At 68.6% G+C, this 53798-nt stretch carries 56 protein-coding genes and 1 tRNA gene (2 of these 57 running past the window's edge); 25 read left to right on the plus strand and 32 right to left on the minus strand.

The window, feature by feature from the left end; all coding sequences use genetic code 11:
- Positions 1 to 432: the 5' portion of a 3-dehydroquinate synthase gene (aroB, locus tag FKQ52_RS09430; protein ID WP_141626949.1), read on the minus strand. Its footprint begins 675 nt before the window's first position; the window shows 432 of its 1107 coding nt (coding positions 1-432); its start codon is at positions 430 to 432; its stop codon lies beyond the left edge, outside the window.
- The gene (locus FKQ52_RS09435; protein WP_141626950.1) at positions 429 to 986 is read right to left on the minus strand and encodes a shikimate kinase; all 558 of its coding nucleotides are present in this window, start codon (positions 984 to 986) and stop codon (positions 429 to 431) included. The genes aroB and FKQ52_RS09435 overlap by 4 nt, the downstream gene beginning before the upstream one ends.
- 122 nt (positions 987 to 1108) lie before the next feature.
- On the opposite strand from FKQ52_RS09435, the gene FKQ52_RS09440 reads away from it, so the two are divergent.
- The 4 genes from FKQ52_RS09440 (at position 1109) to FKQ52_RS09455 (ending at position 4189) form a co-directional block, all read left to right on the plus strand.
- Positions 1109 to 2008, plus strand: a complete 900-nt coding sequence (locus FKQ52_RS09440; protein ID WP_141626951.1) for a tyrosine recombinase — start codon at positions 1109 to 1111, stop codon at positions 2006 to 2008.
- 84 nt (positions 2009 to 2092) lie between these two features.
- On the plus strand, positions 2093 to 3043 hold the full coding sequence (locus FKQ52_RS09445) for an acetyl-CoA carboxylase carboxyltransferase subunit alpha (protein WP_141626952.1): 951 nt from the start codon (positions 2093 to 2095) through the stop codon (positions 3041 to 3043).
- Between the two features lie 91 nt (positions 3044 to 3134).
- Complete coding sequence (locus tag FKQ52_RS09450; protein WP_141626953.1) at positions 3135 to 3716, plus strand: PleD family two-component system response regulator; 582 nt, start codon at positions 3135 to 3137, stop codon at positions 3714 to 3716.
- Positions 3713 to 4189, plus strand: a complete 477-nt coding sequence (locus FKQ52_RS09455; RefSeq protein WP_141626954.1) for a chemotaxis protein CheE — start codon at positions 3713 to 3715, stop codon at positions 4187 to 4189. The genes FKQ52_RS09450 and FKQ52_RS09455 overlap by 4 nt, the downstream gene beginning before the upstream one ends.
- Before the next feature lie 21 nt (positions 4190 to 4210).
- Here the strand turns inward: FKQ52_RS09455 and FKQ52_RS09460 are convergent, their stop codons facing one another.
- The 6 genes from FKQ52_RS09460 to bla all read right to left on the minus strand — a co-directional run bounded on the left by FKQ52_RS09460 (position 4211) and on the right by bla (position 9790).
- Positions 4211 to 4483, minus strand: coding sequence for a hypothetical protein (locus FKQ52_RS09460; protein ID WP_141626955.1), 273 nt, complete (start codon positions 4481 to 4483; stop codon positions 4211 to 4213).
- 81 nt (positions 4484 to 4564) lie between these two features.
- Positions 4565 to 6454, minus strand: a complete 1890-nt coding sequence (locus FKQ52_RS09465; RefSeq protein ID WP_141628307.1) for an ABC transporter ATP-binding protein/permease — start codon at positions 6452 to 6454, stop codon at positions 4565 to 4567.
- A 51-nt stretch (positions 6455 to 6505) separates the two neighbouring features.
- Entirely contained in the window at positions 6506 to 7708 is a 1203-nt protein-coding gene (locus FKQ52_RS09470) for an acyl-CoA dehydrogenase family protein (RefSeq protein WP_141626956.1), read from the minus strand.
- Positions 7709 to 7787: 79 nt separating this feature from the next.
- Positions 7788 to 8093 (minus strand): SCP2 sterol-binding domain-containing protein, encoded by a 306-nt coding sequence (locus FKQ52_RS09475; RefSeq protein ID WP_141626957.1) that lies wholly within the window; start codon positions 8091 to 8093, stop codon positions 7788 to 7790.
- Between the two features lie 104 nt (positions 8094 to 8197).
- Positions 8198 to 8761: a hypothetical protein gene (locus tag FKQ52_RS09480; protein ID WP_141626958.1), complete on the minus strand. Its 564-nt coding sequence runs from the start codon at positions 8759 to 8761 to the stop codon at positions 8198 to 8200.
- Between the two features lie 87 nt (positions 8762 to 8848).
- Complete coding sequence (gene bla / locus FKQ52_RS09485) at positions 8849 to 9790, minus strand: subclass B3 metallo-beta-lactamase (RefSeq protein ID WP_141626959.1); 942 nt, start codon at positions 9788 to 9790, stop codon at positions 8849 to 8851.
- 106 nt (positions 9791 to 9896) lie between these two features.
- On the opposite strand from bla, the gene FKQ52_RS09490 reads away from it, so the two are divergent.
- Positions 9897 to 10796 carry a LysR family transcriptional regulator gene (locus tag FKQ52_RS09490; protein ID WP_141626960.1) on the plus strand — a complete coding sequence of 300 codons (900 nt, stop codon included), beginning with the start codon at positions 9897 to 9899 and terminating at the stop codon, positions 10794 to 10796.
- A gap of 84 nt (positions 10797 to 10880) precedes the next feature.
- Here FKQ52_RS09490 and FKQ52_RS09495 read toward each other — a convergent pair.
- Positions 10881 to 10972, minus strand: a tRNA-Ser gene (locus FKQ52_RS09495).
- Between the two features lie 119 nt (positions 10973 to 11091).
- On the opposite strand from FKQ52_RS09495, the gene FKQ52_RS09500 reads away from it, so the two are divergent.
- From FKQ52_RS09500 to FKQ52_RS09515, 4 genes are read left to right on the plus strand one after another with little or no spacing between them, the layout of a single operon-like run.
- Positions 11092 to 12654: an exopolysaccharide biosynthesis polyprenyl glycosylphosphotransferase gene (locus FKQ52_RS09500; protein WP_141626961.1), complete on the plus strand. Its 1563-nt coding sequence runs from the start codon at positions 11092 to 11094 to the stop codon at positions 12652 to 12654.
- Between the two features lie 8 nt (positions 12655 to 12662).
- Positions 12663 to 14111: a lipopolysaccharide biosynthesis protein gene (locus FKQ52_RS09505; RefSeq protein WP_141626962.1), complete on the plus strand. Its 1449-nt coding sequence runs from the start codon at positions 12663 to 12665 to the stop codon at positions 14109 to 14111.
- Positions 14108 to 15049: a glycosyltransferase family 2 protein gene (locus FKQ52_RS09510; protein ID WP_141626963.1), complete on the plus strand. Its 942-nt coding sequence runs from the start codon at positions 14108 to 14110 to the stop codon at positions 15047 to 15049. The genes FKQ52_RS09505 and FKQ52_RS09510 overlap by 4 nt, the downstream gene beginning before the upstream one ends.
- Positions 15049 to 15993 carry a glycosyltransferase family 2 protein gene (locus FKQ52_RS09515; RefSeq protein ID WP_141626964.1) on the plus strand — a complete coding sequence of 315 codons (945 nt, stop codon included), beginning with the start codon at positions 15049 to 15051 and terminating at the stop codon, positions 15991 to 15993. The genes FKQ52_RS09510 and FKQ52_RS09515 overlap by 1 nt, the downstream gene beginning before the upstream one ends.
- Before the next feature lie 7 nt (positions 15994 to 16000).
- On the opposite strand, the gene FKQ52_RS09520 is transcribed toward FKQ52_RS09515, so the two are convergent.
- The 3 genes from FKQ52_RS09520 to FKQ52_RS09530 form a co-directional block, all read right to left on the minus strand.
- A complete protein-coding gene (locus tag FKQ52_RS09520) occupies positions 16001 to 16273 on the minus strand; it encodes a hypothetical protein (protein WP_141626965.1) in 273 nt (90 codons plus the stop codon).
- Between the two features lie 78 nt (positions 16274 to 16351).
- Positions 16352 to 17053 (minus strand): CpsD/CapB family tyrosine-protein kinase, encoded by a 702-nt coding sequence (locus FKQ52_RS09525; protein ID WP_141626966.1) that lies wholly within the window; start codon positions 17051 to 17053, stop codon positions 16352 to 16354.
- A gap of 54 nt (positions 17054 to 17107) precedes the next feature.
- Positions 17108 to 18553 carry a chain-length determining protein gene (locus FKQ52_RS09530; RefSeq protein ID WP_141626967.1) on the minus strand — a complete coding sequence of 482 codons (1446 nt, stop codon included), beginning with the start codon at positions 18551 to 18553 and terminating at the stop codon, positions 17108 to 17110.
- Between the two features lie 123 nt (positions 18554 to 18676).
- Here FKQ52_RS09530 and FKQ52_RS09535 point away from each other — a divergent pair, with 123 nt between their 5' ends.
- Entirely contained in the window at positions 18677 to 19429 is a 753-nt protein-coding gene (locus tag FKQ52_RS09535; RefSeq protein ID WP_141626968.1) for a polysaccharide biosynthesis/export family protein, read from the plus strand.
- A 97-nt stretch (positions 19430 to 19526) separates the two neighbouring features.
- Complete coding sequence (locus tag FKQ52_RS09540; RefSeq protein WP_141626969.1) at positions 19527 to 19904, plus strand: four helix bundle protein; 378 nt, start codon at positions 19527 to 19529, stop codon at positions 19902 to 19904.
- Positions 19905 to 19973: 69 nt separating this feature from the next.
- Here the strand turns inward: FKQ52_RS09540 and FKQ52_RS09545 are convergent, their stop codons facing one another.
- Together FKQ52_RS09545 and FKQ52_RS09550 are read right to left on the minus strand one after the other, a co-directional pair.
- On the minus strand, positions 19974 to 20279 hold the full coding sequence (locus tag FKQ52_RS09545) for a sel1 repeat family protein (RefSeq protein WP_141626970.1): 306 nt from the start codon (positions 20277 to 20279) through the stop codon (positions 19974 to 19976).
- A 213-nt stretch (positions 20280 to 20492) separates the two neighbouring features.
- A complete protein-coding gene (locus FKQ52_RS09550; protein WP_141626971.1) occupies positions 20493 to 21215 on the minus strand; it encodes a glutathione S-transferase family protein in 723 nt (240 codons plus the stop codon).
- A gap of 153 nt (positions 21216 to 21368) precedes the next feature.
- On the opposite strand from FKQ52_RS09550, the gene FKQ52_RS09555 reads away from it, so the two are divergent.
- The 4 genes from FKQ52_RS09555 to FKQ52_RS09575 all read left to right on the plus strand — a co-directional run bounded on the left by FKQ52_RS09555 (position 21369) and on the right by FKQ52_RS09575 (position 27159).
- Positions 21369 to 21980: an RcnB family protein gene (locus FKQ52_RS09555; protein ID WP_141626972.1), complete on the plus strand. Its 612-nt coding sequence runs from the start codon at positions 21369 to 21371 to the stop codon at positions 21978 to 21980.
- Between the two features lie 181 nt (positions 21981 to 22161).
- Positions 22162 to 23202, plus strand: a complete 1041-nt coding sequence (locus tag FKQ52_RS16645; RefSeq protein ID WP_240811609.1) for an RcnB family protein — start codon at positions 22162 to 22164, stop codon at positions 23200 to 23202.
- Positions 23203 to 23425: 223 nt separating this feature from the next.
- A complete protein-coding gene (locus FKQ52_RS09570) occupies positions 23426 to 25651 on the plus strand; it encodes an RNA degradosome polyphosphate kinase (protein ID WP_141626973.1) in 2226 nt (741 codons plus the stop codon).
- Positions 25651 to 27159 (plus strand): Ppx/GppA phosphatase family protein, encoded by a 1509-nt coding sequence (locus tag FKQ52_RS09575; protein WP_141626974.1) that lies wholly within the window; start codon positions 25651 to 25653, stop codon positions 27157 to 27159. Before FKQ52_RS09570 ends, FKQ52_RS09575 begins: the two co-directional genes overlap by 1 nt.
- A 7-nt stretch (positions 27160 to 27166) precedes the next feature.
- Here FKQ52_RS09575 and FKQ52_RS09580 read toward each other — a convergent pair whose 3' ends face one another.
- The 3 genes from FKQ52_RS09580 to FKQ52_RS09590 form a co-directional block, all read right to left on the minus strand.
- Entirely contained in the window at positions 27167 to 27718 is a 552-nt protein-coding gene (locus FKQ52_RS09580; RefSeq protein WP_141626975.1) for a hypothetical protein, read from the minus strand.
- 43 nt (positions 27719 to 27761) lie between these two features.
- Positions 27762 to 28394 (minus strand): isoprenylcysteine carboxylmethyltransferase family protein, encoded by a 633-nt coding sequence (locus FKQ52_RS09585; protein ID WP_141626976.1) that lies wholly within the window; start codon positions 28392 to 28394, stop codon positions 27762 to 27764.
- 82 nt (positions 28395 to 28476) lie between these two features.
- Entirely contained in the window at positions 28477 to 29436 is a 960-nt protein-coding gene (locus FKQ52_RS09590; RefSeq protein ID WP_141626977.1) for a M20/M25/M40 family metallo-hydrolase, read from the minus strand.
- Between the two features lie 142 nt (positions 29437 to 29578).
- On the opposite strand from FKQ52_RS09590, the gene FKQ52_RS09595 reads away from it, so the two are divergent.
- From FKQ52_RS09595 to FKQ52_RS09605, 3 genes are all read left to right on the plus strand, one after another.
- The gene (locus FKQ52_RS09595) at positions 29579 to 30178 is read left to right on the plus strand and encodes a hypothetical protein (protein WP_141626978.1); all 600 of its coding nucleotides are present in this window, start codon (positions 29579 to 29581) and stop codon (positions 30176 to 30178) included.
- A 74-nt stretch (positions 30179 to 30252) separates the two neighbouring features.
- Positions 30253 to 32574: an NAD-dependent DNA ligase LigA gene (gene ligA / locus FKQ52_RS09600; protein ID WP_141626979.1), complete on the plus strand. Its 2322-nt coding sequence runs from the start codon at positions 30253 to 30255 to the stop codon at positions 32572 to 32574.
- Between the two features lie 21 nt (positions 32575 to 32595).
- Positions 32596 to 33018 carry a DUF2147 domain-containing protein gene (locus FKQ52_RS09605; RefSeq protein ID WP_141626980.1) on the plus strand — a complete coding sequence of 141 codons (423 nt, stop codon included), beginning with the start codon at positions 32596 to 32598 and terminating at the stop codon, positions 33016 to 33018.
- A gap of 45 nt (positions 33019 to 33063) precedes the next feature.
- Here FKQ52_RS09605 and FKQ52_RS09610 read toward each other — a convergent pair whose 3' ends face one another.
- From FKQ52_RS09610 to FKQ52_RS09635, 6 genes are all read right to left on the minus strand, one after another.
- Positions 33064 to 34053, minus strand: a complete 990-nt coding sequence (locus FKQ52_RS09610) for an aldo/keto reductase (RefSeq protein ID WP_141626981.1) — start codon at positions 34051 to 34053, stop codon at positions 33064 to 33066.
- Positions 34054 to 34127: 74 nt separating this feature from the next.
- Positions 34128 to 34520 carry a type II toxin-antitoxin system VapC family toxin gene (locus FKQ52_RS09615; RefSeq protein WP_141626982.1) on the minus strand — a complete coding sequence of 131 codons (393 nt, stop codon included), beginning with the start codon at positions 34518 to 34520 and terminating at the stop codon, positions 34128 to 34130.
- Entirely contained in the window at positions 34517 to 34771 is a 255-nt protein-coding gene (locus tag FKQ52_RS09620) for a type II toxin-antitoxin system VapB family antitoxin (RefSeq protein WP_141626983.1), read from the minus strand. Before FKQ52_RS09620 ends, FKQ52_RS09615 begins: the two co-directional genes overlap by 4 nt.
- A 34-nt stretch (positions 34772 to 34805) precedes the next feature.
- Positions 34806 to 36617, minus strand: coding sequence for an aminopeptidase P family protein (locus FKQ52_RS09625; protein WP_141626984.1), 1812 nt, complete (start codon positions 36615 to 36617; stop codon positions 34806 to 34808).
- Between the two features lie 33 nt (positions 36618 to 36650).
- Entirely contained in the window at positions 36651 to 37100 is a 450-nt protein-coding gene (locus FKQ52_RS09630; RefSeq protein ID WP_141626985.1) for a hypothetical protein, read from the minus strand.
- Between the two features lie 56 nt (positions 37101 to 37156).
- Positions 37157 to 38026: a 50S ribosomal protein L11 methyltransferase gene (locus FKQ52_RS09635; protein ID WP_141626986.1), complete on the minus strand. Its 870-nt coding sequence runs from the start codon at positions 38024 to 38026 to the stop codon at positions 37157 to 37159.
- A gap of 94 nt (positions 38027 to 38120) precedes the next feature.
- On the opposite strand from FKQ52_RS09635, the gene FKQ52_RS16445 reads away from it, so the two are divergent.
- On the plus strand, positions 38121 to 38705 hold the full coding sequence (locus FKQ52_RS16445) for a hypothetical protein (RefSeq protein ID WP_168196823.1): 585 nt from the start codon (positions 38121 to 38123) through the stop codon (positions 38703 to 38705).
- Positions 38706 to 38774: 69 nt separating this feature from the next.
- Here FKQ52_RS16445 and FKQ52_RS09645 read toward each other — a convergent pair whose 3' ends face one another.
- From FKQ52_RS09645 to FKQ52_RS09660, 4 genes are all read right to left on the minus strand, one after another.
- Positions 38775 to 38984: a DUF3126 family protein gene (locus FKQ52_RS09645; protein WP_092310331.1), complete on the minus strand. Its 210-nt coding sequence runs from the start codon at positions 38982 to 38984 to the stop codon at positions 38775 to 38777.
- 78 nt (positions 38985 to 39062) lie between these two features.
- Positions 39063 to 39515 carry a hypothetical protein gene (locus tag FKQ52_RS09650; RefSeq protein WP_141626987.1) on the minus strand — a complete coding sequence of 151 codons (453 nt, stop codon included), beginning with the start codon at positions 39513 to 39515 and terminating at the stop codon, positions 39063 to 39065.
- Positions 39516 to 39570: 55 nt separating this feature from the next.
- Positions 39571 to 40392 (minus strand): serine O-acetyltransferase, encoded by an 822-nt coding sequence (gene cysE, locus FKQ52_RS09655; RefSeq protein WP_141626988.1) that lies wholly within the window; start codon positions 40390 to 40392, stop codon positions 39571 to 39573.
- Positions 40393 to 40411: 19 nt separating this feature from the next.
- A complete protein-coding gene (locus FKQ52_RS09660; protein WP_141626989.1) occupies positions 40412 to 41062 on the minus strand; it encodes an NUDIX domain-containing protein in 651 nt (216 codons plus the stop codon).
- Positions 41063 to 41107: 45 nt separating this feature from the next.
- Between FKQ52_RS09660 and FKQ52_RS09665 the strand changes: the two genes are divergently transcribed.
- Complete coding sequence (locus FKQ52_RS09665; protein WP_141626990.1) at positions 41108 to 41710, plus strand: nitroreductase; 603 nt, start codon at positions 41108 to 41110, stop codon at positions 41708 to 41710.
- A gap of 167 nt (positions 41711 to 41877) precedes the next feature.
- On the opposite strand, the gene hutI is transcribed toward FKQ52_RS09665, so the two are convergent.
- The 3 genes from hutI to FKQ52_RS09680 are packed head-to-tail and all read right to left on the minus strand — an operon-like array spanning position 41878 to position 45142.
- Positions 41878 to 43077 carry an imidazolonepropionase gene (hutI, locus tag FKQ52_RS09670; RefSeq protein ID WP_141626991.1) on the minus strand — a complete coding sequence of 400 codons (1200 nt, stop codon included), beginning with the start codon at positions 43075 to 43077 and terminating at the stop codon, positions 41878 to 41880.
- Positions 43074 to 43775, minus strand: a complete 702-nt coding sequence (gene hutC, locus FKQ52_RS09675) for a histidine utilization repressor (RefSeq protein WP_141626992.1) — start codon at positions 43773 to 43775, stop codon at positions 43074 to 43076. The genes hutI and hutC overlap by 4 nt, the downstream gene beginning before the upstream one ends.
- A complete protein-coding gene (locus tag FKQ52_RS09680) occupies positions 43772 to 45142 on the minus strand; it encodes a formimidoylglutamate deiminase (RefSeq protein ID WP_370450940.1) in 1371 nt (456 codons plus the stop codon). The genes hutC and FKQ52_RS09680 overlap by 4 nt, the downstream gene beginning before the upstream one ends.
- A gap of 67 nt (positions 45143 to 45209) precedes the next feature.
- On the opposite strand from FKQ52_RS09680, the gene hutG reads away from it, so the two are divergent.
- From hutG to hutH, 3 genes are all read left to right on the plus strand, one after another.
- Positions 45210 to 46028, plus strand: a complete 819-nt coding sequence (gene hutG / locus FKQ52_RS09685; RefSeq protein ID WP_141626994.1) for an N-formylglutamate deformylase — start codon at positions 45210 to 45212, stop codon at positions 46026 to 46028.
- Positions 46029 to 46044: 16 nt separating this feature from the next.
- Positions 46045 to 47703 carry a urocanate hydratase gene (gene hutU, locus FKQ52_RS09690; RefSeq protein ID WP_141628309.1) on the plus strand — a complete coding sequence of 553 codons (1659 nt, stop codon included), beginning with the start codon at positions 46045 to 46047 and terminating at the stop codon, positions 47701 to 47703.
- 158 nt (positions 47704 to 47861) lie between these two features.
- Positions 47862 to 49391 carry a histidine ammonia-lyase gene (gene hutH / locus FKQ52_RS09695; protein WP_141626995.1) on the plus strand — a complete coding sequence of 510 codons (1530 nt, stop codon included), beginning with the start codon at positions 47862 to 47864 and terminating at the stop codon, positions 49389 to 49391.
- A gap of 278 nt (positions 49392 to 49669) precedes the next feature.
- Here the strand turns inward: hutH and fni are convergent, their stop codons facing one another.
- On the minus strand, positions 49670 to 50692 hold the full coding sequence (gene fni / locus FKQ52_RS09700; protein WP_141626996.1) for a type 2 isopentenyl-diphosphate Delta-isomerase: 1023 nt from the start codon (positions 50690 to 50692) through the stop codon (positions 49670 to 49672).
- A 17-nt stretch (positions 50693 to 50709) separates the two neighbouring features.
- A complete protein-coding gene (locus tag FKQ52_RS09705) occupies positions 50710 to 52551 on the minus strand; it encodes a PPC domain-containing protein (protein ID WP_141626997.1) in 1842 nt (613 codons plus the stop codon).
- Between the two features lie 104 nt (positions 52552 to 52655).
- Between FKQ52_RS09705 and folD the strand changes: the two genes are divergently transcribed.
- Both folD and FKQ52_RS09715 read left to right on the plus strand, forming a co-directional pair.
- Complete coding sequence (folD, locus tag FKQ52_RS09710; RefSeq protein WP_141626998.1) at positions 52656 to 53579, plus strand: bifunctional methylenetetrahydrofolate dehydrogenase/methenyltetrahydrofolate cyclohydrolase FolD; 924 nt, start codon at positions 52656 to 52658, stop codon at positions 53577 to 53579.
- A 50-nt stretch (positions 53580 to 53629) separates the two neighbouring features.
- A protein-coding gene (locus tag FKQ52_RS09715) for a LemA family protein (RefSeq protein ID WP_141626999.1) crosses the window boundary here: on the plus strand, positions 53630 to 53798 show its start. Its footprint extends 407 nt past the window's final position; the window shows 169 of its 576 coding nt (coding positions 1-169); it begins with the start codon at positions 53630 to 53632; the stop codon falls past the right edge of the window.

Below are 53798 nucleotides of genomic sequence, written 5' to 3' on the forward strand. Positions count from 1 at the left end.
CTTGCCGCCTACCGAGCTGTCGACCTGCGCCAGCAGGGTCGTCGGAACCTGCACGAAGTCGATGCCGCGCATGTAGAGCGCCGCTGCCAGTCCGGCCAGATCGCCGACCACGCCGCCGCCCAGCGCCACGACGATGTCGCTACGATCCAGCCCGAAGGCCAGCATCCGGTCCAGCACCCGCTCCAGCTCGGCGAAGGACTTGGAGCTCTCTCCCGCCGGCACCGCCAGCAGCCGGGCCCGCACGCCCGCGTCCTCCAGCGCCTTCAGCACCGTGGGTCCATGGATGTTGGCCACTGTCTCGTCGGTGACGACCACGGTTCGCCCCTTCGCCAGCGGCGCGACGTGCTGGCCCAACTCGCGCAGGAGCCCGCCCCCCACGACGACATCGTAGGGCAGGAAGCCAGCCCCTGAAACCAGCACCGTCGTCGTCACGCCTTGATCTCCATCGCCCCGTGGGCCTCAAGCGCCCGCACTATGGCCTCCACGGCCTCGGCATGGGCGCCGCCGGCCACATCAACCGTCAGGTCCGCTTCGCCGTAAACAGGATACCGGGCCTCGGCCAGCGTCCGCAGGGTCTCCAACGGGTCCTTGCCTCGCAAAAGCGGTCGGGTGTCGCGCCGTTGCACCCTCTGGGCGATGACCTCCAGATCGGCCCGCATCCAGACCGTCACCGCATGGGTCTTCATCAGCGCCCGGGTTTCGAGATTCAGCATGGCCCCGCCGCCGGTGGCCAGCACCAGACGCGGTCCCTCCAGAAGGCGACGCATCACCCGCGCCTCTCCCGCCCGGAACTCGCCCTCGCCCATGCTGGCGAAGATGTCCGAAACGGTCATGCCCGCCGCCGACTCGATCTCTTCGTCGCCGTCCGCAAAGGACAGGCCCAGCCGCCTGGCCAGCCGGCGCCCGACGGTCGATTTCCCCACCCCCATCAGCCCGACCAGCGCTATGGTGCGCTGATGGACGGGAATCGGCTCGAATTCGGTCATCGCGCGCCTCGCGAGAGCGGGCGGCGGTCGGGAGACGGGAAGGATGGGCGCAGGCACGTCATGATCGCCTTCACCTCTACACGAACACAGGCGCGGGGCCACGCCATGGCGAAGGCGCCGCGATGAGCAGTCCCCAGATCGAGGCCTTCCTCGAGATGATGGCTGTGGAGCGGGACGCCTCGCCCCACACCCTGTCCGCCTACGCCCGCGATCTGGCCGACGCCGAGGGTGGCGTGGACGGCGGGCTGATGCAGGCCGATGAGACGGCGGTGGAGACCTGGTACGCCGGTCTGGCGGCGCGCGGCCTGTCCCCCGCGACCCAGTCCCGACGTCGCGCCGCCGTGCGTCAGTTCTATCGCTTCGCTCTCGGTGAAGGCTGGCGGCAGGACGACCCGTCGCGCCGGCTCGACGCCCCGAAACAGGGTCGTTCCCTGCCCAACGTCCTGACCCGCGAGGAGATTGAAGCCCTGCTGGAAGCCGCCGCCGCCCGCGACGGCGCCGCCGGGATTCGCATGGTGGCGCTGGTGGAACTGGCCTACGCCTCCGGCCTGCGAGTGTCCGAGTTGCTGGCGCTGAAGGTCGAGGCCGTTCGCCGCGATCCCGCCTGGCTGATCGTGCGCGGCAAGGGCGGCAAGGAGCGGCTGGCTCCGCTGAACGCCTCGGCGCGCGAGGCGGTGAAGGCATGGCTAGAAGCCCGCGAGGCCGCCCGCAAGCCGGAAGCGCCGGACAGTCAGTGGCTGTTCCCCTCCCCGGTCGGCAAGGCCGCGCTGACGCCCCGCCGCTTCGCCCAGATGCTGGGTCAGGCGGCCATCGACGCCGGGATCGACCCGGCGCGGGTCAGCCCCCACGTCCTGCGTCACGCGTTCGCCACCCATCTGCTTGAAGGCGGGGCCGACCTGCGCGTCGTCCAGACTCTGCTGGGTCACGCCGACATCGCCACCACCCAGATCTACACCCACGTCGCCACGGATCGGCTGGCCAGAATGGTGCAGGAGAAGCACCCTCTGGCGCGGGATGACTGAACTCCGCTTGCTCCCCGGCGTTGACCTGACTAGGTTCCGCCGCCTTCCGATGCGCCATGTGGCGCGCCAGTTCCGGACGCCTTGATGGCCACGCACTACCTCGAGTTCGAAAAGCCGATCGCCGAATTGGAGGCGAAGATCGAGGAGCTGTCGCTGCTCGCCTCGACCGCGGGCTCGTTCGACTCCGAGATCGACGGCCTGAAGAAGAAGGCCGATCAGCTCCGCAAGAAAATCTACAACGGCCTCGATCCGTGGATGAAGACGCAGGTCGCGCGCCACCCGCAGCGTCCGCACTTCGTCGACTATGTCGAGGGTCTGTTCACCGACTTTGTCGAGTTGAAGGGCGACCGGCAGTTCGGCGACGATCAGGCGATTCTGGGCGGTCTCGCCAGGCTGCGGGGTCGGGCGGTGGTGATCATGGGTCACGAGAAGGGTCACGACACCCAGACCCGCCTGACCCACAATTTCGGCATGGCCCGTCCCGAAGGCTACCGCAAGGCGGTGCGCCTGATGGATCTGGCCGAGCAGTACGGCCTGCCGGTGCTGTCTTTCGTGGACACCGCCGGCGCCTACCCAGGCCTCGGCGCCGAAGAGCGTGGTCAGGCTGAAGCCATCGCCCGCTCGACCGAGCGCGGCCTGACGCTGGGCGTCCCCTCCATCGCCACCATCACGGGCGAAGGCGGTTCGGGCGGCGCCATCGCCATCGCCGCCGCCAGCCGCGTGCTGATGCTGGAGCACTCGATCTATTCGGTCATCTCGCCGGAAGGCGCCGCGGGCATCCTCTGGCGCGACGGCAGCCGGGCCCGGGACGCGGCCATGGCGATGAAGATCACCGGCCCCGATCTGGTCGAGCTGAAGATCGTGGACCGCATCATCGGCGAGCCGCTGGGCGGCGCCCACACCGACCGCGCGGCAGCCATCGCCGCTGTTGGCGATGTGCTGGTCGAGGAACTGGACGCCATGGCTGGCCTATCGCCCGAGCAACTGCGCAAGGCCCGCGCCGACCGCTTCTACGCCATCGGCCGCCTGAGCTAGGTTTACGGCGTTAACGCTCTGAATACCCGCGACTGCGAAGCATTCTGCGCCCGGCGATACGCGAGTCGGGTCGGGGGCGTGTGGAGTAGCGATGAGTCAGGGGCTGGACGGGCTGCGCGAGAGCGCGGTGATCAATCTCACCGGCGCCGTGACCATGGTCGTGGACGATTCGCCGTTCGGGCTCGACATCACCGCCAGCGCCCTGCTCGGCTTCGGCATCAAGACCCGTTACGCTTGCCATAGCGGCATTGAAGCTATGGAAATCCTCAAGGATCACCCTGTTGATCTGCTGGTGGTCGATACCGAAATGCCCGAAATGGACGGCTATGCACTGGTGCGCTGGCTGCGCCGGTCCGGGCTGGATCCGAACGCCCTCACCCCCGTCATCATGACCGCCAGCCACATCCGCCGATCCCGTGTCGCCGAAGCCCGCGACTGCGGAGCGAATTTCGTGATTACCAAGCCCTTCAGCGCCGCAACCCTGCTGGAGCGGATCATCTTCGTCGCGCGCGACACCCGCCCCTTCCTGGAGGTCGGCGACTATTTCGGTCCCGACCGCCGCTTCCGCGAGGGCAAGCCGCCGTTGGAGGAACGGCGAGCCGATGTGCTCCGCCGGATGAAGCTGGACGCCGAACAGGCGGCTGCTCAGACCAATGCCGGGGGGGCCGCATGACTGTCATCACCCATTCACGCCGCAAGTCCCGTCTGTCGAAGATCATTGATCAGGCCGGCGGCTTCAGCGTCGGCGCCGCACTGACGCAGGCCCGGGCCAATATGGACGCCCTGAAACCCCGCAGCGCGGCCGAGGTGGCGGATCGCATCGCCGAACTGGCGGCTCTCGCGCCGACCGACACGGCAGACGTCGCAGAGACCCAGACCGCGCTGGTTCGGGCCTATCACGTCGCGAACGGCGTGATCGACGCCGCAGGGCCGTTCGGAATGGATGACGTCTGTGCGGTCGCGGTTGGCCTGTGCGACCTGATCGACGCGACCACGGCGGAACGCCCGTTCGATTGGCGTGTCGTGCCGATCTACGCCCGGTCGCTGCAACTCCTGCTCGCGCTGCCGGAAGACGCCGACGCCCGTAAAAAGGTGCGCGAGGGACTTGAGCAGATGGTGGACCGGAAGCTGGCGCAGCCGGGCTGAACCGGCTCCCGGCCCTGCCCCTTATTCGTAGATCGTCAGATCGCCCCGACACACGCCGGCGCGCTCCTGAATGACATAGGCGCTGCCCGTGCCGACCATCTGCTGCACAGCCGCCTGGCCATTGAAGCAGGTCCCGATCTCGTAGCCGACCACCGTCGTGTAGGTCGCATCGCTGAAGTAGGTGTAGTTATAGAACGGCACGTCCAGCATGGCGGCGCTGGGGCCGGCGACGGCCGAGGCGGCCAGGGCGACAGCGGACATGGCCGCCATCTTGATGGAAACGCGTCTCTTCATTGCATCCTCCAGTGTTCACAACCAAAAGAACACTGGACGAGACCTGCTCAACCTCAAGACACAAAAACTTGTGTGGGGAAATCAGGCCTCCAGCCCGGCTTTGACCCGCGCGCCCCGGGTCTGCTTCCGCCAAAGGGCGGCATACTCGCCGCCCTGACGGGCGACCAACTCGTGGTGCGCGCCCCGTTCCACGATCCGACCGGCCTTCAGCACCAATATCTGGTCCGCATCAGCGATGGTGGACAGCCGGTGCGCCACCACCAGCGTGGTCCGCCCGGCGCGGGCCTTGCGCAAGGTCTTCTGAATGGCGGTCTCGGTGCGACTGTCCAGCGCGCTGGTGGCCTCGTCCAGGATCAGGATGCAGGGATCGGCGAGCAGGGCCCGCGCGATGCCGACACGCTGGCGCTCACCGCCGGACAGCTTAAGTCCCCGTTCGCCGACAACGGTGTTCAGACCGTCCGGCAACTGGCCGATGAATTCCGCCAACTCGGCCGCCTCAGCCGCCGCCCAGATGGCCGCCTCGTCCGCGTCGGGGCGTGCGAAGCCGATGTTGGCGCGCAGGGTGTCGTTGAACAGGGCCACGTCCTGCGGGACCAGAGCCACCGCCGCGCGCAGGCTCTCCTGCGTCACCGCACGCACATCGACGCCGTCCACCAGCACCCGCCCCTCCTGTGGGTCAATCAAGCGCAGGGCCAGTTTGACGATCGTGGACTTGCCCGAACCGGACGGCCCGACCAGCGCCGTGGTCGTGCCCGGGGCGGCGTGGAAACTGACGTTCTCCAGCCCGTTCGCGCGGGCGTCGTGGCGGAAGCCGACGTGCTCGAACGTCAGGGCGGCGCCGTTCACCCCGGCGGCGCGATCCAGCGGCGCCGCATCAGCGGCGTCAGCGACCTGCGGCGCCTGACGGGTGACCTTCAACATCTCCTCCATGTCGATGAAGGACTGGCGAATTTCGCGATAGGCGAAGCCCAGAATGTTCAGTGGCGCATACAGGCTGATCATGATCAGGACGGCGGCGGTGACATCGCCCGGTCCCATGCGGCCGGCGGCGGCTTCGAACCCCGCCATGATCGCCATGACACCGAGGCCGACATTCATGATCACGGCCTGGATCACGTTCAGAAGGGCGAGCGAGCTGTTCGCCTTCAAGGCCGCGCGCGTGTAGTCGCCGAGGGCCGCGTCATAGCTCCGCGCGGCGCGCGCTTCGGCGCCGAAGGACTTGACCGTCTCATAGTTCAGCAGGGCGTCGACCGAGACCCCGGCCGCCTGGGTGTCGGCGGCGTTCATGATCCGGCGGTGCTCGATCCGCCAGTTGGACAGGGCGAAGGTCGAAACGGCGTAGATGGCCACCACGGCGACCGCCACGGCCCCGAAGCGCCAGTCGTACTTGCCCGCCAGAACACCCGCCGCCAGCACGAGCTCGACGCCGGTGGGCACGAGGTTGAAGGCGAGAATGCGCAGCAGGAAATCCACGGCCCTCGAGCCGCGATCCATGGTCCGGGACAGGGAACCCGACCGCTTGGTCTGATGAAAGTCCAACGACAGACTGAGGGCGTGGCCGAACGTCTCGGTCGCCGCCGTGCGCTGGGCCGCGGATCGAACCGGGGCGAAGACCACGTCCGAAGCATTCGGCGCGACGGCCGACAGCAACCGGACGATGGCCCACCCCAGCGCAAAGGCCGCGAAGCCGAGACCGACGGCGACCTCCGTCCCCTGCCCCGCCGCCAGATGGTTGACCGCCGCCCCCAGCACCAGCGGCGCCATAACGCCCAGCCCCTTGCCGGCCAGCGTCATTCCGATGGCGGCGACCAGACGCAGTTTCAGCTGCGGCGCATTGGAGCGGCCGACCAGCCGTAGCAGGTCGGCCAGCGCCTGGAGCGTCGGCGGGCCGTCGGTGGGGGTTGTCAGCCCGGCTTGCGCCGCCTTTGCTTCCGATCCCTGCCGTCGCCCGGCCCCGCGTTCACCTCTCATCGCCATCCCCGCCATATGGCCCCGTCAGGGGCCGGGCGGAAGAGAGAACGCTCAGCGACCGCCGTGCTTGGCGTATTCCAGCTTGGCGATGGTCCGGTTGTGGACCTCGTCCGGGCCGTCAGCCAGACGCAGGGTGCGGACACCCGCGTACAGCTCGGCCAGCGGGAAGTCGCCCGACACGCCCGCGCCGCCGAACGCCTGAATGGCGTCATCGATGATCTTCAGGGCCATGCGCGGCGCGGCGACCTTGATCTGGGCGATCTCGGACTTGGCGTTCTTGGCGCCGGCCTGATCGATCATCCAGGCGGCCTTGAGCACCGACAGGCGGCACATCTCGATGTTGATGCGCGCCTCGGCGACACGCTGCTCCCACACCGAGTGCTCGGCGATCTTCTTCTTGAAGGCCGTGCGGCTGAGCAGACGTTCGACCATCAGGTCCAGCGCGCGCTCTGCGGCGCCGATGGTGCGCATGCAGTGGTGGATGCGGCCCGGCCCGAGACGGCCCTGGGCGATCTCGAAGCCCCTGCCCTCACCTGCGATCAGGTTCGAGACCGGCACCCGGACGTTGTCGAGCACGACCTCCGCGTGGCCGATCGGGCGCTCGTCATAGCCGAACACCGACAGCATCCGCTCGACGCGGAAGCCGGGCGTATTGGTGGGCACCAGGATCTGCGACTGCTGTTGGTGCGTCGCCGCGCCCGTGTCCGTCTTGCCCATCACGATGGCGATAGCGACATTGGGGTGCGCCATGTTGGTCGACCACCATTTGCGGCCATTGATGACGTAATGATCGCCGTCGCGCTCGATGCGGGTTTCGATATTGGTGGCGTCCGAAGAGGCCACCGCGGGCTCGGTCATCAGGAAGGCCGAGCGGATGTCGCCGTTCATCAGCGGCTTCAGCCACTGCGCCTGCTGTTCGGCGTTGCCGTACATGTGCAGGACTTCCATGTTGCCGGTGTCCGGGGCGTTGCAGTTGAACACCTCGGCCGTCCACAGATGACGGCCCATGATCTCGGCCAGCGGGGCGTATTCGAGGTTGGTCAGGCCCGCGCCGTGATCGCCCGGCAGGAACATGTTCCAGAGGCCCGCTTCCCTGGCCTGGGCCTTCATCTCTTCCATGGCCCTGGGCTGGACGGTGTGATCCGCCTTCACCTCGGCCCAGTATTCCGCCGAGCGCGGAAGCACCTTCTCATCCATGAAGCGCTGCACGCGCTCCTGCCAGTGCAGTCCCTTGTCGCTGTGACGGAAATCCATGGTCGTCCTCCTCAGGTACGAAAACGGCGCGGCCCTCTTCCGGGACCGCGCCGCAAAAATCAGATCGTCGTTTTCAAGCTCAGCGCTTCAGCAGCGGGGCCAGCTTCTGGGCGATCATCATGTCGCCGGCGATCTTCAGCTTGCCCTGCATGAAGGCCATCATCGGGTCCAGCTTGCCTTCCGACAGGGCCATGAAGTCATCCCAGCTGATCGAAACGGTCGCGTCGGCCGGCTTGTCTTCGTTGGTCACGGTGTTCGGCGACGAAGCGCCGTCGATGAAGATCTTGCCGACATCGCCCAGGTCGAGCTTCACGGTCTTGCCCAGACCGGAGTTGTCGCCAACGGCGCCGCGGATGTGTTCGGTGACTTGAGCCAGATCGACCATTTGCGTCTCTCCCTAAGGGACGGTTGAGGCTCCGACCTAGACCGCTCGAAGGCGGCTGCCAAGATCACGCCGGGTCAAGTTCCCGCCATCTGCTTGCATGAATGTCAGTAGAACGCTGACTCGCGGTCCAGATCCGCGCCGGGGACGGGGGTTCCGGGGTGAACTGTGGCGGCCCGATCGGCCTGCATCTGATCCAGGCGCTCCTGTCGGGCGCGACGCTCGGCCGCATAATCGGGCTCCGGCGCATCAAAACCGAAGCGGCCGCCGTCGGATCGGGTGACCTCGACGCGCTCAGGGGCCTCCGACTCGACCACATCACCGCGCCAGGCGACACGGGACGCCTCGCGCACCGGCGGCAGAGGCTCGACCCAGGGCGTCTCATAGTCAGCGACATGGACCTCGTCCCCGGTCGCCTGCGCGGGAAGCGCGACATGGGTGTAGCCGTCGACGAGGGCGCCCACGTCCATGGTCTCGCCCGGTTGCACCTCGGGCTCGACCGGCGCCACCACCTCGACCTGCATCTGCTCACCGCCAAGGACGCCGCCCGCCGAGGCGTCACGCAGGACCGCGAAGGTCAGCCCCCCCACAGCCAAAAGCCCCACCCCCGCGCCGACCATCCAGGGCTGGACACGAAACCGGGGCGAAGTGGAAACGGGATCGGGGATCATGGCGCCACTCCATACAGGCGGGGCAGAAACGATACGAACCGACTTTGGTTCGCGCCGCTCCCGTTTGTTCTAGTCGCGCCCGCGCCGCTACCGCTCCCGCTCCAGTCGGCGGTCCAGCAGCGCCTCATATTTGTCCGCATAGGCCAGGCAGGCTGTCGGGTCGATGAATGGGTTAGGCGTCACGCCCTGACGCAGTTGCGCCATCCGCGTATCTCCGTCCGACTGGCCGGGGTGGGCTGTCAGCAGGATGTCGCACGGCATGGCGCGCAACGACGCAAAGGTCCCGCGGAACCCGTCCAGCAGCGCCCGGTTCGCCGGATCCGAGAACCGGTAGCCGTCCGCCGCGATCGGGTTCAGGCTGGAGCCGAAGACCACCGCCTTGCAGTCCTCGCCCTCGCATGATCGCCAGCTCCAGCTCATGCTGCCGGGGGTATGACCCGGCGTGGCGCGCGCCGTGATCTCCACATCCCCGAGCCTCAGAACTTCACCGTCCCGGAGCGCCCGCACCCGCTCGACGCCCGGGAAGGGCTCAAGCCAGGCCGCCTGGGGGTCATCCGCGCCACTGCGTCCGCGACGCAGGACCTCGGCGGCTTCCGGGCTGGCGACCACGGTCGCACCCGTATCCCGCGCCAGGGCGGCCAGCCCCCCGGCGTGATCATAGTGCGGCTCGGTGCTGAGGATGTACTTCACGTCCTCGATCCGGAAGCCGAGGCGGCGAATGTTGTCCTCAACCGCGCCCACGGCCTGCGGCAGCGCCCCGTCGATCAGAACCAGCCCCTCCGACGTCGAGATCACGGCCATGCTCAGGCCCGAGAAGCCCACAAACCACGTATTGCCGTAGACCTTGATCGGCGCCTCCACGCCCAGCCACTGCCGGGCGTATTCCGGGGCGATGGGCTGCAGCAGCGGATCATGAGCGGGGTCGGGGCGGACCTGCGCCGCAGGCTCCTGATGCTCGGGTTCAGCATTGGCGCAGCCCGCCGTCAAAACCACCAGCGCCGCGCCGAACAGGCCAGGGACTCGTCTCATCACTCACTCCGTGGATGGGGGATTGCGGGCGAGGATGAGCGGCGACAGGCGCCCGCACAAACCATCATATCTGGACAAAGCCATGAACTGATCTCATGCCTTGATCATGGATCGCGCCCAACTCCCCCTCAATGCCCTGCGCGCCTTCGAAGCCGCTGCACGGCATCTGAACTTCACCCGCGCCGCCATCGAACTCTGTGTCAGCCAAGGCGCGGTCAGCCATCAGGTGGCGCAGCTGGAACGCCGCCTGGGCGTCACCCTGTTCCGTCGCCTGCCCCGCGGTCTGGCCCTGACGGACGAGGGGCAGGCTCTGGTTCCCGTGCTGGCGGACGCCTTCGACCGGGTCGGCGCCACGCTGGACCGCTATGCGGGAGGACGGCTGCAGGAGGTGTTGACCGTCGGCGTTGTCGGCGCCTTCGCGGGGGGCTGGCTGCTCCCCCGACTGGAGGCCTTCAACCGCGAACATCCGCACATCGACCTGCGGGTCATGACCAACAACAACCGCGTCGATCTGGCCGGCGAAGGGCTTGATCTGGCCATTCGCTACGGCGACGGCGCCTGGCACGGGACCCATGCCGAACCGATCCTGAGCGCGCCCCTGACACCGCTTTGCGCGCCGGCCGTCGCCGCGCGCCTGACCAGTCCCGCCTCCCTGATCGGCGAGACACTCTTGCGCTCCTACCGCGCCGATGAGTGGATCCGATGGTTCGAGGAAGCGGGCGCGCCCTGCCCGCCCCTGCGCGGTCCGGTCTTCGACAACTCTGTGCTGACGACCGCGACGGCGGCCTCGGGCTTCGGCGTCGCCCTCGCCCCCGCCGCCATGTTCACACGCGATCTGGCGGCGGAGCGCCTGGTCCGCCCGTTTGAGGCGGAGGTCACTCTCGGCGCCTACTGGCTGACCCGGCTGAACTCCCGCCCGGACAGTGCGGCCATGGCGACCTTCCGGCAATGGCTGGGGCGTGAAGCCGGGAGAGAAGCCGGATCGATCCGCCCCGCACGCCGCTGATCCCGCTGGAGGACGGACGACGAGAGCCGCCGGGGCGTAGGCCACGCCGGACGGGAGTATGTCGAAATCGATGTGGGAAGGTTCTGGCGGAGACGGAGGGATTCGAACCCTCGGTACCCCTTACAGGGTACGACGATTTAGCAAACCGTTGCCTTCAGCCACTCGGCCACGTCTCCGGCAGGCGGCGTGCTTAGCCGAGCATTTCGGGCGGCGCAACGGGTGATCGGCGTCACGGCGTTAACTGGACGGTCAGTCCGGTTGTGCAAGATGCTCCCGAACTCTTCATCCGGGCCTGATGACCGACGCCGCGAGCCGCCTTTCCAGCCACGACGCCCCGCCGCGCAACGCCGCTGTTCGGGACGCGGCGAAGCGTGTCGCCAAGCCGGTCAGCGCCAAGTCCGGCGGCGCGGCCCGGCGCGGTCCCTTCCGTCCGGAAGTCTGGCTGAACGCGCGCCAGCGTCACGCCTCGCGTCTCGCCGCCCACTATTTCCGGGCTTTCGATGTGCTGACGGTGACCGGTCTCACCCTCCTGTGCGCCTGGGCCGCGGCCTCTGACGCGCTGATCCACGTCGAGGTTTCGCGCGTGGCCCCCTTCGTTCTCGGCGCCCTGACCACCCTGTCGCTGCTGAGGTCGCTGGGCCGCTACCGATTCTCACGCGGACAGGACACGGCGACCCACATGGCCTCCGTGGCCGGCGTCTGCGCGGTCGGCGCGGTCGTGGCCATCGTCACCGGCGTTCTGCTTCGCCCCGGCGAGGCCGCCCAGTGGAGCGCCTGGCTGGTCTGGGCCGGCCTGACCTTCGCCGCCCTGATGGCCCTGCACCTGACCTGGTGCGCCATGGTCGCCCGTTGGCGGGCCTCGGGCGCCCTGACGCCCAATATCGTGCTGGTCGGCGCCACCCGTCACGCCGAGGCCCTTATCCGCGAGGCGTTGAAGCGTCGCGACCTGAACGTGCTGGGCATCTTCGACGACCGTCTGGCCCGCAGTCCGAACGCCATCGAAGGCGTGCCGGTGCTGGGCACGGCGGACGACCTGTTGACCCACAAGATGACGCCCTACGTCGACCGCGTGGTGCTGGCGATTGATCCGCGCGCGGAAGCCCGCGTGCGCGAACTGACCTCACGGCTCGGGGCCTTGCCGAACGAGGTCACCCTGCTGGTCGAGCCGGACGGCGACCGCGAGACCGCCTCGGCGCTGGACCGCCTGGCCGCCGCGCCGCTGGCGGACATCCAGGGGGCGACCGACCCGGATCGCCGCGCCTTCAACAAGCGCCTGCAGGATCTGATCATCGCCCTGATCGCCCTGATCGCCCTCGCCCCTGTCATGGGACTGATCGCGCTGGCCATCCGTCTGGACAGCCCGGGCCCGATCTTCTTCCGCCAGCGCCGCCACGGCTTCAATCAGGAAGAGATCATCGTGTGGAAGTTCCGGTCGATGCGTCAGGAGACGGCCGACGCGACCGCCAGCCGTCAGGTCACCCATGACGACGACCGCATCACGCGCATCGGCAAATTCATCCGCAAGACCAGCCTGGACGAACTGCCTCAACTGCTGAACGTCATCACCGGCGAGATGTCGCTGGTCGGCCCGCGTCCCCACGCCATCGGCATGAAGACCGGCCACGTCGAGAGCGCGCGCCTGGTCGCCGAATACGCCCACCGCCACCGCATCAAGCCCGGCATGACCGGCTGGGCCGCCGTCAACGGCTCGCGCGGTCCCCTGCACACCGCGCAGGACGTGCGTCGCCGGGTCCAGCTCGACATCGACTATGTGGAGCGCCAGAGCCTGTGGATGGATCTGTGGATCATGGCCGTGACCGTGCCCGTCCTTCTGGGCGACCGCGCCGCGGTCCGGTGATCGGCCAGATGTTCTGGAAAGGCGTCTGGGGCTACCTGCCCGCCAATATCGTTCAGGGCGTGGTCGGCTTCCTGACCATCGTCCTGTTCACCCGCCTGCTCAGCCCCGAGGACTTCGGGCGCTATGCGCTGGCCTTCTCGGTCATGACGCTGGCCCATGTCGCGGTGTTCAGCTGGCTCGAAGCCTCCATGGCCCGTTTCTGGGCCGCCCAGAGCGGCGCCTCGCTGAACGGCCATTTCGCCAGCCTCTACCGCACCGCCTTCGCGCTCAGCGTCGTCTTCCTGATCGTCATCGGGATCGGCCTGTGGCTGTGGCCGACGGACCTGCTGTTCAAGATCGCACTCGCCGTGGGTCTGGCCGGCGCACCGGCCCGCTGCCTGATGAAGCTGGGGCAGGAGCGGTTCCGCGCGGCGGGCGAGGTGCGAAAGGCGGCGGGTTTTGACATGGCGGTGTCCATCGGCGGCCTGCTGATCGGCGTCGGCTTCGCCCTCGCGGGCGCGGGCGGCGCGGCGCCCCTGCTGGGGCTCGGCCTCGCGCCGCTTCTGGCCCTGCCCTTCGTCCTGCCGGGCGAACTGAAACAGGCGCGGGACGGCCGGTTCGAGCCCGGGCGGATGCGCAGCTACGCCCTGTACGGCTACCCCATCGCCATGTCGCTGGCCCTGACGGTCGTGCTGTCGTCCACCGACCGCTTCCTGCTGGCCGCCTTCATGGATGAGGCCGCGGTCGGCGCCTATCACGCGGGATACTCGATCGCGAACCGGACGCTGGACGTGCTGTTCCTGTGGCTGGGGTCCGCCGGCCAGCCCGCGCTGGTCATGGCGCTGGAGCGCGGGGGCAAGGAGCGGCTGAACATCGCCGCGCGCGAACAACTGTCCACCTTCCTGCTGGTCGGCCTGCCCGCCGCCGCCGGGGTGGCGCTGGTCGCCCGCCCGCTGGCCGAGGTGCTGATCGGCGAGAACCTGCGGGTCGCGGCCGCCTCGATCACCCCGTGGATCGCCCTTTCAGCCCTCCTCTACGGCCTGACGGCCTACTATTTCGGTCAGGCCTTCACCCTCGGTCGCAAGACGAAGAACCTGCTGGCGGCCATGGCCATTCCGGCTGGCGCCAACGTCATCCTGAACCTGATCCTCGTGCCCCGGTTCGGCGTCATGGGCGCCGCCTGGGCGACCGCGGCCAGCTTCGGTCTGGGCCTGCTGGCCACCATGGCGCTGGGTCGCCGGGTCCTGCCGCTGCCTGTGCCGTGGGAAAGCCTGATCCGCTGCGGCGTCGCCACAGCTATCATGGCCGCTATGGTCTCGCTGGTGCCGCCGCTGGGCGGGATCGTGGAGCTCATCCTGGCCGCGGGCGTGGGCGTGATCGTCTATGCCGCCGTCGCCCTGACCATCAACGCCGCCGGCGTCCGCGACGTGGCCCTGCGCCTGCTGAAGCGCCGTCGAGTGCGGAAGGCCGCCGCATGACCACCGCCAGAGCCAAAGTGACCGACAACACCGCGTGGAAGGCGGCGACGCCCTCCATTTCGGTCCTGATCCCGTTCCTGCGCGACGATCCCTCGGACCTGCTGCGGGCGCTGGATCAGGAAGCCTTCTCCGTTGACGGCGCGGTCGAGCTTATCGTGCTTGACGACGGCACCGCCGACGCCGATCTGACCGCCCGTCTGGTGGCGCAGGTGAAGGCCATGGCCCTGCCGATCCGCCTGATCACCCTGCCCGCCAATGAGGGCCGATCCGTCGGTCGTAACCGGCTGGCCTCGGCGGCGCGCGGCGACAGTCTGCTGTTCCTCGACAGTGACATGCGCCCCGACCACGGCCGCTTCCTGCGCGACTGGACCGATCTGGTGGCCCGGGACGCCCCCGCTGTCGCCTTCGGCGGCTTCTCCCTGCTCCAGGCGCCGACGGATGCGAAATTCAGCGTCCATCGCGCCATGGCCGCCAAATCCGAGTGCGTGCCCAGTGCCGAGCGCGCCAAACAGCCCGAGAAATACGTCTACACCTCCAACCTGCTGCTCCGCCGCGATGTATTCGAGGCCGAGGCCTTCGATCCCGCCTTCACCGGCTGGGGCTGGGAGGATGTTGAATGGGCCATGCGGGTCTCACGCCGCTTCCGCGTCGTGCATCTGGACAACGCCGCCACCCACATGGGGCTCGACACCGTCGACGCCCTGGCTCGCAAATATGAGCAATCGGCCCCGAATTTCGCCCGCATGGCCGAACGCCATCCGGAGATCGTCGCCGCCTACCCCAGCTACAAGGCGGCGAAGCTGCTGAAGCGACTGCCGGGCCTGCCCCTGGTCCAGCGCACTCTGAAAGGCGCGGCGGGGAACAGCCTGCTGCCGGTCGCGGCCCGCGCCTTCTCCCTGCGCCTGTATCGCGCGGCCCTGTATGCGGACGCGATCTGATGGGCGACGTCGCCGTTATTATCCCGACCCTCAGACGGCCCGAGAGCCTGACCCGGGCTCTTCGTTCGGTCTTCGCGCAGGAGAACGTCTCCAACCGGGTTTCGGCGGTGATCGTGGTCGACAACGACCCCGCGGCCTCAGCGGGATCAACGGTTGACGAACTTCGGGCGCAAAGCCCCTGGCCGCTGGTCTATGTCTCCGAGCCCACACCCGGCGTGGCGCGCGCCCGAAACGCCGGGCTGGTCGCGACGGATGCCTCGCTGATCGCCTTTCTGGATGATGACGAGGCCGCTTCACCCGGCTGGCTGGCGGCCCTGCTCGCGGCGCAGGTGCAGACGGGCGCCGACGCCGTCTTCGGCCCCATCACCGGACGCGCACCCGGGGCGCAGGACTGGCTGAAGCCGTATCTTGAACGCTTCTTCGGTCGCGAGGGGCCGGCCGAAACGGGGCTGGTCGATCATCCGTGGGGATGCGGGAACTCCCTTCTGGTGCGCGCGACCGCCCTGCCCGGTCCGGCGCCGTTCAGCGCCTCGGCGGATCACACCGGAGGCGAGGACGACATTCTGTTCTCGGCGCTGGCGGCGCGCGGCGGGCGCTTCGGCTGGGCCGCGGATGCATGGGTCGAGGAGTTCGCCCCCGCCCATCGCGCCACCCTGAACTACGCCCTCACCCGCGCCTTCGCCTACGGTCAGGGCCCCAGTCAGACCGCCGCCGCCGCCCGCGACTGGTCGGGCGTCGTCCGCTGGATGGTCATCGGCGCCGGACAGGCCGTGGTCTGGGGAGCCGTCTCCGCCGTCCTGACCCTGATCAACAGTCCGAAGCGCGCGCGGATGTATGATCGCACCGCGCGCGGGATCGGCAAGCTGTTCTGGATGCGGGGCTTCGAGCCCCGCTTCTACGGCGCCGCCGAGGTCGCTCGCCTGAACCGGTCAGGCGGGGCGTGATCCACCGTCAATAGCCGCGCAGGCCACGGTCGACAGCCTGGCTCAGCTGGCCGCGCGCCTGGCTGCGCCCACGAGATGCGTCGCGGTCGGCCATGTTGACGGTCACGCCCACACAGCGATACCCGCCTTCAGCCGCCGAACCACCCTCGACAAGGTCGCCGCCGCGGCGATCGCAGCGCTCCTGAAGTTGGGCGACGGTCGAGCGCTCACCCAAGGTGCCGCAAGCCCCGAGAGCCAGCAGTCCGGCGGAAGCAGTCACGGCGAAAAGAGTACGACGCACGGCGGGCCTCCCTTGAAATGACAGTGTCAGAAGAGGCTCAAACCCGGAACCCGTCAAGGTCGCTGCTTTCCGGCTGCGTCAACCCGTCAAGCGGCGCAGGAAGGCGGGCGCCCTGTAGGTCGAGCGGTTGACCACAACGCCTGCGATTTTCCCGCCGACGGCCTCGATCTCGTCGCGCAGGATCAGCGGCTCGTTCGCCGAGGTGCTGCCTGCCGCCACGACCAGCACGGTCGCGTCCACGAAGGGGGCCAGGGTGATGGCCGTGTCGCTGCGATCCCCGGCCGGGGCGTCGATCACCACCGTATCGGCATGACGACGCAGGGCGTCCCAATAGCGCGCGTCCGCCAGGACCTCGGCCCGCTGGCCCGAGCGCAGATGCTCGCCCGCGAAACGCGTGCCCCACAACCGTCCGCCGAGGAAGGGCCGCGCCGTGACCAGCCGGGCCGGATGCACCGGCTTGCCCTCGCGGTCGGTGATGCGCGGGGTGACGGCGAAAAAGATCGAGCCGTCCGGCGTCGCCATGGCCGCCTTGCCCGGGCGACCGAAGCGATCCGGCTCGGAGGCCATGGCCTCGACCTGCCCCTGCTGCGCCAGATCGGCGTCCACCAGCCAGACGGGGCGGCGTGCGCGGACGGCGGCGAGCCGGGCGTACTCGCGCGCGACGGTGGACACGCCCTCGCCGCTGTTGGCGGCGGCGATCTGGATCACGCGACCACGATGGCCCGGCGCTGGTCCCAGCGCCGCCCAAAGGGCCGCCATTTCGGACGTCAGATCGACCATCGAATCGTTACGCGCCTGTCCTGAACCCGAACGCTAACACGGGGCGGGTCAGGCTCATCGTCCCTTCATCGGGGCAACGGCGAGAACCGGCATCTCCAGCGTGCGGCCGGTCGACGCCGGCGTCACGAAGCCACGCTGGGTGAACACGCGCAGCAGGCCGACGCACAGGGCGGTGAAACCGGCGAACAGGAAGACCGCCGCCAGCAGCGGGAGCTTCAGGCTCTTGCCCCGGGTCGGGGCCTCCGCGCGGGCGATGACGGTGACATTGTCGGCGCCGGCGGCCACCAGGGCGCTGTCGGCTCGGGCCTCGGTCTCCCGCTGCTGAAACTCGCGAACCTTGGCCGTCAGCACCTCGCGGTTGCCCGCCAGCGTCGAATTGGTCGATTCCAGCTGGGTCAGATGGGCCTGACGCTGACGCAGGGTGTTGAGCTGACCCTCCAGCACCGCCAGACGGGCCGCCAGGGCATCCCGGTCGGCGGCGGCGTTGATCCGGGTCGTCTCGATCTCGGTGAAGATGGTGCTGGGGCCTGTGCGGACCTCCTTGGCGCCGACGGTCGTTCCCGTCGCCACATAGGCCTGAAGCTGGGCGATGCGCTGGTCGATGTCGCGCACCGGCTGGGCGTCCTCGGTATAGCGGGCCAGCAGGTTCTCGCGCTCTGTCCGCAGGGTCAGGATCTGGTCCTGCGCCGAAATGTTCAGGTCCTGCTGCAACACCACCTCGGACGGCTGCCGCGCCAATTGGGTCTCCAGGGTCCGCAGGCGTTGCGTCGCCTGATTCAGCTGCGCCCGGACCGACAGAGTCTCGGCGAAGGTGGTCTGGTAGGTCGCCGCAAGCGTCGCCTTGGAGGTCGCGAAATCGCCGATGTCATTCGACCGCAGGAAGGCCTCATAGGCGTTATCGGCGGTCGCCAGCTCGTTCTCGAACGCCTCGCGCTGGGCGGTGAAGGCCGGGCTGGCGCGGTCGCGGAAGACGTTGCGGCGCTGGATCAGGTACTGGTCGACCACGGCGTTCAGGATGCGGGCGGCGCGCTCGGGATCGCCGGCCTCATAGGACACGGAGATGATGGCGCTGGCCGGAGTCGTGCCGACGCCCAGCCCGGCGTCTAGCGCCTTCAGCGCGGCCAGTTCCTTCTCCGTCGTCGTCCCCTTGGCGTCCGGCCCCAGAATGACGTCGGCGCCCAGAGCCTGCACAGCGCGGCGCTTCACTTCCAGACTACCGAGGATCTGCGCTTCAGCCTGCGCCACCGCGGACGCTTCCAGCGGCTGGGCCGTCCGGTCGGTCACGCCCACGCGAGGCTGATACACATACTCCTGCCCTGCGCCCGCGTAGACGCTGGAGGTCGCGGTGTAGGTCTTCTTGAGGGTCAGAACCGCCGCCGCGCCGATGGCGAACACGGCCAGGAAGATGACGATCATCAGCAACAGCTCGCGGAACAGCAGGCCGACAATGTCAGCGAAGCCGTAGCGCGGCCGGACTGTCGTATAGGCCGTCGTGCGCATGCGAACGGAGTGATTCCATCAAACGGGACTGTTGAGCCTCAGCCTTCGCCCACCCGCGTTAACCATGGGTTACCCATAAGCCCTCACCTTGCCGTCAACGCCGCTTTCGGGAGCGATTCCGCCATGTCCATCGACCGTCGCCTGTTGCTGCTCGGCCTTATCGGCGGCGCCGGCGCGCTCGCGGCTTGCGGCGGAGCCTCCGGCGCGGCTCCCCTGCCCGGCCAGTCCCGCGCTCCGAACCGGGTGCAGTCAGTCGGCCGCCGCTCGTTCCCGGAGATCGGCTTCGCCGACTGGTCGGACGACGAACCGGAATATGTCCTGTACCCCGGCGACGAGATCGAGATCGCCACCCCGACCGCCACCGAGCTGACCCGCACCCAGCGGATCGGACCGGACGGGCGGGTCTCCCTGCCTCTGGTCGGCCAGCTCATGGCGGCGGACCGCACTATCGCCGAACTGGAGGCCGACGCCTCCACAGCCTACGCCAGCCAGCTGCGTCGTCCGATGGTCGAGGTGACTCTGAAGACCGCCGGACCGATCCGCGTCTGGGTCGGCGGCGAGGTCCGCACCCCGGGCATGATCGAGATGAACGGCGATCTGGACGCCTATCAGGCCATTATCCAGGCGGGCGACTTCCTGCCGACGGCCAAACAGGGCGAGGTCGCCCTGATCCGTCGCGGTCGGGGCGGGGTGCGCATGATGCGCGCCGCCGATCTGCGCCCCCGTCGCGGAGAGGTCATCGCCCTGCGTCGCGGCGACATCCTCTTCGTCCCGCGCTCAACCCTGGGTGAAGTCGCCAATTTCGTCACCCAGTTCCGCAACGCTCTCCCGGTCGGGTTCACGTATGCGCTGGGCGGGCAGTATCAGAGCTTCTAGGGCTCGACGGACGGCGTCGCCAGAACCCTCAAAAGTTGTGCGCCGAAGTGATTAGTGGTTAGTGGCGAGTGGATCGCAGCCGCAACGGTTCGCACTCATGGCTCAAGGCATCGCCAGCTATCGTGATCTGTCTGTCTGGCGGCAGTCGCTCGACTGGGCTGAGGCGATCTACGAAGCGACGGCTCATTGGCCTCGCGACGAACGCTTCGGGCTGATCAGTCAGGTCCGGCGCGCCGCCGTCTCGATTGCCTCGAATATCGCTGAAGGTTCAGCCAGACGGAGCACTGGAGAATTCATTCAGTTTCTGGGCATCGCCAAGGGCTCTCTGGCCGAGGCCGAAACCCAACTGCTGCTGGCGGAGAGGCTGTCCTACCTCTCCAGAGCCGACGCCCGAGCGCTTTTATTGGCGTCATCGGACATCAACCGTATGCTGGTCGCGCTCTCTACATCACTGAAGAAGCGCGCCGACGGCTGATCCAGCCATCCACTAATCACTATGCACTAACCACTGGTGATCCCGGTGATCAGTCGTAGCGAGCACAGATCAAGCCGCCAGCCGCACCACGCCAGCGTCGATATACCGGCGGGCCGCCTTCTGGGCTTCCGAGATTTCCTCCCGCTCCATCTCCTGGCTCATCTCGCGGCGATAGACGCGCGCTTCGATGCTGCCCTTCATGGCGGCGAGGTTGAAGATCATGTGGGCCGACACGCGGTCCATCGGGCAACCGTTCTGGCCCGTGGAGTACATCATGCCCAGACGGAACAGGTCGTCCCCGCTCATGTCCGCGGTCGGCAGCGGCAGCGCCGCATCCTCGACCATCATTTCTGGCGCCGTTTCTTGCGCGATCATCACCGTGTCTCCGGTTCTGAGGCCGTTCTGGCCCCGTCCTGTGACCCGAGTGAAATACCCGCGGTTTGAACACAGAGTTAACAGCAAGGGGGTCCGAAGGGCTTTTAAGCGAAATCGGACCTACTTTCTGCGCCGCGTAAAGACCTCTGAAATCTCTCGATAATCCCTGATTCAGAGGCCCTAACGAGTCGTCACCGGAACCCTTACACAGGGTTACCGCGCGCGCTGGCCGAACAGGAGCTTGCGGGCCGCCTCCGCATCCTTGCCGGACGCCGCGAGGTTCTTGCGCAGCTCATCGCCCAGCGCCCTGCCCCGCTGCACCGCCGGTCGTTCGCCCACCCGAGCCAGCCAGGCCTTCAGGTTCGGAAACTCGTCGATGTTCTGCCCCTGCAGTTCCGGCAGGATCCAGGGCCAGGCGGCCATGTCAGCGATGGAGTATTCTCCGGCCAGATAGTCCCGGTCCGCCAGCCGTCGGTCCAGCACGCCATACAGACGGTGTGTCTCGTCGGTATAACGGCGAACACCGTAGGCGATCTGGCGTTGGTCGCGGATCAGGGCCGGCGCATACTGTCGGAAGTGATGGGTCTGCCCCGCCATCGGCCCAAGGCCGCCCACCTGCCAGAACAGCCATTGGTCCACCTCGGCCTTGCCGCGCAGATCATGCGGATAGAATTTGCCCGACTTCGCGCCGAGGTATTGCAGGATCGCTCCGGACTCGAAGATCGACAGCGGCAGGCCATCCGGCCCGTCAGGATCGACAATGGCCGGCATCCGTCCGTTCGGACTGATCCGCTGGAAAGCCGGCTCGAACTGTTCGCCCGCGCCGATGTTCACCGGCTTCAATTCATAGGGCAGCCCCATCTCCTCCAGCGCGATGGACACCTTCCAGCCATTCGGCGTGGGCCAGTACCAGAGTTCGATCGGGCGGACGGTCATGACGGCTCCTGTGTCGGTTACGGTCGAGGTGGGCGCCCGGCCTCGCGCGCGCAACGTTGAACCTGACAGGAATGTTCAGAAGCAGTTCATGCAGGAAGAACGACCTTCCCTTCAACGGACCGGCTCACTGCGGGTCCCGCATGGAGACCGAAGATGAACCGTTTCACCAAGGCCGCGATTGTCGGGCTGGCGCTGGCGACCACCGCCGCTCCGCTCGCCGCCCAGGCCCAGAACCGCGGCGACCGCCAGGAACGCCGTGACGATCGTCGCGACTATCGCCAGGATCGTCGGGACGACCGTCAGGACTATCGCCGCGAACGACGCGATGATCGCCGCGACTGGCGTCAGGGCGATTACGACAACCGGCAGGATTATCGTCAGGACCGCCGGGACGACCGGCGCGATTATCGCGCCGAGCGCCGGGATGATCGTCGCGACTACCGCAGTGACCGGCGTTGGGAGCGCGGCAGCCGCGACTGGTGGCGTGGCCGCAGCGATTTCCGCGACTATCGTGGCGCCCGCAACGGCTATTGGTACGCGCCCAACTACGGCTACTACCGCGTCGAGCCGCGCTACTACGGCTATCGCTGGCAGCGCGGCGGCTACCTGCCGTCGGCCTATCGCGGCTACTATGTGCGTGACCCGTATGTGTACAACCTGCGTCCGGCCCCGCGCGGCTATCGCTACGTCCATGCCGGCAATGACATCGTGCTGATCGCCATCGCCTCCGGCCTGATCGCCAGCGTGCTGTACGACGTCTTCTAGACCCGGAACGCACATCGCCTGAACCACGCCCCGTGGATTCGTCCGCGGGGCGTTTTTCGTGGGCGCTTTCCATTGACCGAAGCTTAATGTGACGACGTCGTTCGTTCAGTCACCGTTCAGCATGAGGGCGCGACCGTGGGATCAAGCCGCCTGACAGGGGCGTGCGGAGAAACGAACGAGAATGAAACGCTCACTTATGGTCGCCGTGACCATCTCGGCCCTGATGGCGCCTTTGGTCGCCCCGGTCGCCGCCGCGGCCCAGGACACCCCGTTCCGTCGTGGTGGTGATCGCCAATCCGGCGACCACCAACGGACCGCCCCCCAGACCGACTCCGCGCCCGAGCCGCGCCGCGAACGCCCGGCTCCGCAACCGCGCGAAGACCGCCCGGAACGTCCCGACCGCCCCCGGCAACCGCGTCCGGATCGGCCGCAGCAACCTGACCGGCCGCAACAACCGCGGCCTGACCGTCCGGATCGGCCTGATCGTCCGCAACAGCCCCGTCCGGATCGGCCGGACCGCCCCGACCGGCCGCAACAACCGCGTCCGGATCGCCCCCAACAACCGGATCGTCCCGGCCGTCCAGACCGCCCGCAACAGCCGGGACGTCCTGATACGCCGAACCGCCCGGATCGCCCCGACCGGCCGGACCGTGACCGGCCCGGCCAACCGAACCGTCCTGACCGCCCCAACGGCGGATGGGATCGGGATCGTCCCAACGGCGGCCAGAATGGCGGATGGGACCGCGACCGGGATCGGGATCGTCCCAACAACGGCGGTGGCCGTGACCGGGATCGTGACCGGGATCGTGACCGCCCGAATGGCGGCTGGGATCGGGGTCGTGACCGGGATCGCACCCGTGACGACTTCCGCCGCCGATTCAACGGCGACCAGTGGCGCCGTGACTGGAACCGCAACCACGGGCGGGACTGGTGGCGGAGCGACCGTCGCTGGCGCGACTATCGCGGCGTCCGGATCGGCTTCTATTTCGCGCCGGGCCACGGCTACTACAGCGTGCCCCGCTCGTACTGGAACCAGCGCTGGTATGTCGGCGACTACCTGCCTTCAATCTTCTGGCGCTATCAGTTGAACGACTGGCGCACCTACGGCCTGGGCTATCCGCCCGAAGGCACGCGCTGGGTGCTGGTCGACAACCACATCTACCTGATTGACGAGTACGACGGGTACATCATCGACGTCATCTACGACGCCTGGCGCTGGTAAGCGTCCGGGCATAGCGGCGCCGGCGGCTCCAGGGCCGCCGGCGTTCGCGCGTGGACGGTGATTGGTGATTGTTGCCACCGCTTCACTGACCGCGGAAGGGTGGTGCGGACCGCGCCACCCCATACCGCCGGCCAATCACCAACCACCAATCACTCCCCCAGCCCGGACAAACTGTCACGCGCCGACGGTTGCAGCGAACCCCGCGCCGCGTCAGAACCGGTGCATGAGCGACACGGCGATCAGCGACACCACCACCGGCGAGGAGGTTCCGTCCTCGCGCGCACCGCAGCTTCGTCTTTCGGAAGAGCTGATGGCGTCGCCGTCGCGGTTCTTCAATCGCGAGACCTCGTGGCTGGCCTTTAACGGCCGCGTGCTTGAGGAAGCCGCCAATCCGGGCCACCCGCTGCTGGAACGCCTGCGCTTCCTGTCCATCTCGGCCAACAATCTGGATGAGTTCTTCATGACCCGCGTGGCGGGCCTGAAAGGACAGGTGCGCGAACGCGTCCGCGTCGTCTCGCCGGACGGTCTGACGCCCGCCGAGGCGCTGGAGCAGGTCAATATCGCCGCCGGCGTCCTGATGACGGAGCAACAGAGCCGCTGGCGCGAACTGCGCAAGGAACTCGCCGCCGCCGGGATCGAGGTCGTCGACGCCGCGAAGATCACCAAGACCGAGCGGGAGCGGCTGGAGCCGGAGTTCCTGAACCAGTTGTTCGCCGTGCTCACGCCGATGGCGATCGATCCGGCGCACCCCTTCCCCTTCCTGCCCAACCTGGGCTTCTCGCTCGCGCTGAAGCTGAAGCGCCGCTCGGACCGCCGCACCCTCTATGCCCTGGTGCCGGTCCCGACCCAGGTGAAGCGCTTCTGGCCCCTGGCCACCGACGGCCGCTCCACGCCCGGCCGCCAACGCTTCGTGACGCTGGAGAGCCTGCTGATGCTCTTCATCGACCATCTCTTCCCCGGCTGCGACGTGCTGGAGCGCGGCGTCTTCCGCCTGATCCGCGACAGCGACATCGAAATCGAGGAAGAGGCCGAGGATCTGGTCATGGAGTTCGAGGAGGCGCTTAAACAGCGTCGTCTCGGCTCGGTCGTGCGCATCAAGATCGAGGCGTCCATGCCGGACGACCTGCGCACCTTCATCACGGACGAACTGAACGCCGCGCCGCAGGACACGGTTCTGATCGACGGCATGCTGGGTCTGGCCCAGGTGTCCGAACTGATCCCCGGCGGCCATCCGGAGCTGAAGTTCAAGGGTTATGAGCCCCGCTACCCCGAGCGGGTCCGCGACAACGGCGGCGACATCTTCGCCGCCGTCCGCGAGAAGGACATGCTGATCCACCACCCGTTCGAGAGTTTCGACGTGGTGGTCCAGTTCCTGCGTCAGGCCGCCCGCGACCCGAACGTGCTGGCGATCAAGCAGACCCTGTACCGGACGTCCAAGGACAGCCCCATCGTCGCCGCCCTGATCGAGGCGGCCGAAAACGGCAAGAACGTCACCGCCCTGGTCGAGATCAAGGCGCGCTTCGATGAAGAGGCGAACCTGAAATGGGCCCGCACCATGGAGCGCGCCGGAGTCCACGTCGTCTTCGGCTTCGTGGAGTGGAAGACCCACGCAAAGCTCAGCGTCGTCGTCAGGCGCGAAGGCGACGGCCTGAAGACCTACTGCCACTTCGGCACCGGCAACTATCACCCGGTGACCGCCAAGGTTTACACCGACCTCAGCCTCTTCAGCAGCGACCCCGTCATGGCGCGCGACGCCTCGCGGGTCTTCAACTACATCACCGGCTACGCCCAGCCGGACGAGCTGGAGGCGCTTGTCGTCTCGCCGCTCAACATGAAGAAGACGCTGATCGACCTGATCTCGAAGGAGATGTCGGCGGCCGCCATGGGCAAGCCGGCGGCCATCTGGGCCAAGATGAACGCCCTCGTCGATCCTGAGATCATCGACGCCCTGTACCGCGCCAGCCAGTGGGGCGTGCGCATCGAGCTGGTCATCCGCGGCATCTGCTGCCTGCGCCCCGGCGTCGAGGGTCTCAGCGAGAACATCCGGGTCAAGTCCATCGTCGGGCGCTTCCTGGAGCACAGCCGCATCGTGGCCTTCGCCAACGGCCGCGATCTGCCCAATGACAAGGCGAAGCTGTTCATCTCCTCCGCCGACTGGATGCCGCGCAATCTGGATCGCCGGGTCGAGCTGATGACCCCGGTCCGCAACGCCACCGTCCATGATCAGGTGCTGGACCAGATCATGGTCGCCAACCTGAAAGATGACGCCCAGAGCTGGACCCTGACGCCGGACGGCACATATGTGCGCGTGACGCCGGTCGATCCCGAACGGCCCTTCTCGGCGCACAAGTATTTCATGACCAACCCCAGCCTCTCGGGCCGTGGCCGCAAGGTGAAGACCCTGCCCGCGCACCTCAGCTACGACCGCCCCGAGCGGAAGAAGCGTTGATGCCCGAGGCCCTGTTTTCGGCCATCGGCGAACCCCGTGACGTCGCCGCCATCGACATCGGCTCCAACTCGGTGCGTCTGGTCCTCTACCGGCTCGAAGGCCGGGCGATCTGGACGGTGTTCAACGAAAAGGTGCTGGCCGGTCTCGGTCGCGACCTGTCCGCCACCGGCAAGCTGTCAGTCGAGGGCGCGGCGCAGGCCCTGATCGCCCTCAAACGCTTCGCCGCCGTCATCGACGGGGTAAAGCCCGCCCACACCTTCGTCGCCGCCACCGCCGCCGTGCGCGAGTCCTCGGACGGTCAGGCCTTCTGCGACACCGTCGCGGCCGAGACCGGGCTCAGGATCCGCATCCTCTCCGGCGAGGAAGAGGCCCGCTACGCCGCCCTCGGCGTTCTGGCCGGCATTCCCGACGCGGACGGCGTGGCCGCCGATCTCGGCGGCTCCAGCCTCGAACTGATCCGCCTGGGCGCGGGGCGGGTGGAGCGCGGGATCACCCTGCCGTTGGGCCCCTTCGCCCTGACCGATCCGCGCGGCTTCGATCCGGACCGTCACCGCGCCGCCATCGCGAAGCGGCTCAAACCCGCCGCCGACTTCAGCGCCGACACCCTCTACGCCGTCGGCGGGGCATGGCGGACGCTGGCGCAGGTGCACATGGACGTCAGCGGCTACCCGCTGCATGTCGTCCACCAGTACCGCCTCACCGCCGACGAGGCCCGCGAGACCGCCCGCCTGATCGCCCGCCAGTCGAAGGCCTCGCTGGAGAAGTGGCCGGGCCTGTCGAAGAAGCGGGCCGAGACCCTGCCCCACGCCGCCCTCGTGCTGGAGGGACTGATCGACCGGCTGGGCCTGAAGTCCATCGTCCTGTCGGCCTGGGGCGTGCGCGAGGGCCTGTTGTACGAGGCGCTGGACGCCCAGATCGCCACGGATGATCCGTTGCTGGCCGGCTCCACGGCCCTCGGCGCCCGTCAGGGCATCTCCCCCACCCTGCCCGGCGCCCTGCGCGGCTGGATCGCGCCCCTGCTGGAATCGGTGAAACCCGCCTTCAGCCCCGAGCGGGACGCCGTGCTCGCCGACGCCGCCTGCCGTCTGGCCGATCTCGGCGCGCGCCTGCATCCGGACCACCGGGTCGAACTGGCCTTCGATCAGGTCCTGCGCGCGCCCGTCCCGGGCCAGACCCATGCCGAGCGCGCCTGGCTGGCCTGTGCGGTCAACGCCCGCTACGGCGGTCCGTCCGCGACGCCGGAGCCCGTCACCGTCGCCCGCCTCCTGACCGAGGAACAGCGTCAGAGCGCCCGCGCCGTCGGCCTGGCCATACGCCTCGCCTGCGACATGTCCGGCCGTTCGCCCCAACTGCTGGTCAACGCCCGCGCCACGGTTCAGGACGGCGCCCTGCTGCTCACCGCATCAGAGGGCTATGCCGACGTCCTGTTGGGCGAACAGACCCGTCGCCGGGGCAAGGCGCTGGCCGAGGTCATGGGCCTGAAGCTGCAGATCGAGGGGCGGGACTGAACCCGCCTCAGTCACCCATCCACCAACGCAGCCGCACCGCCTGCGCGGGGGCGTCGCCGACCTTCAGCGATCCGGTCAGCACCGCCCCTTCGTCGCCGAGGTTGCGCCGCGCCGTGGCCAACGCGCCCTGATCCAGACGGCCACTGAACATCACCCGCCCCAGTTCCGGCGAGCGTCCCTCGAACTGAACCTCGCCGTCATTGACCGTATAGCGGGTGGGCAGGACCCGGGCGGTGACGCTGCGCGCCTCACCCAGCTCCGTCTGCGTCATCGGACTCGTCACATCATCGAACTGCAGCATGACCGGGGCGAAGGTCGCGCTGCGCTGTCCGGACTCCCAGCTTTCGAACTCCGCGGTCTGGCCGACGAACACATGGCTGAAGGACCACCTGCCCGTCCGCGCCGGGTCCATCGGCAGATAATAGCCCGAGACATCGCCGGAGAGGGTGTGGGTGAAGACCGGCGCGGCGGGCGTGCGCATCCGCGAGTCGCCGCCGTTGTCGCACGACATGAGCATCGCTCCGGTCGCGACGAGGGCGAGGCTGACGATGCGGCGCATGGAAACCATCCGGAGGACTGGAAGTCCTGCCGGTATGCCACCGTCAGGGCAGATGCGCGACCACCTTCAGCCAGTGATCAGCCTGACCCATGTCGATCAGTTCGAAGAAGGGAATGGCCAGCAGGAACACCATGCCGTCGCGCAGGGTCAGCAGGAACAGCGACGGCCGGATCGTCAGTTCCTCGCTGTCGCGCCACAGCCTGAAATCGGGCAGGAACCGGGGCGTCCGGGCCATGTAGGCGGCGTAGCGCTCACCGAACTCCCGCCCCAGGAAGGCTTCCTCCCGCGCCACGGTCAGACGGAAGATCAGCAACGCCGCCAGAACGAAACCGATCGCGATGGCCGCGCTGCCGCTCTGGGCTCCCACGCCGAAGGCGCCGAAGAAGCTGAACACATAGAGGGGATTGCGCGTGAGCGAATAGGGACCGGTATCCACCACGTCGGCCTTCTTTCGCCCGCCGATGTAGAGGGTGCACCAGGCGCGGCCGACGATGGAGAACACGATCGCCGCCAGCCCTACGGCTTCGACAGTCTCGTGCCAGCGCCCGTCCACCCCGCCGATCGATTGTGTGACGAGAGAAGCCCCGATCAGGGCCAGAAGGGCGAGCAGAACCGCGACCTTGCGGATTTTCTGAACAGCGCCGAGGTCGAGCGTGGTCGGGGCGGCAGTCGTCATCGAATTTCTCCGTTGCGCGACGAAACGACCGCGCAACGGCGAATTCAAGGCCTATCTTTGCGACCGAAACGCGGTCGCGAAACTATCGGTCCAGCGCGCGATCCAGCGCGTGGAACGAGGCGATCGACAGCGAGGTCGCGCTGGTGAACACCGACGGGGTGATCCGCTCGAAGTCATCCGACGGACGGTGATAGTCGGGGTGGTAGTTCACGCCCAGATACAGGAACGGGATCTGCGCGCGATAGAAGGCGGCGTGGTCCGACGCCTCGACCCAGTTGTCCTCACCGGTGTCCTGCGGCGTGTCCTTGCCGAAGGCCAGCGCCACCGCGCCGTCCGCAGGAATGCCTTCCAGGATCGGACGCAGGTTGGGGTTCTGATAGGTGCCCGTGACCCACAGCTTGCCGTCCGTCTCGGCGCGCGCGGTCATGTCGAAATTCAGGTTCATCGTGATCGAGGCCAGCGGCACCGGCGGCGCCTCGACGAAATGCTTGGCGCCCAGCAGGCCCCGCTCCTCACCGTCCAGCGCCACGAAGATCACGCTGTGCTCCGGCGCCTGACGCTTCAGCTCGGCGGCCAGCGCCAGCATGGTCGCCACGCCCGAGGCGTTGTCGTCCGCGCCGTTGAAGATCTGGCCGTCGTTGGTGCCGACGTGGTCGTAGTGGGCGGTCACGACGATGTATTTGTCCGGCACGCGGGTTCCGCGCACCACGCCGATGATGTTCACGCCGTTATAGGTCTTCGGCCCGGCGCGGGTGCGGCCGGTGGCTTCCCACGGCTGCAGACGTCCCATGATCGGCGCAGGGACGCCCAGCGCCTCGAACCGGCCGACGATGTAGTTGCGGGCCATCTCGCCCCCGGCCGAGCCAGTATCACGCCCGGCCATCTCGTCCGAGGCCAGGATGCGCACATCCTCCAGCAGCTGCGCCTGGAAGGCCGGAACCGCCGGTGCGACCGGCGCCGCGGGCTCGGAGGGAGTGACGCAGGCGGCGAGCAGCAGGCTCGCGGCGACGGAGCTCAGGGCCATAAGGCGGATCGGACGCATGGAATCTCCTCTTTCACCGAAACGCTTAGCAGGCTCGCGCGGTCACGTCAGATTACAGCCTCTTAATGCAGGCTTGAACCATCCCCGGCCCCGGATGACAGTCGCCTCCAGAAGCGACCTCAAGGCCGCCGGGAGGACCACCATGATCGCACGCATACTCGCCGCCCTTGCCGCTGTCTCCGCCCTCACCGGCGCCGCCCCCGCCCTTGCCCAGGACGCCCCGGCCCCGGCGCAACAGGGCGGCTCGATGCTGGACAAGGCCGTGAACCGCGTCCACGTCGACGGGTGGAATGTCTACGGCGCCGGCCAGACCCACGAGATCGTCACCTCCACCGTTCAGGGCGGACGCGCCCTGCGGGTCGATGTCACCGCGGCGGGCGGCAACAGCTGGGATGTCGGCGCGGGCTCCGTGTCCACACGGCCGGTCCGGTCAGGCGACGCCCTGCTGCTGGCGGTCTGGATCCGCACCGAACGGGCCCCTGCGGACGCCGATACGGGAACGGCCGTCATCCGCCTTCAGGGCAATGCCGCGCCCTACCCTGAAATCATCAGCGCCAATGTCCGCCCAACCGGCGAATGGAAGCTTTATTTCGCGAACGCCGTCCTCGACCGCGACTGGGCCGCGGGCGCCTTGGGCGCCACCGTGCAACTGGCCGGCGCCGTCCAGACGATCGAGCTGGGACCGGTCTTCATCCTGAACCTGGGTCAAGGCTACGACCGCTCGACCCTGCCCACGAACTGACAGCAGCCGCGGAACCGGCCGTTGCGGGCGGCGCTGGACTTGGGCAGACCGTGGCCATGGCCGAGCGAATCCCGATGACCGACATTCCCGTAGATCAGCTGGACCTCGCCGGGGCCGAGGCCGAACTGGCGCGTCTGACCGCCGAGCTGGCGCGCCATGACGCCCTCTATCACGGCGGCGACGCCCCCGAGATTTCCGATGGCGAGTATGACGCCCTCAAACGCCGGGCGCTCGAGATCGAGGACGCATTCCCCGACCTGACCACCGCCTCATCGCCGTCACAGGTCGTCGGCGGTCCGGTCTCCGGCCAGTTCACCGAGGTCCGCCACGGCGTGCCGATGCTGTCGCTGGACAATGCTTTTTCCCCCGGGGAAGTCACAGACTTCGAGGCGCGCATCCGCCGCTTCCTGAAACTCCCCGCCGACGAGCACATCGCCTTTGTCGCCGAGCCCAAGATCGACGGCCTCAGCGCCAGCCTGCGGTACGAGCACGGCAAACTGGTGCGCGGCGCCACGCGCGGTGACGGCAAGACCGGCGAGGATGTCACCGCCAACCTGCGCACCATCGCCGACATTCCTCAAACGCTCAGCGGCTCCGGCTGGCCCGACGTCATCGAGGTGCGCGGCGAGGTCTATGCGCCCAACGCTGAATTCGACGCCTTCAACGCCGCCGCCGAGGCCGCCGGTCAGCGCACCTATGCCAACCCCCGCAACTTCGCCGCCGGCTCCCTGCGTCAGAAAGACCCGGCGATCACCGCCCAACGCCCCCTGCGCTTCTTCGCCTATGCCTGGGGTGAAAAGTCCGCCGACTTCGCCGACACCCAGTCTGACGCGCTCGACGCGCTTCGCTCGTGGGGCTTCAAGGTCAATCCGCGCTCGGCCCGTGTCGAGGACGCCGCCCGTCTGATCGCCCTGTACGACAGCCTCCAGACCGACCGCGCGACGCTCGGCTATGACATCGACGGCGTGGTCTACAAGGTCGACCGGCTGGATTGGCAGGAGCGGCTCGGCTTCATCGCCCGCACGCCCCGCTGGGCCATCGCCCACAAATTCCCGGCACAGCAGGCCCAGACTGTTCTCGAAGGAATCGACATCCAGGTCGGCCGCACCGGCTCCCTGACCCCCGTCGCCCGCCTGCATCCCGTCACCGTCGGCGGCGTCGTGGTCCGCAACGCCACCCTGCACAACGAGGACGAAATCGCTCGCAAGGACGTCCGCATCGGCGACACCGTCGTCCTGCAACGCGCGGGCGACGTCATCCCCCAGATCGTCAGCGTGGTGCTGGACAAACGCCCTGCGGAGGCCGCGCCCTACATCTTCCCCACCCACTGTCCCGTCTGCGGCTCCGAAGCCGAGCGCCCCGAAGGCGAGGTGCGCCGTCGCTGCACCGGCGGGCTGATCTGCGACGCCCAGCTGGTCGAACGGCTCAAGCATTTCGTCGGCCGTCGCGCCTTCGACATCGAGGGCCTCGGCGAGAAGCAGCTGACTGCCTTCCACGAGCGGGGCTGGCTGCACCAGCCCGCCGACATCTTCCGCCTCGCCCGCGATGAGGCCCGGCTGGATGAACTGCGGAACGAGGACGGCTATGGCGACACCAGCGTCCGCAATCTGATCGCGGGCATCAACGCGCGCCGCGTCATCACGCTGGACCGGCTGATCTTCGCCCTCGGTATCCGTGACATCGGCGAGCAGACCTCGATCCTGCTGGCCCGCCATTTCGGATCATGGACCGCCTTCCACGCCGCCTGCATCGAGGCCTCCCAAGGCATCCCGTCGGCCGAATGGACCCAACTTGCCGAGGGGCACGGCGTCTCCGAGCGCACCCTGTCCGTCCTCTCCGCCGCCACGCCGCCCGCTGATGATCCCTGGCCGGAGGCGCCGCTGGATCAGAAGCTGTCCCTCGCCTTCCCCGGCGTCGCCGCACCGGCCCGCCGCGCCCTCGCCCTGCTCGCGCCCGACTGGCCCGCCATCGTCCGTCTGGCGCGGATCGCGCGCGAGGAAGGCCCGTCGATGACGCTCGGCGAGATCGCGGGTATCAGCGGCGTCGGCCCGGTCGCCGCGCGCGCCCTGGCCCAGTTTTTCCATGAGCCCCACAACCGCACGGTCGTTGACGCCCTGATCGAGCAACTGGACACCGTCGAGGACGCCGAACGGCCCCAGACCGACACCGCCGTGGCAGGCAAGACCGTGGTCTTCACCGGCGCCCTCGAACGCTTCACCCGCGACGAGGCCAAGGCCCGCGCCGAAAGCCTCGGAGCCAAGGTGTCAGGCTCGGTGTCGAAGAAGACCGACTACCTCGTCGCCGGTCCCGGCGCGGGGTCCAAACTGGCGGATGCGCAAAAGCATGGCGTCTCCGTCTTGACGGAAGACGAGTGGTTGGCGCTCATCGGAGGCTGAGTTCTTTCCGGAGTCCCCCCAATGCGTCCCGCCCTCTTCGCCGCCGTCCTGACGGCCGCCGCCGCCCTCGCCGCCCCCGCCTTCGCCGGCGACCCCACAGGTCTGTGGCAGACCTCGACCAACGGCGGTCAGGTCCGCATCGTCCGCTGCGGTCAGGCCCTGTGCGGGACGCTGGTGACCTCGGACACAATCCGCGCCAATCCGAACACCTTGGATGAGCACAACGCGGACCGCGCCCAGCGCAGCCGTCCCCTGCGCAACCTGCCCATGCTGCGCGGCTTCGTCGGCGGCCCGACCGAGTGGACCGGCGGCAGCGTCTACAACCCCGCCGACGGCCGCACCTATCGCGGGACCATCACCCTGCAGGGCGACAACACCCTGCGTCTGCGCGGCTGCGTCGTCGCTCCGCTCTGCCGCACCCAGACCTGGACGCGCATCCAGTAGAACGAAAAGACCGGGCCGGATCGCTCCGGCCCGGCCCTGATGGTCCTAGCGGTTCAGCGACGACCGCGCCGCCTCGGCGTAGCGGTGCCCCTGCGCGGCGCCCTTGGGGAAGACCGCCTCGATCCGCGACAGGTCTTCCTGCGTCAGCACGATCTCCGCCGCCGCGATATTGTCCTCCAGCGTCGGGATGCGCCGGGTGCCGGGGATCGGAACCAGATGCTCCCCCTGCGCCAGCACCCAGGCCAGCGCCAGTTGGGCGGCGGTCACGCCCTTGTCGGCGGCGATGCCCTTCACGGCCTCCACGAGGTCGAGGTTCTTCTGGAAATTCTCGCCCATGAAGCGCGGATTGGTGCGGCGGAAGTCGCCCGGCTCCAGATCGTCGACGGACTTGATGTCCCCGGACAGGAAGCCCCGCCCCAACGGGCTGTAGGGCACGAAGCCGATGCCCAGGTCCTCGCAGGTGGCGAACAGGGCGTCCTCCGGCTCCCGGCTCCACAGCGAATATTCCGTCTGCAGGGCGGTGATCGGGTGTTCGGCGTGGCCGCGACGCAGGGTCTCCGGCGCGGCTTCGGACAGGCCCAGGAAGCGCACCTTGCCCTCCTTCACCAGCTCGCCCATCGCGCCGACAGTCTCCTCGATCGGCGTGTTCGGATCGACGCGGTGCAGATAGTAGAGATCGACGTGGTCCATCCCCAGCCGTTGCAGGCTGCCCTCAATGGCGCGACGCACATTGGCGGGGCTGCCGTCCACCGCCAGCGCGGTGCGGTCCGCGTTCCAGCCGATGCCGAACTTGGTGGCGACAAAGGCCTTGTCGCGTCGATCCTTCAGCGCCGTCCCGACCTGCACTTCGTTGGTGTGCGGCCCGTACATCTCGGCGGTGTCGAAGAAGGTCAGACCCAGATCGAGCGCGCGGTGGATCACCGCCGCCGCCTGCGCCTCATCCGAGGGCGTCCCGTAGAAGGACGCCATGCCCATACAGCCCAGGCCGATGGCCGAAACCTCGGGCCCCGAACGACCCAGCTTGCGCGTCTTCATCTGCGCGTCTCCGACAATGTGAGGAAGCCGGCGGGACCATCCGCCGGTCCGTCGGAGATGGGCGCCGGAAGGCCTTATTTCAAGGCCGAAGTGATGTCTGTCCGCGCGAAGTCATCGCCTTTGAACAACAGCGGCTCGCCGGCCTGTTTAGCGAGGGCATAGGCGAAACAGTCGCCGAAATTCAGCGACGCCGGATGGTTGCCCTTGCCGAACTCGCGATAGGCGCTGCGCGCAATTTCGGCGTGCTCGCGGGTAACAGCCACGACTTCCACCCTCGTCAACTCCAGCAATCGGTCGAAAGCCTTGGCTGCAAAGTCATCTTTCGCCTTGCGATCAATGACCATGCCGCTCTCGAAATAGGTCGCCGCAGACATACGTGGTGATCCGAACATCAGCCGCTCGAGCAGCGCCGTGCCTTCCGGCTCGCCAAATATAATGGCGATCAGGGCCGAACTGTCGACGATCACGCCGGACGTCCCGTCTCCGGGTCATACAGGAAGCCCGTCGGATCTTCACCGGGCTCAAGCGGCTTCAGGTGCGCCTGCATCTCCCGGATCAGCGCCATGACCTCTTCGGCGGCCGCCTTGGGCGGCTCGGCCGGTTCACGCGCCAACTGTTCGCGCAGGGCGACGGTGACCGCCGTGGTCAGGGTTTCCCCCCGTCGCGCAGCCAGCTCGCGCGCCAGTCTATGGGTCTCGGGGTTCTTGATGTTCAGCATGGTGGAAAGGCTTCTACCACAAACCCCGATATCGCTAAAGCGACGCGCAGGCCGCCTCAAGCCAGGCCTTCGCCTCGCCGTCCATCAGCGGTCCGACCTTGGCCCACACCTCGGCGTGGTAGGCGTCCACATAGGCGCGCTCGTCGGCGGTCAGCAGATCGACGTCGATCAGCTTGCGATCCAGCGGAGCCAGCGTCAGTTGCTCGAAGCCATGCATGGGCCGCTCGCCGCCCGGGATCGGCTCCGGCGCCGTCACCACCTGCAGGGTCTCGATGCGGATGCCCCAGTGGCCCTCGCGGTAATAGCCCGGCTCGTTCGACAGGATCATGCCGGTCAGCAGCGGCTGGCTGTTCACCGCCTTGGCGATCCGCTGCGGCCCCTCGTGCACGCCCAGATACGAACCGACGCCGTGACCCGTTCCATGGTCGTAGTCAAAGCCCTGCATCCACATCGGCAGACGCGCCAGGGCGTCGATCTGGTGCCCCGTCGTCCCCGCCGGGAAGCGCACCACCGCCATGGCGATGTGGCCCTTCAGGACGAGGGTGAACATGCGGCGCTGGTCGGCTGTCGGCGCGCCGATGGCCATGGTCCGGGTCACGTCCGTCGTGCCGTCCAGATACTGGCCGCCGCCGTCCACCAGCAGCAGCGAGCCGTTCTCGATCTTGCGGATCGTGCGCGTCACCGGCTTGTAGTGCGGCAGGGCGCCGTTCGGCCCCGCGCCCGCGATCGTGTCGAAGCTCAAATCCTTCAGCGCGCCGGTCTCTTCGCGGAAACGCTCCAGCGTCTCGGCCACCTCGCGCTCATCGGGCAAGGTTTGCTGCGCGGTCGTGTCGACCCAGTGCAGGAACCGGCTCAGGGCCGCGCCGTCGCGGATATGAGCCTGCCGCGAGCCCTCGATCTCGACCGCATTCTTCTGCGCGCGCGGCAGGGTGCAGGGATCCATCCCGCGCACCACGTTCGCCCCGGTCGCCTCCAGCCGGTCGAAATACCAGGCGGACGATTGCCCCGGATCGACCAGCACCTTCTCCCCCGCCAGAGCGTCCAGCGCGCCGTCCAGCGCCTCGGGCGCCTCCAGCGTCACCGCGTCGCCCAGCCAGCCGGGCAGTTCGTTGGTCACCTTGCGCGGGTCCATGAACAGCCGCGCCGTGCCGTCGGTCTTCACAATGGCCTGCGACAGCGGCAGCGGCGTGCGGATCACGTCCCCGCCGCGAATGTTGAACAGCCAGGCGATCGAGGCCGGCGCGGTCAGCACCGTGGCGTCCGCCCCGGCCTTCGCCACCGCCTCGCCGATGCGCGCGCGCTTCGAGGCGCTGCTCTCACCGGCGTATTTGTCGTCGTGCGGCACGACCGGCGCCATCGGCTGGGCCGGGCGCTCGTCGCCCCAGGCCTGATCCACCGGATTGACCTCGACCGGCTTCAACGTGGCTCCCGCCTTCGCCGCCGCCTTCTTCAGCACCGCCAGCGCGTCCGGGCTGTGCAGACGCGGGTCATAGCCGATCACCGCCCCCTTGGGCGCGCGCTCCAGATAGGCGGGCACGCCGCCTTCCACGAGGTCCAGAATTTCGAACTGCTGCGCATCCACCTGCGCCCGCACCTGCACGGTGTAGCGTCCGTCGGCGAAGACCGCCGCCCGGTCCGTCAGAACAACGCCGGCGCCGGCCGAACCGGTGAAGCCGCTGACCCAGGCCAGCCGGTCATTGGCGGCGGGCAGGTATTCGTTCTGGTGCTCGTCCTCGTGCGGGACCAGCATCCCGTCCAGGCCCTGCTCGGCCATCTTCGCCCGCACGCGCGGAAGGTGCTTCGCCCCGAAGGACGGATCGGTGGTTTCGTCATAGGTCTGGCGCATGGCGGAGCCATAGCACCGCCTTGCCGACCGGTTCTAGTTCTGAGGCGCCGTCGGACTGACGACAGCGGGCGCGGTCGTGGCCGGCGCAGGAGCCTCGATCACCACCGGTTCAGCCGCGCGGGCTTCAGCCGCCCGGGCCTCCGCCTCGGCGCGAGCCGCATCGGCGCGGGCGATATCGACACTGGCCTGCGCCCCGGCCACCTGTCCGGCGATCACGGCCTGATCCGCCCTCGCCTGCGCGGCGGCGGTTTCCGCCTGGGCGTCCAACAGGGCGTCCTCCGTCACCGGAGCCGATCCGCGCGCGAAAAGGATCCAAAGCACGGCGATCAGCACCAGCCCGCCGAGGATGCCCGCCACCCACCAGCCGGTGTTGGACTCCTTCACAACGACGGTTTCGACCGTCTCGGAGACGGGTCCGCGCGTGATGAAGGTTTCGCGCACGGTCTCAAGGTTGGGATCAAGGTTCGGATCGTCCTGGGTCACGGTGGCGTCCTCCGGCTATGCGACCGGAACACGCCCACGCGACGGCTGTTCCGCCGTTAACCCACCCGCCGCAGCACCAGCGCGCTCCAGGCATCGCGATGGATCCGGCGCTCCAGCACGAAGCCGCGCGACAGATAGGCCGCCGTCACCCGGCGTTCCTGAGTCCGTAGCAGACCAGACAGGATGGCCACGCCGCCCAGTTTCAGCGCCTCCTTGATGTCCTGCGACAGGCTCACCAGCGGCGGCGCCAGGATGTTGGCGAAGACCAGATCATACGGCCCTTGGCTGCGCACCTTGCGGTCGTTCAGCCCGCTGGCGTGCACGAAGCGCGCGCCGGCCTGATTCAGATGGGCGTTCTCGTTGGCGATCCGCACCGAGGGCGCGTCGATGTCGGTGCCGACGGCGACGCGCGAACCGGTCTTGGCCGCCGCGATGGCCAGCACGCCCGTGCCGCAGCCGACGTCCAGCACCCGCTCGAAGCTTTCGCGCTTCAGCAGTTCATCGAACGCGATCAGGCAGCCGACCGTCGTGCCGTGGTGGCCGGTGCCGAAGGCGGCGCCCGCGTCGATCTTCAGGTTCACCCGGTTCGGCGGGACCCGCCCCTGATCGTGGGCGCCATAGACGAAGAACCGCCCGGCCTCGACCGGCGGCAGGCCCGACAGCGACATGGCCAGCCAGTCGGCGTCGGCCAGCTTCTCGACGATGACCGTCAGTCCCTCATGGGCCGACAGGGTCGCCTCGATGCCTTCGGCCTCCTCATCAGTGGTCGGGAAGGCGTCGATGCGCCACACGCCCTTGTCCTCGTCTTCCTCGAGGATCGAATAGGTCGCGCCTTCCAGCAGGACGTTCTCGTCCAGCGCCGAGGCTGCGGTTTCTGCAACAGCGCGGGGGCCGCGCGCGATAATCTGAACAGCGGACTCGGACATTTCTCAAACACCGCTATGATTGCGAATCGAGGGACGCGCTGGCGTGCTCTCCATCGCCAGCAAACGCAACACTATCCGAGGGGTCGGGGAATTCATGGCCAAAGCACCGTCTAAACCGAGTACCGCCGCCAAGCCGAAGGCGGCGACCGCCGCTTCCAAGCCCAAACCGGCTGCAAAGTCGAGCGCCGCGAAGCCGGCCGCCGCGAAAGTCGCCGCGCCCAAGGCCGCCGCTCCCGCGAAGAAGCCCGCCGCCAAACCGGCCGTGAAGACCGTCGCTCCCGCCAAGGCCGCCGCCCCGAAGACCGCCGCCAAGCCGGCTGCGAAGCCCGCCGCCAAGGCCGCGCCGAAGGCTGCTGCGCCCAAGGCCGCCGCCAAGCCTGCCGCCGCGCCGAAAGCCGCCGCGGCTGCGAAGGCTGTGAAGGCCGCGCCGAAGACGGCTCCGAAGACCGCCGCCAAGCCCGTCGCCGCGAAGAAGCCGGCTGCCGCGCCGAAAGCCGCCGCCGCTCCCAAGCCCGCCGCCGCTCCGGTCGTCGCCGCTCCGGCTCCGGCGCCCGCGCCGACCCCGGCTCCGGCCGCCGCTGCTCCGGCTGCCGCCGCGCCCGCCGCGGCCCCGGCGCCCAAGCCCGCCGAAAAGGGCTTCCTGGGCAAGCTGATGGACGCGATCTTCGGCAAGAACTGATCGCGCTGAAATGAAGAAGGCCCCGGAGAGCGATCTCCGGGGCCTTTTTCGTGTCCGCTGTCCGGCGGCTTATTCCGGCAGGTCTTCCGCCAGGATGGCCATTTCGAACATGAAGCTGCCCGCTTCGTCCTCGTCCTCGAAGACCACGCCGATGAACTCGTCGCCGACATAGACCTCGGCCGAGTCGGCCGGCTTGCCGCGCGGCTTCACGATGATGCCGCCGGTGTTGAAGGTGCGCTTCAGGTGCGTCTCGACGCGCTTCATGTCGGCGGCGTTCATGGGGGTGTCCTCAGAGTCTTGAAATTTCGCCGGACCCTAGAGAAACGGGCGCGGGAGGGAAAGGCCGTATCTCTCCCTTTACCGAAACGCCTCCACCACTTCGCCGAACCTGGCTTCCGCCTCCCTCACCTCACGAGTGAAGGCTGAGACCAGTGGCCAATCCGCTTCCATACGCGCGTAGACCTCGTCGAAGTCCGCCTCTCGATAGAACCGGTAAGCGCCGTCAAAATAACCGAACCAGTCAAACGGCTCGCTTCCGTCAGGTCGGAGATCACCTGCGTTCGGCGTCTGGCCCTTTCGCATACGCGACGCGAACCCGGCGAGATCTGCCATCATCATGTAGGCGTCGATCGAACAATGGATCACACGACGCGCGACACTGTCGCGATCTTCGTGGTCGTCAGGCCAATCCTCGGGGCGCGCCGTGTGCGAGGCGGAGCCGATCTGCGGGCGGGCGGACTGATAGGCCGTTTCCGCCACTTCGAGAGCTGCGAAGAAGCTGGTGATCTTCGCTTCGATATCCTTGGTCAAATGCATTTACGGGCTTGCGGCCCGTCAGTTCAGAACGCCAGCGTGAATCGCCGGGTCAGATCACGAAATCATACACCACATCGGCCAGGGTATGGTCCATCGTCCGGGCCGGGGTCGCGCCGGTCGGGCAGTTGACCAGCCGCGCCGGCACGCCCGCCACGGTGCAGCCCGCCGGGACCGGCTTCAGCACCACCGAACCCGAGGCCACCTTGGCGTAGTCGCCGACGGTGATGTTGCCCAGAACCTTGGCCCCGGCGCCCAGCAGAACACCCTTGCCGATCTTCGGGTGACGATCGCCGCGCTCGGCGCCGGTGCCGCCCAGGGTCACCCCGTGCAGCATGGAGACCTCGTCGCCCACCACGGCTGTCTCGCCGATGACGATGCCGGTGCCGTGGTCCAGGAACAGGCCCGCGCCCATCTTCGCCGCCGGATGGATGTCGATCTGGAACAGCTCGGACATCCGGCTCTGCAGATGGAAGGCCAGGGTGTCGCGTCCCTGCATCCACAGCCAGTGCGCCACCCGGTGCGCCTGCAACGCCTGGAAGCCTTTGAAATACAGGAAGGGCTGCAACAGCGACCGGATCGCCGGATCACGCTCCGACACGGCCTGCAGGTCGGCCTCGGCGGCGGCGACGATGGTCGGATCGGCTTCGAAGGCGTCGCGGCAGACCTCGCGGATCGACATGGCGCCCAGTTCGGCGTCGCCCATCTTGCGCGCGATCTGGAAGCTCAGGGCCGAGGCCATGTCGGCGTGCGACAGGATCACCGCATTGACCAGCGAGGCCAGCGAGGGCTCGGCGCGCGCCGCTTCCTCCGCCGCATTCCGCAACAGGGTCCAGGCATCCGGTTCGGCGGCGACGACTTCGAGCTTGGGCATGACGGGCTCCATCAGGCGATCATACGCTGGCCAGCATGGCCTCCGCCAGTTCGGGCGGCAGTTCGCCCTCTCGCGCCATATGGTAAGCCCGAAGCACTGTCGCGAGGGTAAACATGTCCCGGATCGACCCGCGCCCGATCTCGCGCAGCAGATCGCCGAACGGCACGCGGATCACTCGGATGATCTCCGTCTCGTCCGGCGCCACCGGAACCTTGGTGAAATCCCACGCCAGCCAGGCCATCGCCCGCTCGTCAGTGATCGAATTCGACATCTCCGCGCGGTAGGCCAGCGTCCACTGCGCCGCGGCCAGCCCGGCCTCCTCCGCCAGTTCGCGCTTCGCCCCTTCAAGCGGGTCCTCGTCATAGGGCGCGCCGCCCTCGGGCATTTCCCAGGACCAGTTCATCAGGGCGAACCGCTGCTGGCCCACCAGCGTCACCGTCCCGTCCGCATGCAGCGGCAGCACGCCCACCGACATATTCTGCGGACGCATCACCATATAGTCGGCCTTGTGCCCGGTCGGCGCGGTCGCGTCGTGCCGGGTCAGCTTCATCCACGGGCTCTCGAAGAAGACGCTGTGGCCCGCGTCCCGCCACGGCGGCGGGCGGTCGCTTCCATCATCCCACAGCGGGGTCGGGCGGTCCTTGTCGAAGGCGTCACGGGAGTCGTTCATCCTCCGGGTATGGCGCCCCGGCGCGTGGACGACTAGCTACACCTCATGACCGATACCGATCTGGGCGCCCCCCTGCCCCTCCCGACCGCCTCCGCCGAGTTCGCGGATCGGCTTGCCCGCCGCCGTTCGGCCCCGGCGCAGAGCCTCACCGGCCCCGGCCCGTCGCGCGAGGAGATCGAGCGCATCCTGCTCCTGGGCGCGCGCACGCCGGATCACGGCAAGCTTTTCCCCTGGCGTTTCGTGGTTCTGGGGCCGCGGGCCCGCGTCGATCTGGCTGAAAAGCTGCTGCCCCTCGCCGACGCCCAGCCCGGCGCCGACAAGGCCCGCAAGGTGCTCAGCAAACTGACCGCACCGCCGCTGACCATCCTCGTCATCGCCTCCCCGGTCGACAGCCATAAGGTGCCGATCTGGGAACAGCACCTGTCGGCGGGCGCCGTCTGCATGAACCTCGAACATGCCGCCAATGCGCTCGGCTATTCGGCCAGCTGGATCACCGACTGGTACAGCTATGATGCCGCCGCCAAGGCCCTGCTGGGCGTTCAGGAGGGTGAACTCGTCGCGGGCTTCATCCACATCGGCGCCCTGGCCGAAGGTCCGCTGGAGCGTCCCCGCCCCGATCTGACCGCCATCACTGAATGGAAGCTCTAGGGCGAAAGCGGACGCTGCTCCGGCTTCTAGGAAAAGACCCCGGCCACCTGCAGGCTCGTCGCCAGGCCGAACAGGATCGTCGTCGCCACCAGGGTGACCACCAGTCCGAACTCGACCATGTCCCGCTTCATACGGGAAGGTTGAGGGGATTCGCCTTAACAAACCACCTATGCGCGTCCGCCCGACAGGTAGCGCGCGTGCAGCAGCGGCTTGCCCAGCCAGTAGCAGAGCTCGGCGGGTCGGCTGATGTCCCAGACGGCCAGATCCGCGGCCTTGCCGACCTCGATGGTCCCCACGTCCGTCAGCCCGAGAGCCTTGGCCGCCACCCGCGTCGCGCCCGCCAGCGCCTCCTCCGGGGTCAGGCGAAACTGGACACAGGCCAGGTTCAGCGCCGCCGTCATCGAGGCCACTGGCGAGGTGCCCGGATTGCAGTCCGTCGCCACCGCCATCTCGACCCCATGCCGGCGGAACAGGGCCACGGGCGGCAGGGTCGTCTCGCGCAGCATCAGGAAGGCGCCCGGCAGGAGCACGGCGACCACGCCCGCCTCGCCCATCGCCTTTACGCCCGGCTCGGCCGTATGCTCGACATGATCCGCCGACAGGGCGTTGTATTTCGCCGCCAGCGCCGCCCCGCCGCCGTCCGACAGTTGGTCGGCGTGCAGCTTGACCGGCAGACCCAGCGCCTTCGCCTTGTCGAACAGGCGCGACACTTCCTCCGTCGTGAAGGCGATGGGCTCGCAATAGGCGTCGACCATGTCGACCAGCCCCTCGGCATGGGCCGCGGGCAGAATGTCGTCGATAGCCAGATCGACATAGGCGCCGCGATCCGCCTTCAGCTCGGGCGGCACGGCATGCAGGCCCAGATAGCTGGTGCGCACCCGCACCCCCGCCTCGCGCCCGATCCGCCGCGCCACGCGCAGCATGGCCAGTTCGCTGTCGCGGTCCAGGCCGTAGCCGGACTTGATCTCCACCGTGGTGACGCCCGTGGCCTTCAGCCCCTCCAGCCGTGAGAGGGCGCTCGCATAAAGCTCATCCTCCGACGCCGCCCGCGTGGCCTTCACCGAGGAGACGATGCCGCCTCCGGCGCGCGCGATCTCCTCATAGGTCGCCCCGCCCAGCCGCTGCTCGAACTCGCCTGACCGGTCGCCGCCGAACACCAGATGGGTATGGCAGTCGATCAGCCCCGGCGTGACCCAGCGCCCATCAAGCCCTTCCACCCCCTCCGCCGCCGGCGCCTCCGCCCGCGCCCCGACCCACGCGATCTTCCCGTCGCGGATCAGGATGGCGGCGTCCTCGATCGCGCCATAGGCCGCGCCGCCCTCACGCATCGTCGCCACATGGCAGTCGGTCAGCAGTGTCGTGCTCATCGGGCCTCCGGGCGCGCGGGAGAGAAACGGGCGACCAGATCATAGGCCTGCCCCGGGAAGGTCTGCCACGCGCAGGTCACGCCCCGGCCGTCCGCCCAGGTCCGGCGCTCCACCTTCAGACAGGCCTCGCCCGCCGCCAGGTCCAGCCGCAGGGCCGTCTCCCGGTCCGCCGCCACCGCCGCGATCCGGTGCTCGGCCTCGGTCCACGGCGCCCGCTTCAGCAGCCAGCCGCCCGGCGACACGGTCTCGAACGTCTCATCGGCCGCCTCGGGCGTCGCCTCCAGACCGATCAGGCGTCGCTCCAGCGCGAAGGGCGCGCCGTCGGCCCGGTGCAGGCAGGCCACCGCCACCACCCGCTCGCCCAGCCAGCGCTCCTCGTCCGTCGCCGCCCGCTCGCCGCGTTCGATCAGTTCATAGCCGTAGGCCATGCCGCGCGCTTCGATCTCGGCGGCGATGTCGGGGATGTCCAGCACGGCGGAATGCACCGGCGGTCGCGCCACCACCGACCCCGACCGACGCCGTCGCACGATCAGCCCGCGCGCCGACAGGTCGGTCAGCGCCTTCGACACCGTCATCCGGGCGCAGCCGTACTCGGCCTGAAGCTCCGCCTCCGTCGGCACCCGCGCGCCGGGCGGCCACTCGCCCGACAGGATGCGCCGCTCGATGTCCGCGCCGATCCGGCGATGCAGCGAGCTCATCCGCCCAGCACGGCGTCCAGCGCCCGGCGGTAGCGGGCCTCAATGGCCTCCCGGCCCACATGGCGGCCGTTCTCGACCACCACCCTGCCCCGCCGCCAGACCGTGCGGATCGCCCGCTTCGGTCCGGCGAAGACCAGACTGTCCAGCAGGGCGTCATCGGTCCGGCCCGCATAGGCCAGATCGTCCGTCTCCAGCGAGACGAAGTCCGCCGCCTGCCCGACCGCGATCCCGGTCGTGCCGTTGGTCGCCTGCGCCCCGCCCGCCAGCGCGCGCCGGTACAGCGTCCCGCCGGTCGAGGCTTCCTTGTCCGCCAGCACCGCCCGTCCGCGCCGGGTCAGTCGCTGGCTGTACTCCAGCGCCCTCAACTCACCCGCCGCGTCGATCAGCACGTTCGAGTCGGTCCCGACCCCGAACGCCCCGCCCTCAGCGAAGAAGTCCACCGCCGGGAAGACGCCGTCGCCCAGATTGGCCTCCGTCACCGGGCACAGGCCCGCCACGGCGCCGCTCCGCGCCATCCGTGCCGTCTCGTCCGCCGTCAGATGGGTCGCGTGGATCAGGCACCAGCGCCGGTCCAGCCCGACATTGTCCAGCAGCCACTGCACCGGCCGCGCGCCCGACCACTCAAGGCAGTCCTGAACTTCCCTGGTCTGCTCCGCCGCATGGATATGCACCGGTCCGCCATCAGCCATCGGCACGACCGCCGCGATCTCCTCCGGCGTCACCGCCCGCAGGCTGTGCGGCGCCACGCCGACCACCGCGTCCGGCAGGCTTGAAGCGATCTTCCGGCTCTCATCCATCAGCTTCGCAAAGCCGTCGATGTCATTGATAAAGCGTCGCTGTCCATGCGCGGGCGGCGTCCCGCCGAAGCCCGCGTGGGCATAGAAGACCGGCAGCAGGGTCAGGGCGATCCCGGCCTCCTCCGCCGCCGCCGCGATCCGGCCCGCCAGCTCTCCCCGGTCGGCATAGGCCCGCCCGTCGGGGTCATTGTGCAGATAGTGGAACTCCCCCACCCGGGTGAAGCCGCCCTCCAGCATCTCGGCGAAGGCCAGCGCCGTGATCGCCTCGATCTCCTCCGGCCCGCCCCGGTCGAGGAAGCGGTACATCAGCGCCCGCCAGGACCAGAAGTCGTCGCCCTCATTCGGCCCGCGCGCCTCGGTCAGCCCGGCCATGGCCCGCTGAAAGGCATGGCTGTGCACGTTCGACAGCCCCGGCAGCGCCACGCCCAGATCAACCTCGCCCGGCGCCCGGATCGCGTCGGTCTCCACCGCCGAGACCGCCCCGTCCGCGACGGTGATCCTCACATTCCCGGCCCAGCCCAGCGGCAGCAGGGCGCGGCGGAAGAACAGGCTGTGGGCGGTTTCCGGCACTGGACAACTCTCCATCGACCCGAATATGTCTATACATAATCGAGACCCTGACAAGACGGAGGCGAGCATGAGCGACTGGCTGACGGTGACGCCCGGCGACGCCCCGCTGATCGTCGCCTTTCCCCACACCGGCACGGACATTCCGGCGGCCATCGAGGCCCGCATGATCGACCCGTGGCGCGCCCGCAAGGACGCCGACTGGTGGATCGACCGTCTCTACGCCTTCGCGACCGAACTGGGCGCCACGACGGTCCGCACCGCCATCTCGCGCAGCGTCATCGACGTGAACCGCGACCCTTCCGGCCATTCCCTCTATCCGGGCATGACCACCACGGGCCTCTGCCCCACCGAGACCTTCGACGGCGAGCCTCTCTACAAAGCGGGTGAAGAGCCCGACGCGGTCGAGATCGAGGCCCGCCGCACCGAATTCTTCGATCCGTACCACGCCGCCCTGACCGCCCAGATCGAGCGGCTGTCCGCCAACGGCCCCGTCGTCCTCTACGACGCCCACTCCATCCGCTCGCACGTTCCGCGCCTGTTCGACGGGCAGCTGCCTCAGTTCAACATCGGCGACAACGGCGGCGTCACCTGCGACCCGGCCCTGACCGCCGCCGTTGAGGCCGCCTGCATCGCCTCGGGCGACAGCCACGTCGTCAACGGCCGCTTCAAGGGCGGCTGGACCACGCGGCACTATGGCCAACCCATCCGGGGAACTCACGCCATCCAGATGGAGCTGGCCTGCCGCGGTTACGTCGACGAGCCCGCCGAAATGACCGCCGCGAGCTGGCCCACGCCCTTCGACGCGGGCCGCGCCGCCCCGATCACGCGCACCCTGCGCGATGTCCTCACCGCCGCCCGCGATTTCGCGATCAGCCAGCGGGCCTGACCCCATGAGCAGCACCATGACCTCCAACGCCCGTATCGTCCGCGCGCCGCGCGGTCTTGAGATGACCGCCAAGACCTGGGCCGCCGAGGCCGCCCTGCGCATGATGATGAACAACCTCGATCCCGAGGTGGCCGAGCGCCCGGAAGACCTTGTCGTCTACGGCGGCATCGGCAAGGCGGCCCGCAACTGGCAGGCCTTCGACACCATCGTCGAACAGCTCCGCGCACTCGAGGCCGACCAGACCCTGCTTGTCCAGTCGGGAAAGCCGGTGGGCGTCTTCCGCACCCATGTCGACGCCCCCCGCGTCCTGATCGCCAACTCCAACCTCGTCCCCAAATGGGCGACCTGGGATCACTTCAACGAGCTCGATAGGAAGGGGCTGGCCATGTACGGCCAGATGACCGCCGGCTCGTGGATCTACATCGGCACCCAGGGCATCGTTCAGGGCACCTATGAGACCTTCATGGAGGCCGGACGCCAGCACTACGACGGCGACTGGTCGGGCAAGTGGATCCTGACCGCCGGGCTCGGCGGCATGGGCGGGGCCCAGACGCTGGCGGCCACCATGGCGGGCGCCTCCTGCCTCGCCATCGAATGTCAGCGCAGCCGGATCGAGATGCGCCTGCGCACCCGCTACCTCGACGTCATGGCCGAGACGCTGGACGAGGCCCTGGCGCTGATCGAGCAATCGAAGATCGACAAAAAGCCGATCTCTGTCGGCCTGTTGGGCAATGCGGCTGAAGTTCTGCCTGAACTGGTCAAGCGCGGCGTCCGCCCCGATCTGGTCACCGACCAGACCAGCGCCCACGACCTCGTCAATGGCTACCTGCCCATGGGCTGGACCGTCGCCGAGTGGGAAGACAAGCGCCAGTCCGACCCCGCCGCCGTCGAGGCCGCCGCCCGCCAGTCCTGCGCCGTCCACGTTCAGGCCATGCTCGATTTCGAGGCCATGGGCATCCCGGTCACCGACTACGGCAACAACATCCGTCAGGTCGCCTTCGACGCCGGTGTGGCCAGCGCCTTCGACTTCCCCGGCTTCGTCCCGGCCTACATCCGTCCGCTGTTCTGCCGCGGCGTCGGCCCCTTCCGCTGGGCCGCCCTGACCGGCGATCCGGAGGACATCAAGAAGACCGACGCCGCGATGAAAAAGTTGTTCCCGGACAACGCCGGCCTGCACCGCTGGCTCGACATGGCGGGCGAGCGCATCGCCTTCCAGGGCCTGCCCGCCCGCATCTGCTGGATCGGTCTGGGCGACCGTCACCGCGCGGGCCTGATGTTCAACGAGATGGTCGCCTCGGGTGAGCTGTCCGGCCCCATCGTCATCGGCCGCGACCATCTCGACAGCGGCTCCGTCGCCAGCCCGAACCGCGAGACCGAGGCCATGCAGGACGGCTCGGACGCCGTCTCCGACTGGCCCCTGCTCAACGCCCTGCTCAACACGGCGTCCGGCGCCAGCTGGGTGTCCCTGCACCACGGGGGCGGCGTCGGCATGGGCTACAGCCAGCACTCGGGCGTCGTCATCGTCGCCGACGGCACGCCCGAAGCCGCCGCCCGCCTCGAACGCGTCCTCTGGAACGACCCCGCCACCGGCGTCATGCGCCACGCCGACGCGGGCTATGACATCGCAAAAGCCGCCGCGAAGGAACACGGGCTGAACCTGCCCTCGCTTCGATAAGCCCTCCCCCTCGAGGGGGGAGGGTTGGGTGGGGGTGGTCGCACACTCTTTCCCGCTTCCCGCAAAAGGCTCCGTCGCCTCACGCGCCTGAACCTTCAACAGACTGCCAACACCCCATCCCCGGCCCTTCCCCTCGAGGGGAAGGGAGAAGGATCGAGATGACCCACATCACCATCGGCCAATCCCCGCTCACCCTGCCGCAACTCCGCGCCGTCCTCGAAGGACCCGTCACGGTCAGCCTGACCGACGCCGCCTGGGCCGATGTCGAAAAGGGCGCCGCCGTTGTCGCCGCCATCCTCGCCGAGGGCCGCACGGTCTATGGGATCAATACCGGCTTCGGCCTGTTGGCCAACACCAGCATCGCGCCGGAAGACCTTGAAACCCTTCAGAAGAACCTCGTCCTCAGCCACGCCTGCGGCGTCGGCGCCCCGCTGGACGACAACGTCACCCGCCTGCTGCTGGTGTTGAAGATCGCCAGCCTGTCCAAGGGCGCCTCGGGCGTCCGTCGCGGCACGCTCGAAGCCCTGATCGCGCTGGTGAATGGTGACGTCCTGCCGTCCATCCCGTCCAAGGGCTCGGTCGGCGCCTCGGGCGATCTGGCCCCGCTGGCGCACATGTCCTGCGTCCTCATCGGCGTCGGCGAAGCCCGCCACAACGGCGAGGTCCTGTCCGCCGAGGCCGCCCTGGCCCGCGTGGGCCTGACGCCCGTAGTGCTCGGCCCCAAGGAAGGTCTGGCCCTGCTGAACGGCACCCAGTGCTCGACCGCGCTCGCGCTCGCCGGCCTGTTCGCCGCCGAGGCCGTCTTCGCCGCGGGCATCGCCGCCGGGGCCCTGTCGGTTGATGCGCTCAAGGGCTCGGACGCCCCCTTCGATCACCGCATCCACGCCCTGCGTGGCCAGCCGGGCCAGATCGACGTCGCCGCCCGCCTGCGCGCCCTGATCTCCGGCTCAGCCATCCGCGACAGCCACCGCCACGACTGCGCCAAGGTGCAGGACCCCTACTCCCTGCGCTGCCAGCCGCAGGTCATGGGCGCCACCCTCGACGTCCTGCGCAACGCCGCCGCCATGCTGGAGCGCGAAGCCAACGCCGTCACCGACAACCCGCTGGTCTTCATCGAGGACGGCGACGTGATCTCCGGCGGCAATTTTCACGCCGAGCCGGTCGCCTACGCCGCCGACCAGATCGCCATGGTCCTGTGCGAGATCGGCAATATCTCCGAGCGCCGCACCGCCATCCTCGTCGATCCGAAGATGAGCGAACTGCCCGCCTTCCTGGTCAAGGAAAGCGGCCTGAACTCCGGCTTCATGATCGCCCAGGTCACCGCCGCCGCCCTCGTCGCCGAGAACCGCATGGTCGCCCATCCCTGCGTCATCGACACCGTGCCGACCAGCGCCAATCAGGAAGACCACGTCTCCATGGCCACCCACGGCGCCCGCCGCCTGCTCGACATGGCCGAGAACACCGCCACTGTCGTCGGCATTGAACTGCTGGCCGCCGCGCAAGGGCTGGACTTCCACCGTCCCCTGACCAGCTCGCCCGATCTGGAGCAGGTCTGGAGCATCGTCCGCGAAGCCGCCGAGCCCTACGCCTCGGACCACTATTTCGCGCCGGACATCGAACGCGCGACGGCCACCGTCCGCGCGGGCCGCTACCGGGCGTTCGCGGCGGACCTGCTGCCGTCGGCGTAATCTCCCCTCTCCCATCGGGAGAGGGAATTTATCCACACGACCAAATTCGACGCATCGGCATGTCAGACTGCATCCCGGTCTTTGACATCGCGGTCCGTGACCCTCCGGGTTGAGCATCGGCTGAACGCCCCGCCGCACTGGACATTTCGCCGAGCCCCCCGTCGCTCGACTCGCACCTTCGCGCCCGAGGCCCTCATTCAAGGTTGAAACAGACCCTCCACACTCGGCTAGAGGGAAAAAGTGCACTATGTGCACTCCATTTTTTCCGAGTGCACTTGTCAGTCCTGAAGCGGCGCCCGGGTCAGCGCCGTCAGATTTGCCGAGCCGGTGCAGAAGCAAACGGTCCTCAGTTGCCGGATCAAGGTCTGGAAATGCGCGATCACGGCCTCGGTCGAGACGGTCGCGGCGGCCAGCACCCCGGCCGCCTGACCAACCATGTCGGCGCCCAGCCGCAAGGCCCTCGCCGCATCCACCCCGTCACGGATGCCGCCCGAGCCGATGATCAGGGTCCGGGGACAGGCCGCGCGAACCTCGACGATGGCCTGCGCGGTTGGAATGCCCCAGTCGGAGAAGGCGGCGGCGTGGGTCTTGTCGGCCTCGCTCTCGGCTCTCTCGCCCTCGACCAGGCCCCAGTTGGAGCCGCCCGCGCCGGACACATCCAGCCCCGCCACGCCCATTTCGGCCAGCCGCTTCGCCGTCGCCGCCGAGATTCCCGCCCCGGTCTCCTTGACCACCACGGGGAAGTCCGCCGTCCGCACCAGCGCTTCCAGCGCCGCGCCGACGCCCCACCAGTCGCGGTCGCCCTCGGGCTGACAGGCTTCCTGCAAGGGGTTCAGATGCACGATCAGGGCGTCCGCGGCGACCATGTCCACGATCCGCCGGGCCTCGTCCGCCCCCACGCCCCGCGTCAGCTGGGCCGCGCCGATATTGGCCAGGATCGGGGTGTCCGGCGCCTTCAGACGCAGGCTCATGTCCAGCCCCGGCGTCGGCGCATCGGACTCCAGCGCCGCCCGCTGCGACCCGACCGCCAGGGCGATGCCCAGCGACTGCGCCGCCTCGGCCAGCCGGGCGTTGATCGCTTCGGCCCGCGACGGCCCGCCGGTCATGGCGCTGATCAACAACGGCGCCTTCAGCCGCCGCCCGAGGAAGTCGGTTCCCAGATCGATCTTGCCGTAGTCGAGGTCAGGCAACGCCTCGTGGACGAAGCGCACCGCCTCGAGCCCCGTCCCCCGCCCGTGCCGCGCCTTCCCGGACAGGATCACGTCCAGATGCTGATCCTTGCGAGAGACGATGTCCGGCATGGGCGGCTCCGACGCCGTCAGGGCTTCTTCTCGACGATCAGGGCGTAGGCGCCGGTCTGACCCTGCGCGAACGTCCCGGCGCGGATTTCGTACACGCCGTCCTCCGGCGCCTTCCACTCCAGCTTGGCGTGGGTGTCCGACAGGCTGTCGTCGTCCGAGGCCAGGGCCTCGATCGTGTCGTCCTCCTGCACACGTCCGATGACCAGGAAGCTGTCGACGTCGTTGGAGACCATCTTGATCACCAGCTCCTCGCCCTCCTTCAGGTGGACCCGGTAGGCGTCATAGAAGCTGTTGTCCTCGGCGGTGGCGTCCGTCTCGGTCAGGGCGCCGCGCGCGGTGGCGCCGACCAGCAGGCTGCCCGGCTTGGGTTGCGGTCCGCGGTCCTGAAGCTCCAGCGAGTAAAGGCCCTCGCCGTCAGACCCCAGCGCCGCGGCCCGCAGCACATAGCGACCGTCCGCCGGCAGGGTGAAGGTCAGGCGCGAGTCCGTCCCCTCGCCCAGCCCGTCGTCATCGCGCGCCAGAGCCGTGAAATCGCCCTCGGCGTTGCCGATCTGCAGATAGGTGTCGAAGTCGCCCGAGCGCATGATCGCCCGGACCCGCTGCCCCTCCACGCCCTCGAAGACGAAGGCGTCGTAGCCCCGGTCGTCGGCGTCCCGGGAATCGTTCTCGTCGATCTCGCCCTGCACGGTCCGGCCGAACGCCAGCGGCTGCGGCGGCGCATCCGGGGCGACCTCGGTGATGACCAGCCGGTACTCGCCGGTCGCCTCCGAGAAGGCCCGCGCTTCGATCACATAGGCGCCGTCCTTGGGCAGGGTGAAGACCAGCCGGGAGTTGGTGCCCTCCGGTCCGCCGTCATCGTCGGTCGCCAGACTGCTCTGGTTGTCGTCGAACAGCTCCAGATAGGTGTCGAACACGCCGGAGGTCATGTCGATGCGGACGCGCTGCCCCTCGCGGCCGGTGAACCGGTAGGCGTCGGCATGGACGCCGTTGGCGCTGAGACCGTCCTGCTCGGTCAGTTCCCCGCGCACCGTGTCCCCGATCCGGATCGCCCGCGCCTCGACCGGCGGCGGTCCCTCGGACAGGGTCAGGCTGTAGGGCCCGGTCCCCCCGGCGCTCAGAGGGGTCGCCCGGATGACGTATTCGCCGTCCTCCGGCAGGGTGAAGTTCAGGCGGGAGTTCAGTCCCGAGTCCGGGCCGTCGTCGTTGTAGGCCAGTTCGCTGAAGACCCCGTTCGTCATCCGGCCGATCCGGACCAGCGGGTCGAAGCCCTCGGAGTCCAGCGCGACCGCCACCCGGTCCCCGCGCCGTCCGCCGAAGACGTAGGCGTCGTAGGCGATGCCCTCGTCGCTCTCCGGATCACCGTCGCCGATCTCGCCCTCAATGGTCTGGCCCAGGCGGATGGGCTGCGGCTCCGGCGGCGCCCCGGCCGGCGCCCGCTCGGTCAGGCTCAGGCTGTAGGCGCCGCCGTCGAGCCCCGACAGCGGGCGGGCGCGCAGGATGTAGACGCCGTCGGACGGCGCGGTGAAGCGCAGACGCGAGTCGGTGCCCTCGCCCAGCCCGTCGTCATCGCTGGCCAGCGGGACCTCGTCCTCGCCCTCGCCCTGCTTCTGGACCTGCAGGAAGGCGTCGAAGGCGTCCGAGCGCAGGACCACCTCAAACCGCTGCCCGGCCACAGCGGTGATCGCATAGCCGTCGTAGCGGTAGCCGTTGTCCGGCCCGGTCGGATCGGTGTCGGTGATCTCGCCTTCGATCTGGTCGCCCGGCGCCAACGGCGTCGGGTCCTGCGCGAACGCTGGCCCCGCGAGGGCGGCGACGATCGCCAGACTGCTGACGGCGGCGAGAATGGTCGAACGGCGCATACGGAATCCTCTGGGAGTCTAAGGGGATCATAGACGCCGAACCCGCCCGTCTGTAAATCGCGCGCACCGCACGATTCCTGACGAAACGAACCGGAGCCGAGACCATGACGGCCGAACCCGCCCGCGCGACCCTGATTGACGGCAAGGCCTTCGCGGCCGGTCTGGTGGACCGTGTCGCCGCCGCCTCCGCCCGGCTCGAGGCCGCCCAGGGCGTCAAGCCCGGACTGGCCGTCGTCATCGTCGGCGAGGATCCCGCCAGCCAGATCTACGTCCGCAACAAGGGCGAGACGACCCAACGGGCCGGGATGCGCTCGGACACCCACCGCCTGCCCGATACGACCACGCAGGCCGAGCTTCTGGCCCTGATCGCGACCCTCAACGCTGACACGGGCATCCACGGCATCCTTGTCCAGCTGCCCCTGCCCGGCCACATCGACAGCGCCGCCGTGCTGGACGCCATCGATCCGGATAAGGACGTGGACGGCTTCCACGTCGTCAATGCGGGACGTCTGGCCGTCGGCCTGCCGGGCCTCGTGCCCTGCACACCGCTGGGCTGCATCATGCTGCTGCGCGCCGAACTGGGCGACCTGACCGGGCTAAACGCCGTGGTCGTGGGCCGCTCGAACATCGTCGGCAAGCCGATGGCCCAGTTGCTGCTGGCCGAGAGCTGCACCGTGACCATCGCCCATTCGCGGACGAAGGACCTGCCCGCCCTGTGTCGCACCGCCGACATCGTGGTCGCCGCCGTGGGCCGCCCGGAGATGGTGCGCGGCGACTGGATCAAGCCGGGCGCCACCGTCATCGACGTGGGCATCAACCGCGTGCCCTCGAAGGATCCGGTGAAGGCCGCCGAGGGCAAGACCCGCGTGGTCGGCGACGTCGCCTTCGACGAGGCCGCCGTGGTCGCCGGACGCATCACCCCGGTTCCGGGCGGCGTCGGCCCCATGACCATCGCCTGCCTGCTGGCCAACACCTACACCGCCGCCTGCCGCAGCGCGGGTGTGGACGCCGAGTCCCTGGACGCTTGAACCCGGCTCCGAACCGGCTTCATAGTTCGCGCAGCTCCCAGGAGAGGTCGATGACCCAGCGCTCCCATCGCTTCGCCGCCGTCATGCTGGTCATGGCCACGGTGCTTGCGGGATGCGGTCTGAACGCCAGTTCCACGCGCGAGGAGATGGCCCAGGCCCGCTGGGCCGATGTTCAGGCCCAGGATCAGAACCGCGCCCGACTGACCGCTGACATGGTGG

It is taken from the genome of Brevundimonas sp. M20, assembly GCF_006547065.1.
Taxonomy (GTDB): domain Bacteria; phylum Pseudomonadota; class Alphaproteobacteria; order Caulobacterales; family Caulobacteraceae; genus Brevundimonas.

Excerpts from the sequence above, each read along its gene's own strand:
- FKQ52_RS09460 (WP_141626955.1), bottom strand. The coding sequence starts at position 4,483 with ATGAAGAGACGCGTTTCCATCAAGATGGCGGCCATGTCCGCTGTCGCC.
- FKQ52_RS09490 (WP_141626960.1), top strand. The coding sequence starts at position 9,897 with ATGGATCGCGCCCAACTCCCCCTCAATGCCCTGCGCGCCTTCGAAGCC.
- FKQ52_RS16445 (WP_168196823.1), top strand. The coding sequence starts at position 38,121 with ATGGCCAAAGCACCGTCTAAACCGAGTACCGCCGCCAAGCCGAAGGCG.
- hutU (WP_141628309.1), top strand. The coding sequence starts at position 46,045 with ATGACCTCCAACGCCCGTATCGTCCGCGCGCCGCGCGGTCTTGAGATG.
- FKQ52_RS09525 (WP_141626966.1), bottom strand. The coding sequence starts at position 17,053 with ATGGTCGATCTGACGTCCGAAATGGCGGCCCTTTGGGCGGCGCTGGGA.
- FKQ52_RS09500 (WP_141626961.1), top strand. The coding sequence starts at position 11,092 with ATGACCGACGCCGCGAGCCGCCTTTCCAGCCACGACGCCCCGCCGCGC.
- FKQ52_RS09440 (WP_141626951.1), top strand. The coding sequence starts at position 1,109 with ATGAGCAGTCCCCAGATCGAGGCCTTCCTCGAGATGATGGCTGTGGAG.
- FKQ52_RS09595 (WP_141626978.1), top strand. The coding sequence starts at position 29,579 with ATGATCGCACGCATACTCGCCGCCCTTGCCGCTGTCTCCGCCCTCACC.
- ligA (WP_141626979.1), top strand. The coding sequence starts at position 30,253 with ATGACCGACATTCCCGTAGATCAGCTGGACCTCGCCGGGGCCGAGGCC.
- FKQ52_RS09590 (WP_141626977.1), bottom strand. The coding sequence starts at position 29,436 with ATGCGTCCGATCCGCCTTATGGCCCTGAGCTCCGTCGCCGCGAGCCTG.
- FKQ52_RS09635 (WP_141626986.1), bottom strand. The coding sequence starts at position 38,026 with ATGTCCGAGTCCGCTGTTCAGATTATCGCGCGCGGCCCCCGCGCTGTT.
- FKQ52_RS09545 (WP_141626970.1), bottom strand. The coding sequence starts at position 20,279 with ATGATCGCGCAAGAAACGGCGCCAGAAATGATGGTCGAGGATGCGGCG.
- cysE (WP_141626988.1), bottom strand. The coding sequence starts at position 40,392 with ATGCCCAAGCTCGAAGTCGTCGCCGCCGAACCGGATGCCTGGACCCTG.
- hutH (WP_141626995.1), top strand. The coding sequence starts at position 47,862 with ATGACCCACATCACCATCGGCCAATCCCCGCTCACCCTGCCGCAACTC.
- hutG (WP_141626994.1), top strand. The coding sequence starts at position 45,210 with ATGAGCGACTGGCTGACGGTGACGCCCGGCGACGCCCCGCTGATCGTC.
- FKQ52_RS09530 (WP_141626967.1), bottom strand. The coding sequence starts at position 18,553 with ATGCGCACGACGGCCTATACGACAGTCCGGCCGCGCTACGGCTTCGCT.
- FKQ52_RS09625 (WP_141626984.1), bottom strand. The coding sequence starts at position 36,617 with ATGCGCCAGACCTATGACGAAACCACCGATCCGTCCTTCGGGGCGAAG.
- FKQ52_RS09435 (WP_141626950.1), bottom strand. The coding sequence starts at position 986 with ATGACCGAATTCGAGCCGATTCCCGTCCATCAGCGCACCATAGCGCTG.
- FKQ52_RS09515 (WP_141626964.1), top strand. The coding sequence starts at position 15,049 with ATGGGCGACGTCGCCGTTATTATCCCGACCCTCAGACGGCCCGAGAGC.
- FKQ52_RS09705 (WP_141626997.1), bottom strand. The coding sequence starts at position 52,551 with ATGCGCCGTTCGACCATTCTCGCCGCCGTCAGCAGTCTGGCGATCGTC.
- FKQ52_RS16645 (WP_240811609.1), top strand. The coding sequence starts at position 22,162 with ATGAAACGCTCACTTATGGTCGCCGTGACCATCTCGGCCCTGATGGCG.
- FKQ52_RS09445 (WP_141626952.1), top strand. The coding sequence starts at position 2,093 with ATGGCCACGCACTACCTCGAGTTCGAAAAGCCGATCGCCGAATTGGAG.
- FKQ52_RS09570 (WP_141626973.1), top strand. The coding sequence starts at position 23,426 with ATGAGCGACACGGCGATCAGCGACACCACCACCGGCGAGGAGGTTCCG.
- FKQ52_RS09575 (WP_141626974.1), top strand. The coding sequence starts at position 25,651 with ATGCCCGAGGCCCTGTTTTCGGCCATCGGCGAACCCCGTGACGTCGCC.
- FKQ52_RS09510 (WP_141626963.1), top strand. The coding sequence starts at position 14,108 with ATGACCACCGCCAGAGCCAAAGTGACCGACAACACCGCGTGGAAGGCG.
- FKQ52_RS09610 (WP_141626981.1), bottom strand. The coding sequence starts at position 34,053 with ATGAAGACGCGCAAGCTGGGTCGTTCGGGGCCCGAGGTTTCGGCCATC.
- FKQ52_RS09475 (WP_141626957.1), bottom strand. The coding sequence starts at position 8,093 with ATGGTCGATCTGGCTCAAGTCACCGAACACATCCGCGGCGCCGTTGGC.
- FKQ52_RS09660 (WP_141626989.1), bottom strand. The coding sequence starts at position 41,062 with ATGAACGACTCCCGTGACGCCTTCGACAAGGACCGCCCGACCCCGCTG.
- FKQ52_RS09455 (WP_141626954.1), top strand. The coding sequence starts at position 3,713 with ATGACTGTCATCACCCATTCACGCCGCAAGTCCCGTCTGTCGAAGATC.
- FKQ52_RS09585 (WP_141626976.1), bottom strand. The coding sequence starts at position 28,394 with ATGACGACTGCCGCCCCGACCACGCTCGACCTCGGCGCTGTTCAGAAA.
- bla (WP_141626959.1), bottom strand. The coding sequence starts at position 9,790 with ATGAGACGAGTCCCTGGCCTGTTCGGCGCGGCGCTGGTGGTTTTGACG.
- folD (WP_141626998.1), top strand. The coding sequence starts at position 52,656 with ATGACGGCCGAACCCGCCCGCGCGACCCTGATTGACGGCAAGGCCTTC.
- FKQ52_RS09665 (WP_141626990.1), top strand. The coding sequence starts at position 41,108 with ATGACCGATACCGATCTGGGCGCCCCCCTGCCCCTCCCGACCGCCTCC.
- FKQ52_RS09580 (WP_141626975.1), bottom strand. The coding sequence starts at position 27,718 with ATGCGCCGCATCGTCAGCCTCGCCCTCGTCGCGACCGGAGCGATGCTC.
- FKQ52_RS09535 (WP_141626968.1), top strand. The coding sequence starts at position 18,677 with ATGTCCATCGACCGTCGCCTGTTGCTGCTCGGCCTTATCGGCGGCGCC.
- FKQ52_RS09450 (WP_141626953.1), top strand. The coding sequence starts at position 3,135 with ATGAGTCAGGGGCTGGACGGGCTGCGCGAGAGCGCGGTGATCAATCTC.
- FKQ52_RS09465 (WP_141628307.1), bottom strand. The coding sequence starts at position 6,454 with ATGAGAGGTGAACGCGGGGCCGGGCGACGGCAGGGATCGGAAGCAAAG.
- FKQ52_RS09620 (WP_141626983.1), bottom strand. The coding sequence starts at position 34,771 with ATGCTGAACATCAAGAACCCCGAGACCCATAGACTGGCGCGCGAGCTG.
- FKQ52_RS09645 (WP_092310331.1), bottom strand. The coding sequence starts at position 38,984 with ATGAACGCCGCCGACATGAAGCGCGTCGAGACGCACCTGAAGCGCACC.
- FKQ52_RS09550 (WP_141626971.1), bottom strand. The coding sequence starts at position 21,215 with ATGACCGTCCGCCCGATCGAACTCTGGTACTGGCCCACGCCGAATGGC.
- FKQ52_RS09605 (WP_141626980.1), top strand. The coding sequence starts at position 32,596 with ATGCGTCCCGCCCTCTTCGCCGCCGTCCTGACGGCCGCCGCCGCCCTC.
- hutC (WP_141626992.1), bottom strand. The coding sequence starts at position 43,775 with ATGAGCTCGCTGCATCGCCGGATCGGCGCGGACATCGAGCGGCGCATC.
- fni (WP_141626996.1), bottom strand. The coding sequence starts at position 50,692 with ATGCCGGACATCGTCTCTCGCAAGGATCAGCATCTGGACGTGATCCTG.
- FKQ52_RS09480 (WP_141626958.1), bottom strand. The coding sequence starts at position 8,761 with ATGATCCCCGATCCCGTTTCCACTTCGCCCCGGTTTCGTGTCCAGCCC.
- FKQ52_RS09555 (WP_141626972.1), top strand. The coding sequence starts at position 21,369 with ATGAACCGTTTCACCAAGGCCGCGATTGTCGGGCTGGCGCTGGCGACC.
- FKQ52_RS09540 (WP_141626969.1), top strand. The coding sequence starts at position 19,527 with ATGGCTCAAGGCATCGCCAGCTATCGTGATCTGTCTGTCTGGCGGCAG.
- FKQ52_RS09505 (WP_141626962.1), top strand. The coding sequence starts at position 12,663 with ATGTTCTGGAAAGGCGTCTGGGGCTACCTGCCCGCCAATATCGTTCAG.
- hutI (WP_141626991.1), bottom strand. The coding sequence starts at position 43,077 with ATGAGCACGACACTGCTGACCGACTGCCATGTGGCGACGATGCGTGAG.
- FKQ52_RS09470 (WP_141626956.1), bottom strand. The coding sequence starts at position 7,708 with ATGGATTTCCGTCACAGCGACAAGGGACTGCACTGGCAGGAGCGCGTG.